Annotated in this window: 62 protein-coding genes, 1 tRNA gene and 1 pseudogene (1 of these 64 cut by a window edge); 42 read left to right on the forward strand and 22 right to left on the reverse strand. The window is 50.2% G+C overall.

Annotated features, from left to right (window positions below; genetic code table 11):
• The 35 genes and pseudogenes from ACRPFF_RS00280 to ACRPFF_RS00450 form a co-directional block, all read left to right on the forward strand.
• Window positions 1-481, forward strand: a pseudogene (locus ACRPFF_RS00280) (GTPase family protein); it begins 559 nt to the left of the window's first position.
• A gap of 20 nt (window positions 482-501) precedes the next feature.
• Window positions 502-1188, forward strand: coding sequence for a GTPase family protein (locus ACRPFF_RS00285; protein ID WP_411712804.1), 687 nt, complete (start codon window positions 502-504; stop codon window positions 1186-1188).
• A gap of 214 nt (window positions 1189-1402) precedes the next feature.
• The gene (rplC, locus tag ACRPFF_RS00290; protein ID WP_002215400.1) at window positions 1403-2047 is read left to right on the forward strand and encodes a 50S ribosomal protein L3; all 645 of its coding nucleotides are present in this window, start codon (window positions 1403-1405) and stop codon (window positions 2045-2047) included.
• Window positions 2047-2667, forward strand: coding sequence for a 50S ribosomal protein L4 (rplD, locus tag ACRPFF_RS00295; protein ID WP_432673487.1), 621 nt, complete (start codon window positions 2047-2049; stop codon window positions 2665-2667). Before rplC ends, rplD begins: the two co-directional genes overlap by 1 nt.
• Entirely contained in the window at window positions 2664-2978 is a 315-nt protein-coding gene (rplW, locus tag ACRPFF_RS00300; protein WP_002231529.1) for a 50S ribosomal protein L23, read from the forward strand. The genes rplD and rplW overlap by 4 nt, the downstream gene beginning before the upstream one ends.
• A 5-nt stretch (window positions 2979-2983) precedes the next feature.
• Window positions 2984-3817: a 50S ribosomal protein L2 gene (gene rplB, locus ACRPFF_RS00305; protein WP_003707139.1), complete on the forward strand. Its 834-nt coding sequence runs from the start codon at window positions 2984-2986 to the stop codon at window positions 3815-3817.
• A gap of 5 nt (window positions 3818-3822) precedes the next feature.
• The gene (gene rpsS / locus ACRPFF_RS00310) at window positions 3823-4101 is read left to right on the forward strand and encodes a 30S ribosomal protein S19 (RefSeq protein ID WP_002215422.1); all 279 of its coding nucleotides are present in this window, start codon (window positions 3823-3825) and stop codon (window positions 4099-4101) included.
• 8 nt (window positions 4102-4109) lie between these two features.
• A complete protein-coding gene (rplV, locus tag ACRPFF_RS00315; protein ID WP_003675877.1) occupies window positions 4110-4439 on the forward strand; it encodes a 50S ribosomal protein L22 in 330 nt (109 codons plus the stop codon).
• Between the two features lie 9 nt (window positions 4440-4448).
• Entirely contained in the window at window positions 4449-5144 is a 696-nt protein-coding gene (gene rpsC / locus ACRPFF_RS00320) for a 30S ribosomal protein S3 (protein ID WP_003675878.1), read from the forward strand.
• Complete coding sequence (gene rplP / locus ACRPFF_RS00325) at window positions 5128-5544, forward strand: 50S ribosomal protein L16 (RefSeq protein ID WP_003675880.1); 417 nt, start codon at window positions 5128-5130, stop codon at window positions 5542-5544. Before rpsC ends, rplP begins: the two co-directional genes overlap by 17 nt.
• Window positions 5544-5735: a 50S ribosomal protein L29 gene (rpmC, locus tag ACRPFF_RS00330; RefSeq protein WP_003675882.1), complete on the forward strand. Its 192-nt coding sequence runs from the start codon at window positions 5544-5546 to the stop codon at window positions 5733-5735. The genes rplP and rpmC overlap by 1 nt, the downstream gene beginning before the upstream one ends.
• Complete coding sequence (rpsQ, locus tag ACRPFF_RS00335; RefSeq protein WP_003707145.1) at window positions 5735-5998, forward strand: 30S ribosomal protein S17; 264 nt, start codon at window positions 5735-5737, stop codon at window positions 5996-5998. Before rpmC ends, rpsQ begins: the two co-directional genes overlap by 1 nt.
• 221 nt (window positions 5999-6219) lie before the next feature.
• On the forward strand, window positions 6220-6588 hold the full coding sequence (rplN, locus tag ACRPFF_RS00340) for a 50S ribosomal protein L14 (protein WP_002215434.1): 369 nt from the start codon (window positions 6220-6222) through the stop codon (window positions 6586-6588).
• Between the two features lie 11 nt (window positions 6589-6599).
• Window positions 6600-6923, forward strand: coding sequence for a 50S ribosomal protein L24 (gene rplX, locus ACRPFF_RS00345; protein ID WP_432673488.1), 324 nt, complete (start codon window positions 6600-6602; stop codon window positions 6921-6923).
• 9 nt (window positions 6924-6932) lie between these two features.
• Window positions 6933-7472, forward strand: a complete 540-nt coding sequence (gene rplE / locus ACRPFF_RS00350; protein WP_002215436.1) for a 50S ribosomal protein L5 — start codon at window positions 6933-6935, stop codon at window positions 7470-7472.
• 2 nt (window positions 7473-7474) lie between these two features.
• Window positions 7475-7780: a 30S ribosomal protein S14 gene (rpsN, locus tag ACRPFF_RS00355; RefSeq protein WP_003675888.1), complete on the forward strand. Its 306-nt coding sequence runs from the start codon at window positions 7475-7477 to the stop codon at window positions 7778-7780.
• 14 nt (window positions 7781-7794) lie between these two features.
• The gene (gene rpsH, locus ACRPFF_RS00360) at window positions 7795-8187 is read left to right on the forward strand and encodes a 30S ribosomal protein S8 (protein ID WP_003675890.1); all 393 of its coding nucleotides are present in this window, start codon (window positions 7795-7797) and stop codon (window positions 8185-8187) included.
• A gap of 13 nt (window positions 8188-8200) precedes the next feature.
• Window positions 8201-8734 carry a 50S ribosomal protein L6 gene (gene rplF, locus ACRPFF_RS00365; protein WP_411712807.1) on the forward strand — a complete coding sequence of 178 codons (534 nt, stop codon included), beginning with the start codon at window positions 8201-8203 and terminating at the stop codon, window positions 8732-8734.
• A 13-nt stretch (window positions 8735-8747) separates the two neighbouring features.
• The gene (gene rplR / locus ACRPFF_RS00370) at window positions 8748-9101 is read left to right on the forward strand and encodes a 50S ribosomal protein L18 (protein ID WP_204787824.1); all 354 of its coding nucleotides are present in this window, start codon (window positions 8748-8750) and stop codon (window positions 9099-9101) included.
• Window positions 9102-9118: 17 nt separating this feature from the next.
• Window positions 9119-9637: a 30S ribosomal protein S5 gene (gene rpsE, locus ACRPFF_RS00375; RefSeq protein ID WP_003684704.1), complete on the forward strand. Its 519-nt coding sequence runs from the start codon at window positions 9119-9121 to the stop codon at window positions 9635-9637.
• The gene (gene rpmD, locus ACRPFF_RS00380; RefSeq protein WP_003684808.1) at window positions 9630-9815 is read left to right on the forward strand and encodes a 50S ribosomal protein L30; all 186 of its coding nucleotides are present in this window, start codon (window positions 9630-9632) and stop codon (window positions 9813-9815) included. Before rpsE ends, rpmD begins: the two co-directional genes overlap by 8 nt.
• A 1-nt stretch (window position 9816) precedes the next feature.
• The gene (rplO, locus tag ACRPFF_RS00385) at window positions 9817-10251 is read left to right on the forward strand and encodes a 50S ribosomal protein L15 (protein WP_308031722.1); all 435 of its coding nucleotides are present in this window, start codon (window positions 9817-9819) and stop codon (window positions 10249-10251) included.
• 12 nt (window positions 10252-10263) lie between these two features.
• Window positions 10264-11574, forward strand: a complete 1311-nt coding sequence (secY, locus tag ACRPFF_RS00390) for a preprotein translocase subunit SecY (RefSeq protein WP_432673489.1) — start codon at window positions 10264-10266, stop codon at window positions 11572-11574.
• Between the two features lie 4 nt (window positions 11575-11578).
• The gene (gene infA, locus ACRPFF_RS00395; RefSeq protein ID WP_002215452.1) at window positions 11579-11797 is read left to right on the forward strand and encodes a translation initiation factor IF-1; all 219 of its coding nucleotides are present in this window, start codon (window positions 11579-11581) and stop codon (window positions 11795-11797) included.
• Between the two features lie 18 nt (window positions 11798-11815).
• Entirely contained in the window at window positions 11816-11929 is a 114-nt protein-coding gene (rpmJ, locus tag ACRPFF_RS00400) for a 50S ribosomal protein L36 (protein ID WP_003697674.1), read from the forward strand.
• 65 nt (window positions 11930-11994) lie between these two features.
• A complete protein-coding gene (rpsM, locus tag ACRPFF_RS00405) occupies window positions 11995-12357 on the forward strand; it encodes a 30S ribosomal protein S13 (RefSeq protein WP_411712808.1) in 363 nt (120 codons plus the stop codon).
• 19 nt (window positions 12358-12376) lie between these two features.
• Window positions 12377-12772, forward strand: coding sequence for a 30S ribosomal protein S11 (gene rpsK / locus ACRPFF_RS00410; RefSeq protein WP_002216249.1), 396 nt, complete (start codon window positions 12377-12379; stop codon window positions 12770-12772).
• A 19-nt stretch (window positions 12773-12791) separates the two neighbouring features.
• Window positions 12792-13412, forward strand: a complete 621-nt coding sequence (gene rpsD / locus ACRPFF_RS00415; RefSeq protein ID WP_107859597.1) for a 30S ribosomal protein S4 — start codon at window positions 12792-12794, stop codon at window positions 13410-13412.
• A 25-nt stretch (window positions 13413-13437) separates the two neighbouring features.
• Window positions 13438-14424 carry a DNA-directed RNA polymerase subunit alpha gene (locus tag ACRPFF_RS00420; protein ID WP_432673490.1) on the forward strand — a complete coding sequence of 329 codons (987 nt, stop codon included), beginning with the start codon at window positions 13438-13440 and terminating at the stop codon, window positions 14422-14424.
• Between the two features lie 23 nt (window positions 14425-14447).
• On the forward strand, window positions 14448-14816 hold the full coding sequence (gene rplQ / locus ACRPFF_RS00425) for a 50S ribosomal protein L17 (protein WP_107819961.1): 369 nt from the start codon (window positions 14448-14450) through the stop codon (window positions 14814-14816).
• A 160-nt stretch (window positions 14817-14976) separates the two neighbouring features.
• Entirely contained in the window at window positions 14977-15678 is a 702-nt protein-coding gene (gene minC, locus ACRPFF_RS00430) for a septum site-determining protein MinC (RefSeq protein ID WP_374116692.1), read from the forward strand.
• A gap of 28 nt (window positions 15679-15706) precedes the next feature.
• Window positions 15707-16522, forward strand: a complete 816-nt coding sequence (minD, locus tag ACRPFF_RS00435) for a septum site-determining protein MinD (protein ID WP_039854081.1) — start codon at window positions 15707-15709, stop codon at window positions 16520-16522.
• Window positions 16523-16525: 3 nt separating this feature from the next.
• Window positions 16526-16789 carry a cell division topological specificity factor MinE gene (minE, locus tag ACRPFF_RS00440; RefSeq protein ID WP_003675921.1) on the forward strand — a complete coding sequence of 88 codons (264 nt, stop codon included), beginning with the start codon at window positions 16526-16528 and terminating at the stop codon, window positions 16787-16789.
• Between the two features lie 3 nt (window positions 16790-16792).
• Window positions 16793-17713 (forward strand): LysR family transcriptional regulator OxyR, encoded by a 921-nt coding sequence (gene oxyR / locus ACRPFF_RS00445; RefSeq protein WP_003675922.1) that lies wholly within the window; start codon window positions 16793-16795, stop codon window positions 17711-17713.
• 221 nt (window positions 17714-17934) lie between these two features.
• On the forward strand, window positions 17935-18090 hold the full coding sequence (locus tag ACRPFF_RS00450) for a hypothetical protein (protein WP_432673491.1): 156 nt from the start codon (window positions 17935-17937) through the stop codon (window positions 18088-18090).
• A 40-nt stretch (window positions 18091-18130) separates the two neighbouring features.
• On the opposite strand, the gene ACRPFF_RS00455 is transcribed toward ACRPFF_RS00450, so the two are convergent.
• The 17 genes from ACRPFF_RS00455 to ACRPFF_RS00535 all read right to left on the reverse strand — a co-directional run bounded on the left by ACRPFF_RS00455 (window position 18131) and on the right by ACRPFF_RS00535 (window position 34909).
• Window positions 18131-18265: an ESPR domain-containing protein gene (locus tag ACRPFF_RS00455; protein WP_411712809.1), complete on the reverse strand. Its 135-nt coding sequence runs from the start codon at window positions 18263-18265 to the stop codon at window positions 18131-18133.
• Window positions 18247-18711 carry a hypothetical protein gene (locus tag ACRPFF_RS00460; protein ID WP_411712810.1) on the reverse strand — a complete coding sequence of 155 codons (465 nt, stop codon included), beginning with the start codon at window positions 18709-18711 and terminating at the stop codon, window positions 18247-18249. Before ACRPFF_RS00460 ends, ACRPFF_RS00455 begins: the two co-directional genes overlap by 19 nt.
• 98 nt (window positions 18712-18809) lie before the next feature.
• The gene (locus ACRPFF_RS00465) at window positions 18810-19037 is read right to left on the reverse strand and encodes an enterochelin ABC transporter (RefSeq protein ID WP_096108450.1); all 228 of its coding nucleotides are present in this window, start codon (window positions 19035-19037) and stop codon (window positions 18810-18812) included.
• 74 nt (window positions 19038-19111) lie between these two features.
• The gene (locus tag ACRPFF_RS00470; RefSeq protein ID WP_432673510.1) at window positions 19112-21949 is read right to left on the reverse strand and encodes a valine--tRNA ligase; all 2838 of its coding nucleotides are present in this window, start codon (window positions 21947-21949) and stop codon (window positions 19112-19114) included.
• Window positions 21950-22049: 100 nt separating this feature from the next.
• Window positions 22050-22826, reverse strand: coding sequence for an acyl-ACP--UDP-N-acetylglucosamine O-acyltransferase (lpxA, locus tag ACRPFF_RS00475; protein WP_118792943.1), 777 nt, complete (start codon window positions 22824-22826; stop codon window positions 22050-22052).
• 42 nt (window positions 22827-22868) lie between these two features.
• Window positions 22869-23549, reverse strand: coding sequence for an Abi family protein (locus ACRPFF_RS00480; RefSeq protein ID WP_104916094.1), 681 nt, complete (start codon window positions 23547-23549; stop codon window positions 22869-22871).
• Between the two features lie 360 nt (window positions 23550-23909).
• Window positions 23910-24359, reverse strand: a complete 450-nt coding sequence (fabZ, locus tag ACRPFF_RS00485; RefSeq protein ID WP_003675936.1) for a 3-hydroxyacyl-ACP dehydratase FabZ — start codon at window positions 24357-24359, stop codon at window positions 23910-23912.
• Between the two features lie 33 nt (window positions 24360-24392).
• Window positions 24393-25436, reverse strand: a complete 1044-nt coding sequence (lpxD, locus tag ACRPFF_RS00490; RefSeq protein ID WP_432673492.1) for a UDP-3-O-(3-hydroxymyristoyl)glucosamine N-acyltransferase — start codon at window positions 25434-25436, stop codon at window positions 24393-24395.
• A gap of 32 nt (window positions 25437-25468) precedes the next feature.
• Window positions 25469-25969 (reverse strand): OmpH family outer membrane protein, encoded by a 501-nt coding sequence (locus ACRPFF_RS00495; protein WP_107863408.1) that lies wholly within the window; start codon window positions 25967-25969, stop codon window positions 25469-25471.
• A gap of 65 nt (window positions 25970-26034) precedes the next feature.
• A complete protein-coding gene (gene bamA / locus ACRPFF_RS00500) occupies window positions 26035-28413 on the reverse strand; it encodes an outer membrane protein assembly factor BamA (protein ID WP_432673511.1) in 2379 nt (792 codons plus the stop codon).
• 54 nt (window positions 28414-28467) lie between these two features.
• Window positions 28468-29808: an RIP metalloprotease RseP gene (gene rseP, locus ACRPFF_RS00505; RefSeq protein WP_432673493.1), complete on the reverse strand. Its 1341-nt coding sequence runs from the start codon at window positions 29806-29808 to the stop codon at window positions 28468-28470.
• Window positions 29809-30057: 249 nt separating this feature from the next.
• Window positions 30058-31290, reverse strand: a complete 1233-nt coding sequence (ispC, locus tag ACRPFF_RS00510) for a 1-deoxy-D-xylulose-5-phosphate reductoisomerase (RefSeq protein ID WP_432673494.1) — start codon at window positions 31288-31290, stop codon at window positions 30058-30060.
• Between the two features lie 4 nt (window positions 31291-31294).
• The gene (locus ACRPFF_RS00515) at window positions 31295-32092 is read right to left on the reverse strand and encodes a phosphatidate cytidylyltransferase (RefSeq protein ID WP_432673495.1); all 798 of its coding nucleotides are present in this window, start codon (window positions 32090-32092) and stop codon (window positions 31295-31297) included.
• 2 nt (window positions 32093-32094) lie between these two features.
• On the reverse strand, window positions 32095-32841 hold the full coding sequence (locus tag ACRPFF_RS00520) for an isoprenyl transferase (protein ID WP_002218592.1): 747 nt from the start codon (window positions 32839-32841) through the stop codon (window positions 32095-32097).
• A 55-nt stretch (window positions 32842-32896) separates the two neighbouring features.
• A complete protein-coding gene (gene frr / locus ACRPFF_RS00525; RefSeq protein WP_002244379.1) occupies window positions 32897-33454 on the reverse strand; it encodes a ribosome recycling factor in 558 nt (185 codons plus the stop codon).
• Window positions 33455-33634: 180 nt separating this feature from the next.
• Window positions 33635-34801 (reverse strand): FUSC family protein, encoded by a 1167-nt coding sequence (locus ACRPFF_RS00530; RefSeq protein WP_432673496.1) that lies wholly within the window; start codon window positions 34799-34801, stop codon window positions 33635-33637.
• Window positions 34802-34833: 32 nt separating this feature from the next.
• Window positions 34834-34909, reverse strand: a tRNA-Thr gene (locus ACRPFF_RS00535).
• Window positions 34910-35167: 258 nt separating this feature from the next.
• On the opposite strand from ACRPFF_RS00535, the gene ACRPFF_RS00540 reads away from it, so the two are divergent.
• The 3 genes from ACRPFF_RS00540 to ACRPFF_RS00550 all read left to right on the forward strand — a co-directional run bounded on the left by ACRPFF_RS00540 (window position 35168) and on the right by ACRPFF_RS00550 (window position 37244).
• Window positions 35168-35653 (forward strand): hypothetical protein, encoded by a 486-nt coding sequence (locus tag ACRPFF_RS00540; RefSeq protein ID WP_432673497.1) that lies wholly within the window; start codon window positions 35168-35170, stop codon window positions 35651-35653.
• 95 nt (window positions 35654-35748) lie between these two features.
• The gene (gene rsmG / locus ACRPFF_RS00545) at window positions 35749-36372 is read left to right on the forward strand and encodes a 16S rRNA (guanine(527)-N(7))-methyltransferase RsmG (RefSeq protein WP_432673498.1); all 624 of its coding nucleotides are present in this window, start codon (window positions 35749-35751) and stop codon (window positions 36370-36372) included.
• A gap of 98 nt (window positions 36373-36470) precedes the next feature.
• The gene (locus ACRPFF_RS00550) at window positions 36471-37244 is read left to right on the forward strand and encodes a ParA family protein (RefSeq protein WP_432673499.1); all 774 of its coding nucleotides are present in this window, start codon (window positions 36471-36473) and stop codon (window positions 37242-37244) included.
• Window positions 37245-37956: 712 nt separating this feature from the next.
• On the opposite strand, the gene rnhB is transcribed toward ACRPFF_RS00550, so the two are convergent.
• The 3 genes from rnhB to ACRPFF_RS00565 all read right to left on the reverse strand — a co-directional run bounded on the left by rnhB (window position 37957) and on the right by ACRPFF_RS00565 (window position 42107).
• Window positions 37957-38541: a ribonuclease HII gene (gene rnhB / locus ACRPFF_RS00555; protein WP_432673500.1), complete on the reverse strand. Its 585-nt coding sequence runs from the start codon at window positions 38539-38541 to the stop codon at window positions 37957-37959.
• A 68-nt stretch (window positions 38542-38609) separates the two neighbouring features.
• Window positions 38610-40505, reverse strand: a complete 1896-nt coding sequence (mnmG, locus tag ACRPFF_RS00560) for a tRNA uridine-5-carboxymethylaminomethyl(34) synthesis enzyme MnmG (protein WP_432673512.1) — start codon at window positions 40503-40505, stop codon at window positions 38610-38612.
• 174 nt (window positions 40506-40679) lie between these two features.
• Window positions 40680-42107, reverse strand: coding sequence for an alanine/glycine:cation symporter family protein (locus ACRPFF_RS00565; protein WP_432673501.1), 1428 nt, complete (start codon window positions 42105-42107; stop codon window positions 40680-40682).
• 158 nt (window positions 42108-42265) lie between these two features.
• On the opposite strand from ACRPFF_RS00565, the gene pdxA reads away from it, so the two are divergent.
• Window positions 42266-43258: a 4-hydroxythreonine-4-phosphate dehydrogenase PdxA gene (gene pdxA / locus ACRPFF_RS00570; protein ID WP_432673502.1), complete on the forward strand. Its 993-nt coding sequence runs from the start codon at window positions 42266-42268 to the stop codon at window positions 43256-43258.
• 1312 nt (window positions 43259-44570) lie between these two features.
• Here the strand turns inward: pdxA and ACRPFF_RS00575 are convergent.
• Window positions 44571-47330 (reverse strand): Rne/Rng family ribonuclease, encoded by a 2760-nt coding sequence (locus tag ACRPFF_RS00575; protein ID WP_432673503.1) that lies wholly within the window; start codon window positions 47328-47330, stop codon window positions 44571-44573.
• 496 nt (window positions 47331-47826) lie between these two features.
• Between ACRPFF_RS00575 and ACRPFF_RS00580 the strand changes: the two genes are divergently transcribed.
• Genes ACRPFF_RS00580 through ACRPFF_RS00590 form a run of 3 tightly spaced genes read left to right on the forward strand, consistent with a single transcriptional unit; the run spans window position 47827 to window position 50205 of the window.
• A complete protein-coding gene (locus ACRPFF_RS00580; RefSeq protein WP_432673504.1) occupies window positions 47827-48819 on the forward strand; it encodes an RluA family pseudouridine synthase in 993 nt (330 codons plus the stop codon).
• A gap of 47 nt (window positions 48820-48866) precedes the next feature.
• Window positions 48867-50039, forward strand: coding sequence for a lipid-A-disaccharide synthase (gene lpxB, locus ACRPFF_RS00585; protein WP_432673505.1), 1173 nt, complete (start codon window positions 48867-48869; stop codon window positions 50037-50039).
• Window positions 50040-50046: 7 nt separating this feature from the next.
• Complete coding sequence (locus ACRPFF_RS00590; RefSeq protein WP_432673506.1) at window positions 50047-50205, forward strand: hypothetical protein; 159 nt, start codon at window positions 50047-50049, stop codon at window positions 50203-50205.
• Between the two features lie 50 nt (window positions 50206-50255).
• Here ACRPFF_RS00590 and ACRPFF_RS00595 read toward each other — a convergent pair whose 3' ends face one another.
• The gene (locus ACRPFF_RS00595) at window positions 50256-50645 is read right to left on the reverse strand and encodes a DUF596 domain-containing protein (RefSeq protein WP_432673507.1); all 390 of its coding nucleotides are present in this window, start codon (window positions 50643-50645) and stop codon (window positions 50256-50258) included.
• Window positions 50646-51135 lie beyond the last annotated feature (490 nt).

Below are 51135 nucleotides of genomic sequence, written 5' to 3' on the forward strand. Positions count from 1 at the left end.
TCAGTGCGATATGGCGATGAAAGGGCGGAATTGGGATGCGGAAGCCGGCCGTCCGAACGCCGCCTTGGAAAACTTTTTGGAGGAGAAAGTGTGTTCGACACGCAAGCGCATTCAGGAAGCTACCGGCGTTACGGTCAATCCGATTTATTTTTCAGCAGGCTTTAAGAGTGAGGATGAGGAGCAGCGTCCCTATAACATAACCCGCCTGTTGCGTTACATCATTACGGCTATGCCGTCTGAAAAACGGGTGATTGTGGCAGAGAAGATTAATGTGGAAGAAATCGAACGAGATACCAGCCGCCGCAAACAGGAGGAGCGGCAAGAAATCGACAGCAGTATCGGCAGTGCGCTGGAGAAAATATTGGGGGCTGCGGGAGGCGCGGTTAAAGAAGTTGTTTCAACGATAGCGAGCGACGTCGGGACGCTGATCGGTGGTGCTGCAAAAGCGATTGGAGGGATGATTAGCACATTTGCCTCTTAGTTTGGCTGGTAGGAGCACATATGCATCGTTACCGTATTTCCGAAATCGGGCAAAAGGTCACAGCAGCCGATTTCCGTCCTTTGGATGTCTTGCTTGTCGGTGCGACAGGTGTCGGCAAGTCCCCAACCTTAAATGCCTTGTTTGGCGAACAAAAAGCCAGGGTAGGTACAGGCGTGGATCCCGAAACGCAATTGGTCGAAAGCTATATGCTGAACGATGTGTTGCGGTTTTGGGACAGCGCAGGTTTGGGCGACGGGAAAGAAGCCGACCGCGCCCATCGGCAAAAACTGATTGATGTCCTGTCCAAAACCTATACTCATTCGGATGGGCAGTGGGGCTGGATAGATTTGGTGTTTGTTATCCTTGACGGCAGCTCCCGCGATTTGGGTACGGCCTATGATTTATTGAGGGACGTTATCCTTAAAATGATTGATCCGGATAGGGTTGTTGTTGCAATCAATCAGGCGGATATGGCGATGAAAGGACGTTATTGGGATAAGGTGCTGCATCAGCCGCAGCCGAATTTGCAACAGTTTCTAGACGAGAAGGCTGAATCGGTACAAAAAAGGATTCTGGAAGCGACAGGTTTGCAGATTTCTAGACCTGTTTACTATTCGGCATACGAAAACTACCATCTCGAAGAAATAATGGATGCAGTCATCAACCATATTCCGGTTTGTCGGAGAAAGATGCATACGCCGCGATAATCGGATACCAATCCTTTAAAATAGCCCGACCTTATGCCGTCTGAAGATTCAAAACGCTTCAGACGGCATATTGAAGATATTTCTGATATTTCTATTGATATTTCTTTAACTTGTCGGATATAATGCCGAGCTTGGTACATTCGTGCCAAGTTTAACTTTGTCTGAAAGACAGGCCAATCGTAGCCTGTCCCTTTACTTTAAAAGGAAAATAATCATGACTTTAGGTCTGGTTGGACGCAAAGTTGGTATGACCCGCGTGTTCGACGAACAGGGTGTTTCTGTTCCGGTAACCGTTTTGGATATGTCTGCCAACCGCGTTACACAAGTAAAATCCAAAGATACTGACGGTTATACTGCCGTTCAAGTTACCTTTGGTCAGAAAAAAGCTAACCGTGTCAACAAAGCCGAAGCTGGACACTTTGCAAAAGCAGGTGTTGAAGCCGGTCGCGGTTTGATCGAGTTTGCTTTGACTGAAGAAAAACTGGCTGAATTGAAAGCCGGTGACGAAATCACCGTTTCTATGTTTGAAGTTGGTCAACTGGTCGATGTAACCGGTACCTCTAAAGGTAAAGGTTTCTCCGGCACGATCAAACGTCATAACTTCGGTGCCCAACGTACTTCCCACGGTAACTCCCGCTCTCACCGCGTTCCAGGTTCTATCGGTATGGCGCAAGACCCGGGTCGCGTGTTCCCTGGTAAGCGCATGGCCGGCCAATACGGCAACACCAAAGCAACTGTTCAAAAATTGGAAGTTGTCCGTGTTGATGCAGAACGCCAACTGCTGTTGGTTAAGGGTGCTGTTCCGGGTGCGGTCAACAGCGATGTTGTAGTTCGTCCTAGCGTGAAAGTAGGTGCGTAATGGAATTGAAAGTAATTGACGCTAAAGGACAAGTTTCAGGCAGCCTGTCTGTTTCTGATGCTTTGTTCGCCCGCGAATACAATGAAGCGTTGGTTCATCAGCTGGTAAATGCCTACTTGGCAAACGCCCGCTCTGGTAACCGTGCTCAAAAAACCCGTGCCGAAGTAAAACACTCAACCAAANAACCATGGCGTCAAAAAGGTACCGGCCGTGCCCGTTCCGGTATGACTTCTTCTCCGCTGTGGCGTAAAGGTGGTCGCGCGTTCCCGAACAAACCTGACGAAAACTTCACTCAAAAAGTAAACCGTAAAATGTACCGTGCCGGTATGGCGACTATTCTGTCCCAATTGGCTCGTGACGAGCGTTTGTTTGCTATCGAAGCGTTGACTGCTGAAACTCCTAAAACCAAAGTTTTTGCTGAACAAGTGAAAAATCTTGGTCTGGAGCAAGTGTTGTTTGTAACCAAACAGCTCGACGAGAATGTTTACTTGGCTTCACGCAACTTGCCAAACGTGTTGGTTTTGGAAGCTCAACAAGTTGATCCTTACAGCTTGCTGCGTTACAAAAAAGTAATCATCACTAAAGATGCAGTTGCACAATTAGAGGAGCAATGGGTATGAATCAACAACGTTTGACTCAAGTGATTTTGGCACCTATCGTTTCTGAAAAAAGCAACGTATTGGCTGAAAAACGCAACCAAATGACGTTTAAAGTCTTGGCAAATGCAACTAAACCTGAAATCAAAGCTGCTGTTGAGCTGCTGTTTGGTGTTCAAGTTGCTTCTGTAACTACCGTTACAACTAAAGGCAAAACTAAGCGTTTTGGTCGTACTTTGGGCCGCCGCAGCGATGTTAAAAAAGCTTATGTAAGCTTGGCTGCCGGTCAAGAGTTGGATTTGGAAGCCGCTGCTGCAGCTGCAGATAAGGAATAAACAAAATGGCAATCGTTAAAATGAAGCCAACTTCTGCAGGCCGTCGCGGCATGGTTCGCGTGGTAACAGAAGGTTTGCACAAAGGTGCGCCTTATGCACCTTTGCTCGAAAAGAAAAATTCTACTGCTGGTCGTAACCATAATGGTCATATCACCACTCGTCATAAAGGCGGCGGTCATAAACACCATTACCGTGTTGTAGACTTTAAACGTAACAAAGACGGTATCCCTGCCAAAGTAGAGCGTATCGAATACGATCCTAACCGTACTGCCTTTATTGCACTGTTGTGCTATGCAGACGGCGAACGTCGCTACATCATCGCTCCTCGCGGTATTCAAGCCGGTGCTGTATTGGTTTCCGGTGCTGAAGCTGCCATCAAAGTAGGTAACACCCTGCCGATCCGCAACATTCCGGTTGGTACGACTATCCACTGTATCGAAATGAAGCCTGGTAAAGGTGCACAAATTGCACGTTCTGCCGGTGCTTCTGCGGTATTGCTGGCTAAAGAAGGCGCATACGCTCAAGTCCGTCTGCGTTCTGGCGAAGTTCGTAAAATCAACGTAGATTGCCGTGCAACCATCGGTGAAGTCGGTAACGAAGAGCAAAGCCTGAAGAAAATCGGTAAAGCCGGTGCCAATCGTTGGCGTGGTATTCGTCCGACCGTTCGTGGTGTTGTCATGAACCCTGTCGATCACCCGCATGGTGGTGGTGAAGGTCGTACCGGTGAAGCTCGCGAACCGGTTAGCCCATGGGGTACTCCTGCTAAAGGCTACCGCACTCGTAATAACAAACGCACGGATAACATGATTGTTCGTCGTCGTTACTCAAATAAAGGTTAATTAGTATGGCTCGTTCATTGAAAAAAGGCCCATATGTAGACCTGCATTTGCTGAAAAAAGTAGATGCTGCTCGTGCAAGCAACGACAAGCGCCCGATTAAAACTTGGTCTCGTCGTTCTACCATTCTGCCTGATTTTATCGGTCTGACCATTGCTGTTCACAACGGCCGCACTCATGTGCCCGTGTTTATCAGTGATAACATGGTTGGTCATAAATTAGGTGAATTCTCATTGACCCGTACCTTTAAAGGCCACTTGGCTGATAAAAAGGCTAAAAAGAAATAAGGTGAATCATGAGAGTAAATGCACAACATAAAAATGCCCGTATCTCTGCTCAAAAGGCTCGTTTAGTAGCTGATTTGATTCGTGGTAAAGACGTTGCCCAAGCTTTGAATATTTTGACTTTCAGTCCTAAAAAAGGTGCTGAATTGATTAAAAAAGTATTGGAATCAGCTATTGCTAATGCCGAGCACAATAACGGTGCCGACATTGATGAGTTGAAAGTGGTAACTATCTTTGTTGACAAAGGTCCAAGCTTGAAACGTTTCCAAGCTCGTGCCAAAGGTCGCGGTAACCGCATTGAAAAACAAACTTGTCATATCAATGTGACAGTGGGCAACTAAGGAAAAGCTATGGGACAAAAGATTAACCCTACAGGCTTTCGCCTGGCGGTAACTAAAGACTGGGCTTCAAAATGGTTTGCTAAAAGCACCGACTTTTCTGCTGTTTTGAAACAAGATATTGATGTTCGTAACTACCTGCGTAAAAAATTGGCGAATGCTTCTGTTGGTCGCGTAGTTATTGAACGTCCTGCAAAATCTGCACGTATTACCATTCACTCTGCCCGTCCAGGCGTAGTAATTGGTAAAAAAGGTGAGGATATCGAAGTTCTGAAACGTGATTTGCAAGCCTTGATGGGTGTGCCTGTTCATGTGAATATTGAAGAAATCCGTAAACCTGAATTGGATGCACAAATTATTGCTGATGGTATTGCTCAGCAATTGGAAAAACGCGTTCAATTCCGCCGTGCTATGAAACGTGCTATGCAAAATGCTATGCGTTCAGGAGCAAAAGGTATCAAGATTATGACCTCGGGTCGTCTGAATGGTGCGGATATTGCTCGTAGCGAATGGTATCGTGAAGGTCGTGTACCTCTGCATACTTTGCGTGCAAATGTAGATTATGCAACTAGCGAAGCCCATACCACTTATGGTGTGCTAGGTTTGAAAGTTTGGGTCTATACTGAAGGTAATGTAAAGACTTCAGCTAAACCTGAGCATGAGAAGAAACAAAGAAAGGCAGGTGGACGTAATGCTGCAGCCAACTAGACTGAAATACCGCAAGCAACAAAAGGGTCGCAATACTGGTATTGCTACTCGCGGTAATAAAGTAAGTTTCGGTGAGTTCGGTTTGAAAGCCGTTGGTCGTGGTCGTTTGACTGCCCGTCAAATCGAAGCTGCTCGTCGTACAATGACTCGTCACATTAAACGTGGTGGTCGTATTTGGATTCGTGTATTCCCTGACAAACCAATTACTGAAAAACCTATTCAAGTTCGTATGGGTGGCGGTAAAGGTAACGTGGAATATTACATTGCCGAAATCAAACCAGGCAAAGTGTTGTATGAAATGGACGGTGTTCCAGAGGCTTTGGCTCGTGAAGCATTTGAATTAGCTGCTGCCAAATTGCCTATTCCTACGACCTTTGTAGTAAGACAGGTAGGTCAATAATGAAAGCAAATGAATTGAAAGACAAATCTATTGAGCAATTAAATGCAGATTTGTTGGACTTGTTGAAGGCTCAATTTGGCTTACGTATGCAAAATGCAACTGGTCAGTTGGGTAAACCAAGTGAATTAAAACGTGTACGTCGCGATATTGCTCGTATTAAAACCATTTTAACTGAAAAAGGTGCTAAGTAATGAGCGAAAATAAAAATGTTCGTACTTTGCAAGGCAAAGTGGTAAGCGACAAGATGGACAAAACCGTTACGGTATTGGTTGAACGTAAAGTAAAACATCCCCTGTACGGTAAAATTATCCGTTTATCAACTAAAATCCATGCCCATGATGAAAATAATCAATATGGAATTGGTGATGTAGTAGTAATTGCGGAATCTCGTCCACTGTCGAAAACCAAATCTTGGGTTGTTAAAGAACTGGTTGAGAAAGCGCGTACTGTTTAAAAATTAAGACAGTTAGCTTTAATAGGAAACGAAGTATTGCGCCAAAGTGAATTTGAGTGTAAACTTCGTTTCTTATCTTTCAGTTTCTTCTGGAAGTTCTCCCCTTCGGGATCCAAGACTGGTTTACTAGAACCTTGATGGTTTCATTTAATGAGCATCTGTAATTGGGTGTAAGTTATATGAAAGTGGTAAATTAAGTTGGTTAATTTAAAGGTACTAATATGATTCAAATGCAGACCATCTTAGATGTGGCTGATAACTCTGGTGCGCGTCGCGTAATGTGTATCAAAGTATTAGGCGGATCTAAGCGTCGCTACGCTTCTGTTGGCGATATTATTAAAGTTGCAGTTAAAGATGCAGCCCCGCGTGGCCGCGTCAAAAAAGGTGATGTATACAATGCAGTAGTTGTTCGTACTGCTAAGGGTGTACGTCGTCCAGATGGCGCGTTAATTAAATTTGATAATAATGCTGCTGTATTATTGAATAATAAACTTGAACCCTTGGGTACTCGTATTTTTGGTCCGGTAACCCGTGAATTGCGTACTGAGCGATTTATGAAAATCGTTTCATTGGCGCCTGAAGTATTATAAGGAATAGCGCGATGAATAAAATCATTAAAGGCGATCAGGTTGTAGTAATTACCGGTAAAGATAAAGGTAAGCAAGGTCAGGTAGTTCGAGTATTGGGTAATAAAGTTGTTGTTGAAGGTGTGAATGTTGTGAAGCGCCATCAAAAACCTAATCCAATGCGTGGTATTGAGGGTGGCATTATTACTAAAGAAATGCCTTTGGATATTTCTAATGTTGCAATCCTGAATCCAGAAACTAATAAAGCAGACCGTGTTGGTATTAAGCTGATTGAAAATGAAGGCAAAGTTAAACGCGTTCGTTTCTTCAAATCAAATGGCTCTATCATTGGAGCATAAGGAGATAACATGGCTCGTTTGAGAGAGTTTTATAAAGAGACAGTTGTTCCTGAATTGGTTAAACAATTTGGTTACAAATCAGTAATGGAAGTTCCGCGTATTGAGAAAATCACCTTAAATATGGGTGTAGGTGAGGCCGTTGCTGATAAAAAAGTCATGGAGCATGCTGTTTCAGATTTAGAGAAAATTGCTGGCCAAAAACCGGTTGTTACGGTTGCTCGTAAATCTATCGCAGGTTTTAAAATCCGTGATAACTATCCGGTTGGTTGCAAAGTAACATTGCGTCGTGATCAAATGTTTGAATTCTTAGATCGTTTGATCACTATTGCATTGCCTCGTGTACGTGACTTCCGTGGTGTAAGCGGTAAATCATTTGATGGTCGTGGCAATTACAATATGGGCGTTCGTGAGCAAATTATTTTCCCGGAAATTGAATACGATAAAATTGATGCTTTGCGTGGTTTGAATATTACAATTACAACTACCGCAAAAACTGATGAAGAAGCGAAAGCTTTGTTGTCACTGTTCAAGTTTCCGTTTAAAGGATAATCATGGCTAAGAAAGCACTTATTAATCGTGAGCTGAAACGTCAGGCATTGGCAAAAAAATTTGCAGCTAAACGTGAGGCAATTTTTGCTGTTATTAATGATGCAGATGCGACTGAAGAAGAGCGTTTTGAGGCACGTTTGAAATTTCAATCCATTCCTCGTAATGCAGCACCTGTGCGTCAACGTCGTCGTTGTGCTTTAACAGGTCGTCCTCGTGGCACTTTCCGTAAATTTGGTTTGGGCCGTATTAAAATCCGTGAAATCGCTATGCGTGGCGAGATTCCTGGTGTTGTTAAAGCTAGCTGGTAATAGGAGTATAAATAATGAGTATGCATGATCCTATTTCCGATATGTTGACTCGTGTTCGCAATGCGCAACGTGCTAATAAAGCAACAGTTGCCATGCCTTCCTCAAAATTGAAATGCGCAATTGCAAAAGTTTTGAAAGATGAAGGTTATATCGAGGATTTTACGGTTTCTGCTGATGCAAAACCGGTATTGGAAATTCAATTGAAATACTATGCAGGTCGTCCTGTGATTGAGCAAATCAAACGTGTTTCACGTCCAGGTTTGCGTATTTACAAAGCATCAAGTGAGATCCCTAGTGTAATGAATGGGTTGGGTGTCGCTATTGTTAGTACTTCTAAAGGTGTAATGACTGATCGCAAAGCCCGTTCTGAGGGTGTGGGTGGTGAGTTGTTGTGCATCGTAGCCTAGTGGAGAAAAGTAAATGTCACGCGTCGCAAAAAACCCAGTGACTGTTCCTGCTGGTGTAGAAGTAAAATTCGGAACAGATGCATTGGTAATCAAAGGTAAAAATGGCGAATTGTCTTTTCCTTTGTATTCCGATGTTGCTATTGAATTGAACGATGGTAAATTGACTTTTGCTGCAAAAAATAACAGTAAACAGGCTAATGCTATGTCTGGTACTGCTCGTGCATTGGTTAATAACATGGTTAAGGGTGTTTCTGAAGGTTTTGAGAAGAAACTTCAATTGATTGGTGTGGGTTATCGTGCCCAAGCTCAAGGCAAAGTTTTGAACTTGTCTTTGGGCTTCTCTCATCCAATCGTATACGAAATGCCTGAAGGTGTTTCTGTTCAAACTCCTAGCCAAACAGAAATCGTTTTGACTGGTGCAGATAAACAAGTGGTTGGCCAAGTCGCTGCTGAAATCCGTGCATTCCGTTCTCCTGAGCCTTATAAAGGTAAAGGTGTTCGTTATGTGGGTGAAGTAGTAGTGATGAAAGAAGCCAAGAAAAAATAATTGAGGTTCACTAATGGATAAACATACAACCCGACTCCGTCGTGCACGCAAAACCCGTGCGCGTATTGCGGACTTGAAAATGGTAAGATTATGTGTGTTCCGAAGCAATAATCATATTTATGCTCAAGTAATTAGTGCTGAAGGTGATAAAGTATTGGCTCAAGCCTCTACATTGGAAGCTGAAGTACGTAGTAGCCTGAAATCAGGTAGCAACGTTGAAGCGGCAGCTGTAGTTGGTAAGCGTATTGCTGAAAAAGCTAAAGCAGTAGGTATTGAAAAAGTTGCTTTTGACCGTTCAGGTTTCCAATATCACGGTCGTGTGAAAGCTTTGGCTGAAGCTGCACGTGAAAATGGTTTAAGCTTCTAATATTTGGAGACTTTCAGATGGCAAAACATGAAATTGAAGAACGCGGTGACGGCCTGATTGAAAAGATGGTCGCAGTTAATCGTGTGACTAAAGTAGTTAAAGGTGGCCGTATCATGGCTTTCTCTGCACTGACTGTTGTTGGTGATGGTGATGGTCGCATCGGTATGGGCAAAGGTAAATCAAAAGAAGTACCAGTTGCTGTTCAAAAAGCAATGGACCAAGCTCGACGTTCTATGATTAAAGTACCTTTGAAAAACGGTACTATTCATCATGAGGTTATTGGTCGTCATGGTGCTACTAAGGTATTTATGCAACCTGCTAAAGAAGGTAGCGGTGTAAAAGCTGGTGGTCCAATGCGTTTAGTATTTGATGCTATGGGTATCCATAACATTTCAGCTAAAGTACATGGTTCTACTAATCCGTACAATATTGTACGCGCTACATTAGACGGTTTGTCTAAACTATATACCCCTGCTGATATTGCTGCTAAACGTGGCTTGACAGTAGAAGATATTTTGGGAGCTAACCATGACTGAGCAAAAAAAGATTAAAGTTACATTGGTTAAGAGCCTGATCGGTACAATTGAATCTCATCGTGCATGTGCTCGCGGTTTAGGTTTGCGCCGTCGTGAACATACTGTAGAGGTTTTGGATACCCCTGAAAACCGTGGTATGATTAATAAAATCAGCTACTTGTTGAAAGTGGAGTCTTAATATGTTTTTGAATACTATTCAACCTGCTGAGGGTGCTACTCACGCTAGTCGTCGTGTAGGCCGTGGTATTGGTAGCGGCTTGGGTAAGACAGGTGGTCGTGGTCATAAAGGTCAAAAAAGCCGTGCTGGTGGTTTCCACAAGGTAGGTTTTGAAGGCGGTCAAATGCCTTTGCAACGTCGTCTGCCGAAACGTGGTTTCAAATCTTTGACTGCTGCCGCTAATGCTGAAGTTCGTTTGAGTGAATTAAATCTGATTGCTGTGAACGAGATTGATGTCTTGGTTCTTAAACAAGCTGGTCTGATTCCTGCAACTGCTTCTAATGTAAAAGTTATTGCTTCTGGCGAAATTTCAAAAGCGGTTACCTTGAAAGGTGTAAAAGCTACCAAAGGTGCTAAGGCTGCAATTGAAGCTATTGGCGGCAAGATTGAGATATAAGGTTTAATTATTGTGGCTAAACAGCAATTGTCATCAGCTTTGTCCAATTTTGGAGATCTTAAGAAACGTCTTTTATTTCTATTTGGGGCGTTAATTGTTTTTCGAATTGGTGCTCATATACCCGTTCCTGGAGTTGATGCTGTTGCTTTAGCCAAGTTATACGAAAGCGCTGGGAACGGTATCCTAGGAATGTTAAATATGTTTTCCGGTGGATCGTTAGAGCGCTTTAGTATATTTGCAATAGGCATTATGCCGTATATTTCTGCATCCATTATTGTTCAGCTGGCTTCAGAAATTTTACCCTCATTAAAGGCACTAAAAAAAGAAGGTGAAGCTGGTAGAAAGTTAATTACGAAATATACTAGATATGGCACTGTATTATTAGCAATACTACAGAGTCTAGGTGTTGCGTCCTTTGTATTTCAGCAGGGAGTTGTTGTAACAAGCTCATTTGAGTTTCATGTTTCCACCGTAGTTTCTTTGGTAACAGGAACTATGTTCCTTATGTGGCTTGGCGAGCAGATTACTGAAAGGGGTATTGGGAACGGAATTTCTCTGATTATTACGGCTGGCATAGCTTCAGGCATTCCATCGGGTATTACGAGAATCATTACCTTGACAAATCAAGGTGCTATGAGTATGTTGATGGCATTATTTATTGTTTTTGGTGCCTTGTTATTAATTTATTTGGTTGTATATTTTGAAAGTTCACAGCGTAAGATTCCTATTCATTATGCGAAACGCCAGTTTAATAGCGGGTTGGGTGGTCAGAATACGCACATGCCTTTTAAGTTAAATATGGCTGGTGTTATTCCTCCTATTTTTGCTTCTAGTATTATTCTGTTTCCATCTACTCTTTTGGGTTGGCTTGGTTCAGCTGATCCAAATAATATTTTGCATACAATAGCAGGATTATTGCAGCACGGTCAAATTCTGTACATTGTTTTATTTGCGGTGACAGTAATTTTCTTCTGCTATTTTTATACGGCTTTGGTCTTCAGCCCTAAGGAGATGGCGGAGAATTTGAAGAAGAGTGGTGCTTTTGTTCCTGGGATTAGGCCTGGTGAACAAACTTCTAGATATTTAGAAAAAGTTGTATTGCGTTTAACATTGTTTGGGGCACTCTATATTACGATTATTTGTTTAATTCCGGAGCTCTTAACTACGTTTCTAAATGTGCCTTTTTATTTGGGAGGTACTTCTTTGCTGATTCTAGTTGTTGTGACGATGGATTTTAGTACGCAGATAAATTCATACAGGCTTACTCAGCAGTATGATAAGTTAATGACTCGTTCAGAAATGAAATCATTTTCTCGGAAATAGAATTATGGCGAAAGAAGATACTATTCAAATGCAGGGTGAAATCCTTGAAACTTTACCTAATGCTACTTTTAAAGTAAAACTAGAGAATGACCATATAGTATTAGGTCATATTTCCGGAAAGATGCGGATGCATTACATCCGTATTTCTCCGGGAGATAAGGTTACAGTGGAACTGACGCCTTACGATTTAACTAGAGCTCGAATTGTTTTTAGAGCAAGATAAACCAAAAAGGAAAATATGATGCGTGTACAACCATCCGTTAAGAAAATTTGTCGCAATTGTAAGATTATTCGCCGAAATCGTGTAGTTCGTGTAATTTGCACTGATCCCCGTCATAAACAGCGTCAAGGTTAATAGAATATTTCTTTTAATGTGATTCTGTGATATAGTGACACACTTTACCCTAAAAAGGAAAAAATATGGCTCGTATTGCAGGGGTAAATATCCCTAATAACGCTCATATCGTGATTGGTCTTCAGGCTATTTACGGTATTGGTGCGACTCGTGCTAAATTGATTTGTGAGGCAGCAAATATTGCTCCTATTACTAAAGCAAAAGATTTGGACGAGGCTCAACTAGACGCTTTGCGTGAACAAGTTGCTAAATATGAAGTTGAAGGTGATTTGCGTCGTGAAGTAACAATGAGCATCAAGCGACTGATTGATATGGGTTGCTATCGTGGCTTCCGTCATCGTCGTGGCTTGCCTTGTCGTGGTCAACGCACTCGCACAAATGCTCGTACCCGTAAAGGTCCGCGCAAAGCGATTGCCGGTAAGAAATAAATTTTAAGGAATTTGATTAATGGCTAAAGCAAACACAGCTTCGCGTGTGCGTAAAAAAGTACGTAAAACCGTAAGCGAAGGTATTGTTCACGTTCATGCATCTTTCAACAATACCATCATTACAATCACTGACCGTCAAGGCAATGCATTGTCTTGGGCTACCTCTGGCGGCGCTGGTTTTAAAGGTTCTCGTAAAAGTACACCATTTGCAGCGCAAGTTGCAGCAGAAGCAGCTGGTAAAGTTGCCCAAGAGTATGGCGTTAAAAATTTAGAGGTTCGCATTAAAGGCCCTGGTCCTGGTCGCGAATCGTCTGTACGTGCTTTAAACGCTCTTGGTTTCAAGATTACCAGCATTACTGACGTTACCCCGTTGCCTCATAACGGTTGCCGTCCGCCTAAAAAACGTCGTATTTAATATTGGAGTGATTTAAAACATGGCACGTTATATTGGCCCTAAATGTAAATTAGCACGTCGTGAAGGTACAGATTTGTTTTTGAAGAGTGCGCGTCGCTCTTTGGATTCCAAATGTAAAATTGATTCTGCTCCTGGTCAGCATGGTGGAAAAAAACCACGTTTGTCAGACTATGGTTTGCAGTTGCGTGAAAAGCAAAAAATTCGTCGCATTTATGGTGTATTAGAGCGTCAGTTCCGCCGTTATTTCGCGGAAGCAGAGCGTCGTAAAGGATCTACCGGCGAGTTGCTATTGCAGTTGTTAGAGTCTCGTTTGGATAATGTTGTTTATCGTATGGGTTTTGGCTCTACTCGTGCAGAAGCAAGACAACTTGTCTCCCACAAGGCTATAGCTGTTAATGGGCAAGTTGTAAATATTCCCTCTTTCCAAGTGAAGGCTGGTGATGTTGTCTCTATTCGCGAAAAAGCTAAAAAGCAAGTACGTATTCAAGAGGCATTAAGTCTGGCTACTCAAGTTGGTTTACCTGGCTGGGTTGCTGTGGATGCTAATAAACTTGAGGGTGTATTCAAGAATATGCCAGATCGCGCGGAATTGACCGGTGATATTAATGAACAGCTGGTGGTAGAGTTCTACTCTAAATAATGCTAGCTCAGTGAGGGACAGTTAAATGCAGAATAGCACAACCGAATTTTTGAAACCTCGTCAAATTGATGTAAATACTTTTTCTGCAACTCATGCAAGAGTATCTATGCAACCATTTGAGCGTGGTTTCGGTCATACCTTAGGTAATGCTTTGCGTCGTATCTTACTGTCATCCATGAATGGTTTTGCTCCTACAGAGGTGGCTATTACCGGTGTTTTGCATGAATATTCTACCCTTGACGGGGTTCAAGAAGATGTTGTTGATATCTTGTTGAATGTTAAGGGTATCGTATTTAAACTCCACGGGCGTAGCCAAGTTCAACTTACGTTGAAGAAGTCAGGTTCTGGTGTGGTATCTGCAGGTGATATTGAATTGCCGCATGATGTAGAAATCCTGAATCCTGACCATATCATTTGTCATTTGGCTGATAATGGTCAAATTGAAATGGTGATTAAAGTAGAGCAAGGTCGTGGTTATCAATCTGTTTCGGGTCGTCAGGTTGTTCGTGATGAGAATCGTCAGATTGGTTCAATCCAGTTGGATGCGAGCTTTTCGCCCATCAGCCGTGTTAGCTTTGAAGTTGAACCTGCACGTGTAGAGCAACGGACAGATCTTGATAAATTGGTTTTAGATATTGAGACTGATGGTTCAATTGATCCTGAGGAAGCTGTGCGCAGTGCGGCACGTATTTTAATTGACCAGATGTCTATTTTTGCTGATTTACAGGGTACACCTGTAGAGGAAGTTGAAGAAAAAGCTCCCCCTATTGACCCTGTTCTCTTGCGTCCTGTAGACGATTTGGAATTGACAGTACGTTCAGCTAATTGTCTGAAAGCTGAAGATATTTATTATATTGGCGATTTGATTCAACGCACTGAAACTGAGCTTCTTAAAACTCCGAATTTAGGGCGAAAATCTTTAAATGAAATTAANGAAGTATTGGCATCTAAAGGTTTGACACTGGGTTCTAAGTTGGAAGCTTGGCCACCCGTAGGCTTAGAAAAGCCTTAATGAAGAATTAAAGGATAATTGATATGCGTCATCGTAATGGCAATCGCAAATTAAACCGTACCAGCAGTCATCGTGCTGCAATGTTGCGTAATATGGCGAATTCATTGTTGACTCACGAGACTATTGTAACAACTTTGCCTAAAGCAAAGGAATTACGCCGTGTGGTTGAACCATTGATTACATTGGGTAAGAAACCATCTTTGGCTAATCATCGTTTGGCATTTGACCGAACTCGTGATCGTGATGTTGTAGTAAAATTGTTTGGTGATTTGGGTCCTCGTTTCTCTGCTCGTAATGGTGGTTATGTTCGAGTATTGAAATATGGGTTCCGTAAGGGCGATAATGCCCCCTTGGCTTTGGTTGAATTAGTTGATAAACCAGTGGCTGAGTAATTTTGAGCATATAACGCCATCTATTAGAAATAGATGGCGTTATTTTTACATAATATTTGAAGGTTAATGATTTATTGAGTATTGTGTTTTCAAATATTAATTGAATAGCTAAGGTTTGCGCGGTAAACTTACATCATTAAAAAATTCTATAGTTTTATCTATGATTAATGCCTTCGATATAAAATCGACAAAGATAGATGTATTATCTATTTGTTTACATACATCAGATTTGCTTGATTTGGAAAATGTTTTAGTCAAATTAGGGAAGAAATTCCAGGAATCTGGTGTCGTTCCTTTTGTGTTGGATCTTCAGGAGTTTGATTATCCTGAGTCTTTAGATCTTGCTGCATTGGTTTCGCTTTTTTCGAGACATGGTATGCAGATTTTAGGTCTTAAACATCCTGATGAGCGATGGGCTGCCGTGGCAGCGAAGTGTCATTTGCTTTTCTGTTCATCTCATCTAGAAAATATTAGAGAACAGGATCAGATTGAGATGCAAGAAACTGCCGATGAGCTGAAAACGAGGAAAACGGTATTGGTTACAACCTCTGTCCGTACTGGCCAACAGGTTTATGCTGAAGACGGAGATTTAATTGTAACCGGTACTGTCAGTCAAGGTGCAGAGTTGATTGCAGACGGTAATATACATATTTATGCCCCAATGAGGGGTCGGGCCTTAGCTGGTGCAAAAGGTGATACTTCCGCCCGTATATTTATTCATTCTATGCAGGCAGAATTAGTTTCTATAGCTGGTATTTACCGCAATTTTGAACAAGATTTGCCGGATTATTTGCATAAACAGCCGGTACAGATATTGTTGCAGGATAATCGTTTGGTTATCAGTGCAATTGATTCAGAGTAATTGTTTGATATTTAAAAAAGGAAATATTGTGGCAAAAATTATTGTAGTAACTTCTGGTAAGGGTGGTGTTGGTAAAACGACTACCAGTGCCAGTATTGCAACAGGTTTGGCATTGCGCGGATACAAAACTGCGGTGATTGATTTTGATGTTGGCTTACGTAATCTTGATTTAATTATGGGCTGTGAGCGGCGTGTCGTTTATGACCTCATTAATGTTATTCAAGGTGAGGCGACACTTAATCAGGCATTGATTAAAGATAAAAACTGTGAAAATTTGTTTATTCTGCCTGCTTCCCAAACTCGGGATAAAGATGCTTTGACACGTGAGGGTGTAGAGAAGGTCATGAAAGAGTTGGGTAGTAAGAAAATGGGTTTCGAATATATTATTTGTGATTCTCCTGCCGGTATTGAGCAAGGTGCATTGATGGCATTGTATTTTGCCGATGAAGCCATCGTAACGACCAATCCGGAGGTTTCCAGTGTTCGAGACTCTGACAGGATTTTAGGTATTCTACAAAGTAAATCACGTAAGGCAGAGCAAGGTGGTTCGGTTAAGGAGCATTTGTTGATTACTCGTTACTCTCCTGAACGTGTAGCTAAAGGTGAAATGCTTTCAGTACAGGATATTTGTGACATTTTGCGTATTCCCTTGATTGGTGTGATTCCGGAATCGCAAAACGTTTTGCAGGCCTCTAACTCAGGTGAGCCTGTTATTCATCAAGACAGCGTGGTTGCTTCTGAAGCTTATAAGGACGTAATTGCCCGTCTATTGGGTGAAAATCGTGAAATGCGTTTCTTAGAAGTTGAGAAAAAAGGCTTCTTCAAACGTCTGTTTGGAGGTTAACGTATGTCATTAATTGATCTTTTATTTGGTAGAAAGCAGAAAACGGCAACTGTCGCACGAGATCGTCTTCAAATTATCATTGCCCAAGAGCGTGCTCAAGAAGGTCAGGCTCCCGATTATTTGCCGACTTTGCGTAAAGAATTGATGGAAGTTTTGTCTAAGTATGTGAATGTTTCCTTGGATAATATCCGTATTTCTCAAGAGAAGCAGGATGGTGTGGATGTTCTGGAATTGAACATTACATTACCTGAACAGAAAAAGGTATAGTTCATGACCTTGACCGAATTACGGTACATCGTTGCAGTTGCTCAGGAACGTCATTTCGGTCGCGCTGCACGGCGTTGTTTTGTCAGCCAGCCCACTTTATCCATTGCTATTAAGAAGCTGGAAGAGGAGCTTGCTGTTTCCCTGTTTGACCGGAGTAGTAATGATATTATTACGACTGAGGCAGGGGAACGCATCGTTGCTCAGGCACGCAAAGTGCTTGAGGAGGCAGAGCTTATAAGGCATTTGGCAAATGAAGAGCAGAATGAGCTGGAGGGGGCATTCAAACTTGGATTAATTTTCACAGTTGCTCCTTACTTGTTACCAAAGTTGATTGTTTCTCTGCGTCGTACTGCACCTAAGATGCCTCTGATGTTGGAGGAGAACTATACGCATACGTTGACTGAATCCCTTAAGCGTGGGGACGTTGACGCAATTATCGTGGCAGAGCCGTTTCAGGAACCGGGTATCGTTACCGAACCGTTGTACGATGAACCGTTCTTCGTCATTGTCCCCAAGGGGCATCCGTTTGAAGAGCTTGATGCTGTGTCGTCTAAAATGTTGGGCGAAGAACAGGTATTGTTGCTTACGGAAGGGAATTGTATGCGGGATCAAGTGTTGTCAAGTTGCTCCGAGTTGGCTGCCAAACAACGCATACAGGGTTTGACCAATACATTACAGGGCAGTTCGATTAATACGATTCGCCATATGGTTGCAAGCGGTCTGGCAATCAGTGTATTGCCGGCAACTGCACTGACTGAAAACGACCATATGCTTTTCAGTATTATTCCTTTTGAGGGTACTGCACCGAGCCGTCGGGTCGTGTTGGCATACCGTCGTAACTTTGTTCGTCCGAAAGCATTGTCTGCAATGAAAACGGCGATTATGCAATCGAGGTTGAGCGGTGTAACGTTCCTTAGAGGGTAATTCAAAAACAATGCCGTCTGAAGATTTCAGACGGCATTGTTTTATTCTTTTAGACTGAGACCTTTGCAAAACTTCCCAAAATCCCCTAAATTCCCACCAAGACATTTAGGGGATTTTGGGAAGTTTTGCAAAGGTCTCGGGCTGTATATTGTAAGGTTTCTTGATGTTGCAATTGTGCAAATGTTTTATCTGAAAAAAGCCCTTCGGAAATCCGAAGGGCTTTGTGTAAGGCTAAACAGGTAGCCTATACCTACGCCTACATCTGCACGGCTGTTGAGGTTGGCTTGCGCTTTCCAAATCAGTTTGCCGTTATACCTGCCGCCAAATTATCCGATATGGCAATCAGGCTGTCCGCAGCCGTATGTGTGGCGGCTTGAGCCGTACCTCATGCCATGAGCAGGGCGGCAGAGATGGCCGTCAATTTGATAGATTTGCTTTTTTCCTTGTACCGGCAAGCTCGCTGACCGCCGTCCATGTCTGGGTCGAATGATTCCAGATGACTTTGAATGTCTTATCTGATCTACAAGTGTTTTTCACTTCACTTTCGTACATACCTCACGGGAAGTTCCGTCTTCGGACACTAATTTGCCTGTTTTATCCAGTTGATACACTTCATCTTTTCCGGGTTTGTCCATCTGTGCGACCAATCCGGTGTACATCATGCTTTCCAAGAGTCGTCCATTCTCCGACTTTTCCAACCACGCCAGCGTTGCAGGGCTGTGCTGTCGTGAAACTTCGCTATATTTGATTTGGCTTTCCGTCAAGGCATTGTTTTCAAAACGCCATTTACCTGTTCCGACAATACGGTATGCCAAGATATTGCCGTCATCGTCCACTTTGAGCTTAGCATCGCCACGGAAACTGCCGTCCTGAAGATATTTGACTTTTGCATCACTGTGAATGTTTTCATCAGAACCAACGCAATGCCATGTACCGACAATCGGAGAAGCCAGAGCAGTTGTTGCGGATAAAAGCACCGGCAGAATAAAGAGTTTCATCTATTTCCTTTCTTAAAAGAGGCCGTCTGAAAAGTTGTAACGGCATTGAAGCTGCATTTCCAGACGGCCTTTGCGGGTATTTTACTGCAGGCGGACGTTCAAGAAATATAAATCACGAGGCCGGCAATCAGCACCAGTTGGACACCCAGCTTCATCAGTGCGGTACGGCTGACGAAGTAGATAAACCAAGTGCCGGTCAGAATCAACAATAGAATAATCAGCCACGGTCGCCATTTGTTGAGGTGGACGGCTTCGGTAAAGCAGGTATGAATATGAAGTACGACGATGGCGACGACGAGCAATATAGGCACGATGAAGTCCATCATTTGATTTCCTTTTGATGAGGCCGTCTGAAAACTCTGGTTTCAGGTTTTCAGACGGCCTTGTCTATTCAATCAAATCAGTCTTTCAACTTCGCCAACTGAGTTTGCACTTTTGCCATTTTGTCTTCCAATTCCACCAAATCGGCTTTGTCTTTTTCCACCAGATGCGCCGGGGCTTTTTCGGTGTAGCCGGGTTTGGAGAGTTTGGTGTTGAGTTTGTCCAAGGCTTTTTGCAGCTTCTCGGCTTCTTTGCTCAAGCGGGCGGTTTCGGCGGCTTTGTCGATTTCGACTTTCAGCATCAGGCGCGCGCCGTTGCAGACGGCGACGGGCGCGTCTTCGCTTTCGGGCAGGGCGGCGACTTGCCGTGCTTCGGTCAGGCGGGTCATCATCGGCAGGTATTTGAGGTAGTCCGCCAAGTCGTCCGCGCTTTCGACAAACAGCGGGGCTTTTACGTTGGGCTGGATNCCCGTTTCGCCGCGCAGGTTGCGGACGGTGCCGATCAAATCCTGCAACACGGTCATTTGCTCGAATGCCGTCTGAACAATATCGCCGCCGTCGGCTTCGGGGAAGCGGGCGAGCATGATGCTGTCGGCGGTTTTCGCGTCGCACATAGGAGCGACGGTTTGCCACAGTTCTTCGGTGATGAAGGGGATAATCGGATGCAGCAGGCGCAGGGCGGCTTCGAGTACGCGCAANAAGGTATGGCGTGTGGCGCGTTGGCGGCTGGCGCAGCCGGTTTGAAGCTGCACTTTGGCAAGTTCCAGATACCAGTCGCAATAGTCGTTCCACACGAAGNTGTACAGGGTTTCCGCCGCCAAATCAAAGCGGTAGGTTTCGTAGGCTTGCGTAACCTGCTCGATGGTCTGATTCAGACGGCCTACAATCCACATATCGGGGAAGGAATAGCCGCGTGGTTCGGTGGCGGTTGCGCCGTAGCCGCAGTCTTGGTTTTCGGTGTTCATCAGCACAAAATTGGTGGCGTTCCAGATTTTGTTGCAGAAGTTGCGGTAGCCTTCGGCGCGTTTGAAGTCGAAGTTGACGCTGCGGCCGAGGCTGGCGTAGCTCGCCATAGTGAAGCGCAATGCGTCCGCGCCCATACCGGGGATGCCTTCGGGAAAGAGTTTTTTGGTGGCTTCTTCCACTTTCGGCGCAGTTTCGGGTTTGCGCAGACCGGTTGTGCGTTTTACCAGCAGTTTTTCCAAGTCGATACCGTCGATCAAATCCACAGGGTCGATGACGTTGCCTTCGGATTTGGACATTTTTTTGCCTTCGTGGTCGCGCACGATGCCGTGGATGTACACGTCTTTAAATGGTACTTTGCCGGTGAAGTGGGTGGTCATCATAATCATGCGCGCCACCCAGAAGAAGATGATTTCGTAGCCGGTGACCAAGACATTGGACGGTAGGAAGGCTTTGAGTTCGTCGGTTTCAGACGGCCAGCCGAGCGTGGAGAACGGCACGAGCGCGGAGGAGAACCATGTGTCCAATACGTCTTCTTCGCGGGTCAAACCTGTTTTGCCGGCTTGTTTTTCGGCTTCTTCCTGATTGCGGGCAACGTACACATTGCCTGCTTCGTCGTACCACGCGGGGATTTGATGGCCCCACCACAGTTGGCGTGAGATACACCAGTCTTGGATATTGTTCATCCATTGGTTGTAAGTATTGACCCAGTTTTCAGGGATAAAACGTACCGCGCCGCTGTCGACGGCTTTTTTGGCTTTATCGGCAAGACTTAAGCCTTTGAATTCGCTGTCAGGCTCGCCGCCGTTTGGCGTAGCGGACATGGCGACAAACCATTGGCTGGTCAGCATCGGCTCAATCACCGAACCGGTACGGTCGCCTTTCGGCGTCATCAGTGTGTGCGGTTTGATTTCGACCAAGAAACCTTGTTCCTGCAAATCGGCAACCATTTGTTTGCGCGCGGCAAAGCGATCCAAGCCAGCGTATTTTTCAGGCAGGGCAAAGCCTGGTTGCGCTTCGCCTTTGAAGTTGAACACTTCGGCGTTAGCCAGCACTTTGGCTTCCAAATCGAACACATTAATCAGGCGCGTGTCGTGGCGTTTGCCGACTTCGTAGTCGTTAAAGTCGTGCGCAGGCGTGATTTTCACGCAGCCGGTACCAAAGTCTTTTTCAACGTATTCGTCGGCAATCACGGGGATGGTACGGCCGGTCAGCGGCAGGATTAATTCTTTGCCGATTAAGTGGGTGTAACGTTCGTCTTCGGGATTGACGGCAACGGCCACGTCGCCCAGCAACGTTTCGGGACGGGTGGTCGCCACGATAACGGCTTCGGCAGGATTGTTGGCCAGCGGATAGCGGATGTACCACATAGAGCCTTGTTCTTCCACGCTTTCCACTTCCAAATCAGACACTGCCGTGCCAAGCACGGGATCCCAGTTCACCAAGCGTTTGCCGCGGTAAATCAAGCCCTGCTCATACAGGCGCACGAACACTTCGGTCACGGTTTCGGCGCGCACGTCGTCCATCGTGAAATACTCGCGCGTCCAGTCGGCAGAGCAGCCCACACGGCGCATTTGTTGGGTAATCGTACCGCCGGAAACTTCTTTCCACTCCCACACTTTCTCCAAAAATTTTTCGCGCCCCAAGTCATGACGGGACACGTTTTGCGCGGCAAGCTGACGCTCGACCACGATTTGCGTGGCGATGCCCGCGTGGTCTGTGCCGGGAATCCAGGCGGTGTTGCAGCCTTTCATGCGGTAGTAGCGGGTCAGGCCGTCCATAATGGTTTGGTTGAAGGCATGACCCATGTGCAGCGTGCCGGTTACGTTGGGCGGCGGCAGTTGGATGGAAAAAGACGGTTTGGTCAAATCCATATCGGGCCGGAAATAGCCTTGGCTTTCCCAGTTTTGATAGTGTTTGGATTCGATTTCGGCGGGGGAGTATTTGTCTAACATATGAAGCCCTGAGAAATAAGATGATTTGATGGTTTGAATTATAGCGCAAATGCCGTCTGAAACGCTTTNGGAGGTTTCAGACGGCATCAAAAGGGTATGGTCAGCGGATGATGCCGCGCGTCGATTGTGCGAAAAAGTCTCGGAATACGGCAAGCTCGGCTTGGGTTTCGGCGCGGCGGAGAATGTCTGCCTTGGCTTCTTCAAACGGAATGCCGCGATGATAGAGGGTTTTGTACACGTCTTTGACGGCGGAAATCTGCTCTGCGGTAAAACCGTTGCGGCGCATACCTTCGCTGTTGAGGCCGGCCGGTTCGGCGCGGTAGCCCGATGCCATAAAATAGGGCGGCACGTCTTTGTGTACGCCTGCGGCGAAGGCGGTCATAGCGTAGTCGCCGATGCGGCAGAATTGGAAAACCAGCGTGTAGCCGCCCAAAACGACGTAGTCGCCGATGGTAACGTGTCCGGCAAGCGAGGCGTTGTTGGCGAAAATGGTGTGGTTGCCGACCACGCAGTCGTGCGCGAGGTGGCAGTACGCCATAATCCAGTTGTCGTCGCCGATACGGGTTTCGCCGATGCCGGTTACCGTGCCTAAATTAAAGGTGGTGAATTCGCGGATGGTGTTGCCGTTGCCGATAATCAGCTTGGTCGGCTCGTCGCGGTATTTTTTGTCCTGCGGAATTTCGCCGAGGCTGGCAAATTGGAAAATGCGGTTGTTTTCGCCGATGCTGGTGTGGCCGTTGATGACGGCGTGCGGGCCGATTTCGGTATTCGCACCGATTTGGACGTTGGGGCCGATAACGGTGTACGCGCCGACTTTGACGCTGGAGTCGAGTTCGGCTTTGGGGTCGATGACGGCGGTCGGGTGGATAAGGGTCATGTTTTTAATACTCCGCTGCTTGTTAAGACAAATAATAGAAAATTACAGTTTGTCGATTTCATCGCAGACCGCAATCACTTGATCGCTAAAATGGCTAAATACTGAAGTAGTATCTACATCCATGTAATTAAGCAGTTCAAAAATAGATTGGTGAATATTTCTAGCGTAGTTGGTATCTTTTATTGCACCTTTAAAACAAATCGGTTCGTGATGTGCCAAACGATTACGGAAATTGTTAATATTGGAAAGTTCTCGAAAAATCCATTTTTGGTTATATTGCACACTTGGTGTAGATTTGGGCTTTTTTGGAAAAACTTTCATCAATACTTTCCCTGTAGCATCAAATTGAGCATCTTTCCCTCCCGCAAACAGATACCGCCAAAAACCGAATCCTAGTCCTGCAACCAATTGGTTGTGGTCAAACTTTCCTCCGCTATTATTTTGTATTTTAGATAATGCAACCTTGATTAATTCAGCAGATTCTTTCGTACCATTTCTTAAAAAGCAACCTTGATATTTCAATGCAGGATTCGTTTGTGGCTGTATGCTATCATATAACCAGTTTCTGTCTTTAAACTCCTGTTGAAGGCAAATGTCAATTTTGTTTCTTAAAACAATCTCAAATATTGAAACAACATGAAAAAGTTCTCTTGATAAAGATAGATTCAATAAATACAATTCAGCCGCTTTGTCTTCCCCAACGGCATTTTTATATCGTTCCATTCTGAAATCAGAAAAAATACTACAGCATTCCTTATAATTCACGCTAATACCTGATTCCTTATTGTATAGTGGATTAACAAAAATCAGGACAAGGCGACGAAGCCGCAGACAGTACAAATAGTACGGAACCGATTCACTTGGTGCTTCAGCACCTTAGAGAATCGTTCTCTTTGAGCTAAGGCGAGGCAACGCCGTACTGGTTTAAATTTAATCCACTATAAAATTGACGTTTCAAACTATATTTGATACAGTTAGATAAAACTAATCCCCACCGTGTCCCTGGGTTTGAATAAACCTAAACCGGTGGGTTTTCTTTTTATTAGGTCGTCTGAAACTTTCAGACGACCTTTTTCCGAACGCTCAAACCACGCGTTTGGCGCACATAATCACGGCTTCGACGGCAACTTGCCCGTCCACTTTGGCAACGGCGTTGAATTTGCCGATGCCGCGTCGGCTGGTCAGCAGCTCGACTTCAAAGACGAGTTGGTCGCCGGGGATGACTTGGCGTTTGAAACGGGCTTCGTCTATGCCGGCGAAGAAGAAGAATTCGTTTTCTTTGCGCCCGCCTTCGCTCAAAATCGCCAACGTGCCGCACGCTTGCGCCATGGCTTCGATAATCAGCACGCCGGGCATCACGGGCAGGTCGGGGAAGTGGCCTTGGAACTGCGGTTCGTTCATGGTGACGTTTTTAATCGCGGTCAGGGTTTTCATCGGCTCGAAGGCGGTAATGCGGTCGAGTTGGAGAAACGGGTAGCGGTGGGGGATGAGTTTTTGGATGTCTTTGGCTTCGATGGGGAGTTGAACGTCCATGTTTTTGTGTTCCTTGGAAAAATCGGTTTGGATTTATTGCGTGTCTTTGCCGTCTGAAAGCTGCTGTTCCAGCGTTTTGAGACGTTTGTTCATTTCGCTTAAGCGGTGGATGTAAACGGCGTTGCGCGCCCATTCTTTATGCTCGGACATCGGGAAGATGCCGGCAAGGTGTTTGCCGCTTTCGGTAATGCTGTGGGTGACGGACGTGCCGCCGCCGATGGTGGTTTTGTCGGCGATTTCGATGTGTCCGACCGTGCCAACGCCGCCGCCGATGATGCAGTAGCTGCCTATGGTTACGCTGCCTGAGATGCCGGTTTTGGCGGCGATGACGGTGTGCGAACCGATTTTGCAGTTGTGTCCGATTTGGACTTGGTTGTCGATTTTGGTGCCGTTGCCGACGGTGGTGTCGCTCATCGCACCGCGGTCGATGTTGGTGTTCGAGCCGATTTCTACGTCGTCGCCCAGCGTTACCGCGCCGGTTTGCGGGATTTTGAACCACGAATCGCCGGCGAAGGCGAGTCCGAAACCGTCCGCGCCGATGACCGCGCCGCTGTGGATCTCGACGCGATTGCCGAGTGTGCAGCCGTAATAAACGACGGCGTTGGGATGTAAAACAACTTCATCACCTAAACGGCAATCGTGTTGGACGACGGCGTTTGCCAAGATGCGGCAGCCTTCGCCGAGCACGGTGTTTGCGCCGATGTAGGCGTTCGCGCCGATTTCGCAGCTTGCGGGAACGGTGGCACTCGGTTTGACGACGGCGGTCGGATGGATGCCGCCGCGCGCTTTGACGACGGGTGAAAACAGGCGCGCGACTTTGGCGAAATAGAGATAGGGGTCGTCGGCGACAATCAGGTTGCGCCCTTCAAATCCGTCTGCCGCTTTGGCGGAAACGATGAACGCGCCCGCGCTGCTGTCGTGGACTTCGGCTTTGTATTTCGGATTGGCGAGGAAGCTGATGTGTTCCGCCTGCGCGTCTGCGAGCGGGCGCACGGCGGTAACGGAAATGTCCTCGCCGCGCCATTCGCCGCCGAGCTGCGCGGTGATTTGGGACAGGGTGTAGGTGGCCGGAATCATGGTTTTCCTGTTCGGTATGCCGTCTGAAAGGGTCAGCGGGCGTTCATTTCTTTAATGACGCTGTCGGTAACGTCGTATTGGGTGTTGACGTAAATCACGTCCTGCAAAATGACATCGTAACCTTCCTGTTTGGCGATTTTGACGATAACGCGGTTGGCGTTTTGCTGGAGGGAGGCAAACTCTTCGTTGCGGCGGAGGTTGTAGTCTTCTTCAAACTGCGCCTGTTTTTTGCGGAACGCTGCGACCAGCCCGCGCCATTTTTCTTCGGCTTGCGCCTTTTTTGCGTCTTTGAGTTTGCCTTCGGCAAGCTGCCTTTCCAAATCCAAACCTTCGCGTTGCAGTTTTTGCAATTCGTCCTGACGGGCGGAAAATTCGCCGTCCAGCGTTTTTTGAATCTCGCGCGCCTGCTTGGATTCGAGGTAGATGCGTTCGGTGTTGATAAAGCCGATTTTTTGGAAGGTGTCGGCGTGCGCGCCTGCGGTGCAGCACAAACCGATCAGGGTGGCGGCAAACGCGCGGGTCAAACGGGTCATGGTAAAACTCCTTCGGATGTTGCCGCGAAATGCCGTCTGAAGGGCTTCAGACGGCATGTGCGGGATTAGAACGTCGTACCGAGTTGGAATTGGAAGCGTTGGATTTCGTCTTCCGGTTTTTTCTTCAGCGGGTAGGCGTAGCTGAATTTCATCGGGCCTAAAGGCGAGAGCCAAGTAACCGCGCCGCCGGCGGAATAGCGCAGTTCGTTGGTAAAGGTGGATTTATGCGCGTTTTCCGGGTAAACCGATTTGTTGTTGCCGCTTTCGGCGGCGGTATAGGTTTTGCCGTCCCATACGCTGCCTGCATCGGCAAACAGGCTCAGGCGGACGGTGCGTGCGTCTTTCGCACCGGGCATCGGGAAGAGCAGCTCGGCGGAAACGTTGGCTTTTTTGTTGCCGCCGTAGCTGATTTTGTCGCCGTATTCGTCATACACTTTCGGACCGAGCGTGCCGCTTTCGTAGCCGCGCACCGAACCCAGGCCGCCGCCGTAGAAGTTTTCAAAGAAGGGGATTTCTTTGGTTTTGCCGTAGCCGTTGGCATAGCCGGCTTCGCCGCCGAGCATCAGCGTGAAGGTTTTGCTCAGGGGGAAGAACCAGGTTTGGTTGTGGGTGGCGGAGTAGTATTGCAGTTTGCTGCCGGGCAGGGCGATTTCGGCATTGACGCCTGCCAGGTAGCCGCGTGTCGGCCACAGGGCATTGTCGGTTTTGTTGCGTCCCCAGCCAACGGTACCTTTGTACAGCCAGCCTTTGAAGCTGCCGTCTGCGCCGTTGGTTTTGCCGTATTTCTTGATAAAGTCGGCATAGCGTTTGGGTGCTTTGTTGTAGGTGTTGACGGTCAGGTGTTCTGCCGCCAAACCGAAATTCACGCGGTCGTATTCGGTAACGGGGATACCCATCCTTACGCCGCCGCCGGCGGTGGTGGTTTTATATTGTTTCACGCCGGAGGACGATTTGCGTGGGTCGAAGGCTTTTCCGTAAATATCGTAGCCCAGGCTGACCCCGTCTGCCGTGAAGTACGGGTCAGTAAACGACAGCGAGCCGTTAAGCGTGGTTTTGCTCCTGGAGGCGCGCAGGGCGGCCGACTTGCCCGTACCGAACAGGTTGTCTTGGGAAATGCCTGCGGACATGACCAAGCCGGTATCTTGAACCCAGCCCGCGCTCAAATCCAGGGAACCGGTGGAACGTTCGGTCAGGCTCATGTTCAAATCGACTTTGTCGGGCGTGTTGGCAAGCGGGACGGCATCAAACTGGACATTGTCGAAGTAGCCTAAAAGCTCGACGCGCTCTTTGGAGCGTTGCAGCTTGGAAGTGTCGTAAGGCGCGGATTCCATTTGGCGCAATTCGCGGCGCACAACTTCGTCGCGGGTTTTGTTGTTGCCTGTGATATGGATTTCGTTGACGTAGATTTTCCGGCCCGGTTCGATGTGCAGTATGAAGTCGACGGTTTTTGTTTCCGCATTGGGCAGCGGTTGGACGCTGATTTCGCTGTATGCGTAGCCTGCCGAGCCCATGCGGTTCTGAATCTCACCCAAAACGGCGGTCATCTGCTGGCGTTCGTACCATTTGCCGGGCTTCATGGTCAGCAGTTTTTCCAGTTCGGCTTTGGGGACTTCTTTGGTGTCGCCTTCGATGGAGACTTTGCCCCAGCGGAAACGTTCGCCTTCGTGGACGGTGATTTTGATGGTCTGCTTGGTTTTGTCTTCGTTGGTTTGGATGTCGGTATCGAGGATACGGAAGTCGAAATAGCCGTTGTTTTGGTAGAAATCGGTTATTTTCTCCATATCTTGGGTGAATTTCTGACTGTTGAACTGGTTGCTTCTGGTCAGCCACGTCCAAATGCCGGCTTCGGTCAGGGACATTTGCCGCATCAGTTTGCGGTCGGAATAGACTTGGTTGCCTTCAAATTCGATGTCGGTGATTTTGGCGGATTGTCCCTCGTCAATCGTGATGTCTATGGAGACACGGTTGCGGGAGAGTTTGGTAACTTTGGGGGTAATTTGAATGTTGAGTTTGCCGCGTCCGAGATATTCTTCTTTTAGTCCGGCGACTGCCTGGTTGAGTGTTGCCTGATTAAAGTATTGCGACTGTGCCAGCCCGAACGATTCGAGGTTTTTCTTAATGGCGTCGTTTTGCAGCATTTTTGCGCCGGTGATGTTGAGCGAGCCGATGGTGGGACGTTCGATGACGGTCAGCAGGAGCTGTCCGTCCGCGGATTCAACGCGTACGTCGTCGAAGAATCCGGTCGCGTACAGGCTTTTGATGATTTCCCCGCCGCGGCCGTCGTTGTAGGCATCGCCGATTTTTACGGGCAGGTAGTTGAATACGGTACTCGGTTCGGTACGCTGCAAGCCTTCGATACGGATGTCTTGGATGGTAAAGTCGGCAAATGCCAAAGGCGATATGCCCAAGACCATCAGTGCGGAAGCAATCTGTTTCAGTTTCATCATAAGTTCCTTGTGGTGCGTTATGCTTTCAGACGGCATAACGAAACGTGAAATTCAGCCAAGCAGGCGGGTAATGTCGTTGAAAAAAGCGATTGCCATCATCAGCATCATGAGGGCAAGCCCGAAGCGCAAACCGATGTTTTGGATGCGTTCGCCCAAAGGTTTGCCGCGTATCCATTCGGCAGTATAAAACACGAGATGGCCGCCGTCCAAAACGGGGACGGGCAGCAGGTTCAGCACGCCGAGGCTGATGCTGACCAGTGCCAAAAATTCCAAATAACTTTGCAAGCCGAGTTCGGCGGACTGTCCGGCAATATCGGCAATGGTCAGCGGACCGGAAATATGGCTGACGGAGGCGTTGCCGCTGATTAGTTTGCCGAAAAATTTGAGGGTTGTCCACGAGTGGGAAACGGTTTTTTCCCAGCCCATGCCGAATGCGCGGACAACAGACGGACGGTAGCTGCGGCGGATTTGCGCGTCCCACGCCTTGTCCGGCTGCGGACGGAGGCCGACGCGCCCGATCAGGGTGTGGTCGGGCTGTTCGACAGTATCGGGGCGGATGTCGGCAGTACGCGCCTGCCCGTCGCGTTCGTAGGTTAAGGCAATTTTCCTGCCCGGGCTTTGGCGGGTAAGGTTTGCCCATTCTTGCCATGAGGGAATGGGTTTGCCGTCGGCGGCAGTCAGCTTGTCGCCTGTTTTCAAGCCTGCTTTGTCGGCGGGGCTGCCTTTTTCTACTCCGCCGATAACGGTACTGATTTTAAATGGCATCAGGCCGATGTAGCCTTGGTTTTTCGCAATTTTACCTGCTTCTTCCGTGCCTGCGGCGTCGATGGTGCGGACGGCTGGCGCACCTGATGCCGTCTGAACGGCGACGGCGACTTTGCCTGCCTCAAGGTTGAGGGCGATTTCGGTTTGCGCACTGCCCCAGTCTTGGACGGAAACGCCGTTGACGGATTGTATTTTGTCGCCGCTTTGGAAGCCGGCACGGGCGGCAATGGTGTCGGGTTCGACTGTGCCGACGTAGGGGCGCAGTTCGGTAACGCCGAAGGAAAAGCTCAGTCCGTACAGCAAAACCGCCAGTGCGAGGTTGGTCAGCGGGCCGGCGGCGACGATGGCGATGCGCTTGGCGGGGTGTTGTTTGTCAAAAGCGTAGGGTAAATCGGCTTCTGATACTTCGCCTTCGCGCGTGTCGACCATTTTGACGTAACCGCCCAACGGAATCGGGGCGAGACACCATTCGGTGTCGCCGCGCTTTCGGGTGAAAAACGGTTTGCCGAAGCCGACGGAAAAACGCACAACCTTGACGCCGCACAATCTGGCGACGATGTAGTGTCCGAATTCGTGCAGGCTGACCAAAATCAGGATGGCGAAGATAAAAGCTAGAAGGGTGTGCAAAAGAATCTCTCTGGTTGGGTATGGGTTGACGTTGCCGATGTTTCAGACGGCATATGAGAGCAGGGGTTGTCTGAAAAGCATTCGCAATGTATGGAAAATATTATTGGCGTTATTTTGCCGATTATAAAGCCAGTCTGCCGTTTTGTCCGCCACACATGACGGATAGGCGGGTTTTCAGATGACCTGTCATTTTTTATAGTGGATTAACTTTATTTTTGTTAATCCACTATATCGTTGCGGCACGGTTTATCACAATACGGCGATAAATTCCTGCGCCTGCCTGCGGGTAACGGCGTCTTGCGCCAGCAGGTTTTCGATGTTGCCGAGGTCGTCTGAAAAGTCTTGTGAAAGACAATGGGCGACGGTTTTGGCAATGTCGGTAAACTTAATCTGTCCGTCCAAAAAGGCGGCGACGGCGGCTTCGTTGGCGGCGTTCAATACGCAGGGCGCGGCTCCGCCTGCGTTCATGGCTTCATAGGCGAGCTTTAGGCAGGGGAAGCGGTCAAAGTCGGGCTTTTGGAAGGTCAGCGCGGACAATGCGTCGAAATCAAGGTCGCCGACACCCGAATCGATGCGCTCGGGCAGGCCCAAACAATAGGCGATGGGCGTACGCATATCGGGATTGCCCAGTTGCGCCAACACGGAGCCGTCGCGGTAGCGCACCATGCTGTGTATCACGGATTGCGGATGGATGACGACTTCGAGCTTGTCAGGCGGGCAGTTGAACAGCCAATGCGCTTCAATCAGCTCCAAACCTTTGTTCATCATGGTGGCGGAATCAACGGAGATTTTGCGCCCCATGTTCCAATTGGGGTGTTTGACCGCTTGGGCGGGCGTAATGCTGTCGAACGTGCCTAAATCGGTCGTTAAAAACGGGCCGCCGGAAGCGGTCAGGATAATCGAACGGATGCCGTGTTCGTTCAGACGACCTGTGTAATCGCGCGGCAAAACTTGGAAAATGGCGTTGTGTTCGCTGTCGACGGGCAACACTGCCGCGCCGTTTGCACGGGCGGTTTCCATAAACAACGCGCCGGAAACCACCAACGTCTCTTTGTTCGCCAGATAAATGGTTTTGCCTTTTTGCGCCGCTGCGAGCGCGGAAGGCAGCCCCGCCGCCCCGACGATGGCGCACATGACACCGCTGACTTCGTCAGCAGACGCAACGTCAACCAATGCCTGCGCGCCGTGTAAAACCTGAGTCGCCGTGCCGTTGCGTTTCAACAGGACTTCAAGCCGGGCGGCGTGTTCGGCATCGGCAACGACGGCATATTCGGGGCGGAACGTTTGACATTGAGCCGCCAGTTTCCCGACTTGCTTATGCCCTGCCAGCGCGAATACGCGGAATTTTTCGGGGTGGCGGGAGACAACGTCCAGCGTGCTTTCGCCTATGCTGCCGGTACTGCCTAATATGGTCAGGACTTGTGGTGTCATAATGAGGATAACTTTATACCGGATGCCGTCTGAAGCGTTTTCAGACGGCATAGAATCAATTTAAAACCGACATCATCGCCGCATAGACGCTGATAACGGCAATCAGGCTGTCGGTGCGGTCGAACACGCCGCCGTGTCCGGGCAGCAGGTTGCTGCTGTCTTTGATGCCTGCCGCGCGCTTGAGCCAGCTTTCCAACAGGTCGCCGCATATGCTGACGACGGTCAGCACCAAACCGATTAACACGGTATCGAACCAGCCTGTATCGAATGCCAGCCAGCCGGCACTTCGTACGGCAGTCATGTACACGGCCACGCAAACCGCGCCGCCGATTGCGCCTTCCCAGCTTTTGCCGGGGCTGATTGCCGGTGCGATTTTGTGTTTACCGAACGCCTTGCCGCTGAAATACGCGCAAACGTCGGCAACCCAGACCAAACCCATGACGGCGAGCAGCGGCAGGGCATCATCGGGATTCGGGCGCAGGGATACGAGCGCGAACCAAAACGGCATGACCAGAAGCCAGCCGACGGCATAAACCTGCCAACCGCCGTTGAGCCTCCATTTGAATCTCAACCATAAAGGCATGATGGCGAGCCAAAATGCCAAAACAACATACCAAACCAAATTAGGCAGCATCCAGCCGCCCGCATAGGCAACCACGCCGAAAACCAAGGTTGCGGCGAGGTAATGGTTGGTTTTGATTTTGCACAAACCGCCCATACGGGCATATTCCCACAAGGCAATCAGGGCAATCAGTCCGCAAAATGCAGCCCACAACCATTGCGGCGCGTAAAACAGCATGCCCAGCATCAGCGGCAGCAGCCACATAGCAGTTATCACCCGTTGTTTCAGCATATTCAGTTCCTTTGCTGTTCGATAGGCAGTTGCTCGGAGGTGCGTCCGAACCGCCGTTCGCGTTTTTGGAACGAAGCGACGGCATCGTCCAAAGCCTTGCCGTCAAAATCGGGCCACAAAATATCGGTGAAATACAGTTCGGCATAAGCCATCTGCCAGAGCAGGAAATTGCTGATGCGCGTTTCGCCGCCGGTGCGGATGAACAAATCCGGTTCCGGTGCATCGCCCAGCATCAAGTGTTTGGCCAGCGTGTCTTCCGTAATCTCGGATACGCCTTCGGCAATCAGTTTGTTTGCCGCCTGCAAAATATCCCAACGTCCGCCGTAATCGGCGGCAATGCTCAGGGTCAGACCGGTATTGTTTGCCGTCAAGGCTTCCGCCTCTTCGATGCCTTGCAGAATCTGCCGATTAAAGCGTTCGCGGCTGCCCAGTATTTTCAGGCGCATATTGTTTTCGTGCAGGCGGCGTACCTGTTTTTGCAAAGCCTGTAAAAACAGCCCCATCAGGAACGAAACTTCGTCTTCGGGGCGGCGCCAGTTTTCGGTTGAAAAGGCAAACACGGTCAGATATTGCACACCCAGTTTGGCGCAATGCTTCACCATATTTTCCAATGCGTCCAAGCCGCGTTTGTGTCCCATTATGCGCGGGAGGAAACGTTTTTTCGCCCAACGGCCGTTGCCGTCCATAATTACGGCGATATGCTTGGGGATGGCGGTGTGTTCTAAAACGGCCTGCGTGCTGCTTTTCATGTCTGCCTTTCGCGGTTCGGCGTTCAAATGCCGTCTGAACGCCGAACCGTGCAGGTTAAATTGCCATCAAATCTTCTTCTTTGGCAGTCAGGAGTTTGTCGGCTTCGGTAATGTATTTGTCGGTCAGTTTTTGAACCGCTTCTTCGCCGCGACGTGCCTCGTCTTCGGAAATTTCTTTGTCTTTGAGGAGTTTTTTGATGTGGTCGTTGGCATCGCGGCGCACGTTGCGGATAGAGACGCGTCCTTCTTCCGCCTCGCCGCGCACGACTTTAATCAGGTCTTTGCGGCGTTCCTCGGTCAGCATGGGCATCGGCACGCGGATCAAATCGCCGACGGCTGCCGGGTTCAGACCCAAGTTTGAATCGCGGATGGCTTTCTCGACTTTGGCCGCCATATTGCTTTCAAACGGTTTCACGCCGATGGTGCGCGCGTCTAGAAGCGTTACGTTGGCAACTTGGCTGACGGGGACCATACTGCCCCAGTATTCGACTTCCACTTGGTCGAGCAGGCCGGTATGCGCGCGACCGGTACGCACTTTCGCCAGATTTTCTTTCAGTACTTCGACCGAACGCTGCATCTTGCCTTCGGCTGTTTTTTGAATATCGTTGATCATATTGTTCTTTCGGTAAGATAAGGTAGGCGGGCAGCCGTCTGAAACGCGCTTCAAACTTTTCAGACGGCATGAAAACTGTTAACTGCGAATAGTACCGTTATTCGGGCATAACGACAAGGTAGGTGGATTGGGGGTGCCGTCTGAAGCGGCAGGCGTTTCAGACGGCATCGTGTCCGGCCCTCAACCGTGTTCCCGCGTTTCAAGCAGGCTTTGGCGCAGGTGTTGGCGTTCGTGGGCATCCAGCCATTTGCGGCGGGTGCGTTGCAGCAGGATGACGAGGGCGGAAATTTCCTGACGCATATTGGTGCTGAGCCAGAGGAAGCCCTGCCATTGGTAGTGGAGGTGTTCGGCGAGGGCTTCCAGTTCGGGGTTGATGGCGGTGTCGATGCGGATGCGGCGGGCGTGTCTGCCGTTGATAAGGGCGACGGTTTGTTGCAGGTCGGTTTGGAGCAGTGTGAAGTGGCGGTCGAGCAGCCGGATTTCGCTGCCGTTGAGTTTGGGAGATTGCAGCTTGGCGGCGGTGGTCAGGAGCAGTTCGGTGGTGTTGACGATTTTACGGTGGGCGTGCTGCATGGCTTCCATCATGGCGGGGCTGATGCGGCTTTCGCCCGATGTGGCGGCGAGGTGGCTGCGGCTTTTGACCATGCGTGCGTTGATTTGGCGCATTTTCGCCATGTTCTCCTCGAGGCGTTCGCGGGTCATGCGTCTGCCGTTGCTGATTTCGGCAATCATTTTGCTGCAGTCGGTCAGGTTGTCGGCAAGCATGAAACGCCACATCAGTGTGGATTTCAGCGGCAGCAGTTTGGCGGCGGCAATGGCGATGGCCGCGCCGATGAGGACGTTCATCGCGCGCATCAGGCCGCTGTCGAGCCATTCGCTGCCGTTGTCGCCGATGAGCATGCACATCGTCAGCCCCGCCAGCATAGGGACGTAGCCGTTTTTGCCGACCGCCGCCCAGCCGGCCAGTGCGCTTGCCGTGCCGATGGTCAGGTAGAAGAGGAGGTTGCCGTGGAAATAATGCTGGTTCAGCCATAAGACGCCCAAACCCGCACCCAGCCCGATAACTGTCCCGAGCATACGTTCCACCGCCTTGGAGTAAATCGCCCCTTGAAACTGGAGCATACCGAGGACGACGAAGACGGTCATGCCTATCCATTCGCCGTGTTGGAGGTGGAGCAGCCGGGCGAGTGCGGTGGCGAACAGGACGGCCCCGCCGAGCCGCACGGCGTGTATGAGGCGGCGGTGGCGGTAGCGTTCGTAGGAGTTGAGCCAGCGGCTGACGAGGCGGTTGCGTTGCGAGGTGTTCATATCGGTTGTGCCGTCTGAAGCGGAAATGTGAAAAAGCACAGGCTTCCCGAGGGAGGGTCTGTGCTTGGTATTGGTGCCGGAGAAGGGAATCGAACCCCCGACCTTCGCGTTACGAATGCGCTGCTCTACCGACTGAGCTACACCGGCTTTTTTCGTTATGATATATATGAACGGTTGTTTGTGCAACTTTTCTGGCGGGCGGCAAGGCAGTGCGCGGTATAGTGGATTAACAAAAACCAGTACAGTGTTGCCTCGTCTTAGCTCAAAGAGAACGATTCTCTAAGGTGCTGAAGCACCAAGTGAATCGGTTCCGTACTATCTGTACTGTCTGCGGCTTCGTCGCCTTATCCTGATTTTTGTTAATCCACTATATAATTCGGTCTGTTTCGGAAGAGGGGGACGGCGATGTTTGTGAACGAGAAATATCCTTATGCGGCTCTGTTTGCGGGGCTGGTGTTTTTGACGCTGCCGTTCGCACTGTCGGTGCATGATGCCTTGGCATGTGTGTTCGGACGGGCGGGGCTGCTGGTGTCGGTGTCGGACGGCGGATTCGGCCGGCGTGGCGGTTGGGACGGCACTGTTTGGTTTGTGTTCGGTGTGTTTGCGTTTTTGAATGTGGTTGTATCGGCGGGTCTGACGAAACTGGCGTACAAAAAGATGATGCGGCGGCATTCGCGTTACGCGCTGTTTCTGTCGGGTGTGGCGGCTTGTGCGGCGGCGGCGGTGGCTTGGATTTTTGAACTGTTGTTGGGTAGTGCCGCCTTGGGCGGGCTGCGCGGGGAGGCGGTGTCGGAATATGCGTTTGCCGTGTGGCTGGTGGCGATGCTGACGCTGCCCAAACGCCTGACGCGCGCGCCGGTGCAGCCGGTGGTGTTTCACAGGAAAAAATAGGGTGGAACGGGAATGCCGTCTGAAACGCCGATACGCGGTTTCAGACGGCATGTTTTTCCGTTAACATTACGCCTGAATATGGACAGGAAGCAGATATGGAACGTAAAGAACGCCTGCGTGCAGGCATTGCCGCGATGGGGCCGGATATTTCGGAAACGGCGCAGGACAGGCTTTTGGCCTATGTGGATTTGTTGAAAAAGTGGAACAAAACCTACAATCTGACCGCCCTGCGCGACGAGGAAAAAATGATTGTCCATCATCTTTTGGACAGTCTGACGCTGCTGCCCTATATCGAAGGCGCACAGACGATGCTGGATGTCGGTTCGGGCGGCGGACAGCCCGGCATTCCGGCGGCGGTGTGCCGTCCGGATGTGCAGATAACCCTTTTGGATGCGAATACGAAGAAAACGGCTTTTTTACAGCAGGCGGTTATCGAGTTGGGATTGGACAATGTGCGCGTGGTATCCGGACGCGTGGAGGCGGTTTCGGACGTGCGTGCCGACGTGATTACCAGCCGTGCGTTTGCAGAACTGGCGGATTTTGTGTCGTGGACGGCGCATCTGTTGAAAGACGGCGGCTACTGGGCGGCGATGAAGGGCGTGTATCCGCAGGGGGAAATCGACCGCCTGCCGCAGGATGTGTGCGTCGAAAAAGTCCAAAGGCTTGACGTGCCGGGCTTGGATGCGGAACGCCATATCGCCATACTCCGCAAGCGTTGAGCGCGCTTCAGACGGCATGAATACCTTTTTTGTGCGGATAAAGGTAAAATTCCGTACTGTTTTTCTTTTTTCAACATCAGACGGGACACGGGCGGGACATGAGTGCGAACATCCTTGCCATCGCCAATCAGAAGGGCGGTGTGGGCAAAACGACGACGACGGTAAATTTGGCGGCTTCGCTGGCATCGCGCGGCAAACGCGTGCTGGTGGTCGATTTGGATCCGCAGGGCAATGCGACAACGGGCAGCGGCATCGACAAGGCAAGTTTGCAGTCCGGCGTTTATCAGGTCGTACTGGGCGATGCGGACGTGAAATCGGCGACGGTACGCAGCAAAGAGGGCGGATACGCTGTGTTGGGCGCGAACCGCGCGCTGGCCGGTGCGGAAATCGAGCTGGTGCAGGAAATCGCCCGGGAAGTGCGTTTGAAAAACGCGCTCAAGGCGGTGGCGGAAGATTACGACTTTATCCTGATCGACTGTCCGCCTTCGCTGACGCTGTTGACGCTTAACGGGCTGGTGGCGGCGGGCGGCGTGATTGTGCCGATGTTGTGCGAATATTACGCGCTTGAGGGGATTTCCGATTTGATTGCGACTGTGCGCAAAATCCGTCAGGCGGTCAATCCTGATTTGGACATCACGGGCATCGTGCGTACGATGTACGACAGCCGCAGCAGGCTGGTTGCCGAAGTCAGCGAACAGTTGCGCAGCCATTTCGGGGATTTGCTGTTTGAAACCGTCATCCCGCGCAATATCCGCCTTGCGGAAGCGCCGAGCCACGGTATGCCGGTTATGGCTTATGATGCGCAGGCAAAGGGTGCCAAGGCGTATCTTGCCTTGGCGGACGAGCTGGCGGCGAGGGTGTCGGGGAAATAGGTCAATCCAAATCGGGCTGCCCGTGCCTTTATGCTGTTTGGCCGGGTGCGTTAATATGGCGGATTAAAATAAAAATACTTATATCGTCATTTATAGTGGATTAACAAAAACCAGTACGGCGTTGCCTCGCCTTAGCTCAAAGAGAACGATTCTCTAAGGTGCTCAAGCACCAAGTGAATCGGTTCCGTACTATTTGTACTGTCTGCGGCTTCGTCGCCTTGTCCTGATTTTTGTTAATCCACTATATCGTCATTCCCGCAAAAACAAAAAATCAAAAACAGAAAACTGAAATATCGTCATTCCCGCGCAGGCGGGAATCTAGGTCTGTCGGTACGGAAACTTATCGGGAAAAACGGTTTTTCCAACCCTGAGACTCCGGATTCCTGTTTTCGCGGGAATCCAGTTTTTTGAGTTTCAGCCATTTCCGATGAATTCTTGCAGCTTTGGGTTTCTGGATTCCCGCTTTTGCGGGAATGACGAAATTTCAGTTTTTGATTTTTTGTTTTCGCGGGAATGACGGTTGGGAAGTTACCTGAAATTCAAAAAAAACGGAAACCGGACGGATTGGATTCCCGCCTGCGCGGGAATGACGGATTTTAGGTTTTTTTTGATTTTCTATTTTTCGCGGGAATGAAGGTTTGAGTTCTTTCTCTTTGAAGTTGCGATGCTGGAAATGCCGTCTGAAGGCTTCAGACGGCATTTTTGTGCCGGTTTAAAACAGTGTCTGCTGCGCGAGCAGGTTTCTGACAGGGGCGAAGTCTCGGCGGTGTTCGGGCAGCACGCCGTATTGTTTGAGGGCTTCCAGATGCTGCTTCGTGCCGTAACCTTTGTGTTTGTCAAAACCGTATTGGGGATGGCGTTGCGCCAGTGCGTACATTTCCGCATCGCGTGCGGTCTTTGCCAAAACGGATGCGGCGGAGATTTCGATGATTTTGCTGTCGCCTTTGACAACGGCTTCGGCAGGGATATTCAAATGTTCGGGAATGCGGTTGCCGTCGATGAATATTTTTTCGGGGCGCACAGCCAAACCGTCAATGGCGCGTTTCATGGCGAGCATGGTGGCGTGCAGGATGTTTAGGCTGGCGATTTCTTCGGGCCCGGCGGCGGCGACGTGCCACCCAACCGCCTGATTTTTTATCATTTCGGCAAGCGCGTCGCGTTTTTTCTCGCTGAGTTTTTTGGAGTCGGTCAGTCCGGGCAGGTCGAATGTTTCCGGAAGGATGACGGCGGCGGCAAACACGCTGCCGACTAAAGGCCCGCGTCCTGCCTCGTCCACGCCGGCGGTCAGTATGTGCATGATGTTTCCTGTTGGGATAGTAGGAATGCCGTCTGAACGGTGTTTCAGACGGCATCGTACCGATGTGTTTATTTCGCGTCTTTAAACCCGCGCTTCAAATGCACCATCAGCAATGCCACTGCCGCAGGGGTTACGCCGGAAATGCGGCTTGCCTGCCCGACGGTTTCGGGTTTGTGTTGGTTGAGCTTTTGCTGCACTTCTGCCGACAAACCTTTTACTTTGCTGTAATCAATATCCTTGGGCAGTTTTAAGGTTTCGATGTCGCGGCGGCTGTCGATTTCTTCGTTTTGGCGGTCGATATAGCCTTGGTATTTGACTTGGATTTCGACTTGTTCGATGACTTCGGCGGAGAGATGTTCAGACGGCATCGCGCCTTCGAGCGTCATCAGTGCGGCGTAGTCGAGGTTCGGGCGGCGCAGGAGGTCGTGCAGGTTGGCTTCGCGGCTGAGCTTTTGTCCGAATACGCGGATTTGTTCGCTTTCGGCGAGTTTCTGTGGTGTGTACCACGTTGTTTTCAAACGTTGGATTTCGCGTTCGACGGCTTCGCGTTTTTCGTTGAACATACGCCATTGCGCTTCGCACACCAAGCCGATTTTGTAGCCGTCTTCGGTCAGGCGCATGTCGGCGTTGTCTTCCCTGAGTTGCAGGCGGTATTCGGCGCGGCTGGTGAACATTCGGTAAGGTTCGTTCACGCCTTTGGTGATAAGGTCGTCCACCAATACGCCGAGATAGGCTTGTTCGCGGCGCAGCAGGAGCGGGTCTTGTCCGCGCACATATTGCACGGCGTTCGCGCCTGCCAATAAACCTTGCGCGGCGGCTTCTTCGTAGCCTGTCGTGCCGTTGATTTGTCCGGCGAAAAACAGTCCCTCAATGGTTTTGGTTTCGAGGCTGGCTTTGAGGTTGCGCGGATCGAAGTAGTCGTATTCGATGGCGTAACCGGGGCGCAGGATATGGGCGTTTTCCAAACCTTTCATACTGCGGACGAGCGCGATTTGGATGTCGAACGGCAGGCTGGTGGAGATACCGTTAGGATAGTATTCGTGCGTGGTCAGACCTTCGGGTTCGAGGAAAATCTGGTGGCTGTCTTTGTCGGCGAAGCGGTTGATTTTGTCTTCGATAGACGGACAATAACGCGGACCTACGCCTTCGATTTTGCCGGTAAACATCGGGCTGCGGTCGAAGCCTGAGCGGATGATGTCGTGGGTTTGCGTGTTGGTATGCGTAATCCAGCAGGACACTTGGCGCGGGTGCATTTCGGCGTTGCCGCGCACGGACATGACGGGTACGGGCGTGTCGCCGGGCTGTTCGGTCAGTTGGGAAAAGTCAATCGTGCGCCCGTCGATGCGCGGCGGCGTGCCGGTTTTCAGACGGCCTTGCGGCAGCTTCAATTCGCGCAAACGGCCGCCCAAGGATTTGGCGGCGGGGTCGCCGGCGCGGCCGCCTTCGTAGTTTTCCAAACCGATGTGGATTTTGCCGGACAAAAACGTGCCGGCGGTCAACACCACGGCACGTGCTTTAAACTCCACGCCCATCGCGGTAATTACGCCGCTGATGCGTTCGCCCTCGAGCGTTACGTCTTCGACGGCTTGTTGGAAAAGGTCGAGGTTTTCTTGGTTTTCCAGCATTTCGCGGATGGCGGCTTTATACAGGATACGGTCTGCCTGCGCGCGCGTGGCACGCACTGCCGCGCCTTTGCTGGCATTCAGGCGGCGGAACTGGATGCCGGACTTGTCTGTGGCCAACGCCATCGCGCCGCCGAGCGCGTCGAGTTCGCGTACCAAATGCCCTTTGCCGATGCCGCCGATGGAGGGGTTGCACGACATTTGTCCGAGCGTTTCGATATTGTGTGTGAGCAAAAGCGTCTGCGCGCCCATGCGGGCGGCGGCGAGCGCGGCTTCGGTACCGGCATGGCCGCCACCGACGACAATCACGTCGTAGGTTTTGGGGTAAATCATGTGGGTCATGTGTGTATTGCCTGACGGTGTTTCAGACGGCATTCCAAGCAGGATGCCGTCTGAAAAACGAAATGGATTCAAAAGTAAAGGTTTGGGATTGTACGCTTGTTCGCCCTGTTTTTACAGTGCGCGCAGGAAGAGAAAAGCCGCTTCGTGAAGAAGCGGCCCGTGTATGTTCAGGATTTACCAGATGTCGGATTTGATGCGGCGTTTCAGGCCCGGATGTTCGGAAAGTTTGAACTCGGGGTCTTTGCCCATTTTCAGCTTGGCGGTGTAATCGCGCAGCAGCATAAACGCCAGTGGCGAGAGCAGCAGGATGGCGACGAGGTTGATCCACGCCATGATGCCCATTGCCATGTCTGCCATATCCCATACCAAGGGTACGTTGGCAACCGCGCCGAAGTAGACCCATGCCAAAACCAGCATACGGAAAACGGCGGTAACCAGCCAATGGCTCTTGATGAATTGGACGTTGGACTCGGCATAGGCATAGTTGCCGATAACGGTTGAAAAGGCAAACATAAACAGGATGACGGCAAGGAAGCCCGCGCCCCATTGCCCCACTTGGCTGACAATCGCCGCCTGCGTCAGTGCCGCACCGCTCAAATCGCCATAAGGCTGTTGGTAAATCAAGATGATGAAGGCGGTGCAAGAACAAACGATGATGGTATCGACAAACACGCCCAACATTTGAATCATACCTTGCGAAACAGGGTGTTTCACTTCGGCGGCGGCGGCGGCGTTCGGCGCGGAACCCATACCCGCCTCGTTGGAATACAGGCCGCGTTTGATGCCCATCATCATCGTTTGCGAAATCAGACCGCCGAGGAAGCCGCCTGCTGCCGCGTCGAATTTGAACGCGCCCGAAAAAATCTGACCGAACACGTCCGGAATCATCGGAATATTGGTCAAAATGATGAAAAGCGCGATAAAGAGGTACAAAACCGCCATCAGGGGCACGACGATTTCCGCCGCTTTAGATACGCGCCTGATGCCGCCGAAGATAATTGGCGCGGTTAAAATCACCAGGGCAACGCCGACATAATGAGGCTCCCAGCCCCACGCCGATTTGACGGTATCGGCGATGGTATTGGTCTGAACCGCTTCAAACACAAAGCCGAAACAGAAAATCAGGCTCAGGGCGAACAACACGCCCAGCCATTTCTGCCCCAGCCCTTGAGTGATGTAGTAGGCGGGGCCGCCTCGGAAATGGTGGTTGTCGTAGTCGCGGACTTTAAAGAGCTGCGCCAGCGAAGATTCGACAAACGCCGAACTCATACCGATTAAGGCGGTTACCCACATCCAAAACACCGCGCCCGGCCCGCCGACTTTGATGGCGATGGCCACGCCCGCGATATTGCCCACGCCCACGCGGCTGGCAAGGCCGGTTACAAATGCCTGAAACGGCGTGATGCCGTGAGGGTCGTCCCCCTGTTTGCGGCCGCCGAGCATTTCTTTGATGCTGCGTCCGAACAGGCGGAATTGGACAAAGCCCGTGGTTACGGTGAAGAAAAGCCCCGTACCCAAAAGCATATAAACCAAGTATGACCACATCGGATCGTTGATGGCGCCGACCCAGCCGTGCAGCCATTCGGTAAAGTTCTCGTTCATATCGCTTCCTTAAAGTTGAAACCCGCACATATGGCAGTATGTAAGCAGGGTTTAAATTTTGTAAACGCCCATTCTAGCAGATTGTCAACAAAATCAGAAAAATTTACATCGCCGCGCGCCTGCGGCGTTAGAATCGCATTTTGTTTGGAGCAAACACGATGAAACAGCCTGTTTTTGCCGTTACTTCCGGCGAGCCTGCCGGCATCGGTCCCGATATTTGTTTGGACTTGGCATTTGCCCGCCTGCCCTGCCGCTGCGCGGTATTGGGCGACAAACACCTGTTGCGCGCGCGTGCCGAAGCCTTGGGCAAAAGCGTCGTCTTGCGCGACTTCGATCCGGAATCAGGCGGCGCGCCCGAAGAAGGCGTGCTGGAAGTGCTGCACATCCCTGCCGCCGAAGCGGTTGAGGCGGGCAAACTCAATCCTGCCAACGCCGCCTATGTGCTGCAACTTCTAGACACCGCGCTCACAGGCATTTCAGACGGCATTTTCGACGGCATCGTTACCGCGCCGCTGCACAAAGGCATCATCAACGACGCGCGCGCAAGCACAGGTTTTTTCAGTGGACACACCGAATATCTGGCGGAAAAAAGCGGCACGGGACAGGTCGTGATGATGCTTGCCGGCAAAGGCCTGCGCGTCGCCCTCGTAACGACCCACCTGCCGCTGAAAGACGTTGCCGCCGCCATCACGCAACCGCTGATTGAAAGCGTCGCACGCATTTTGCATCACGACTTAAAACACAAATTCTGCATCAAAAATCCCAAAATCCTAGTCGCCGGACTCAACCCCCACGCCGGTGAGGGCGGACACCTCGGACACGAAGAAACCGACACCATTATCCCCGCGCTCGAAAACCTGCGCCGCGAAGGGATAAACCTCGCCGGCCCGTATCCGGCGGACACATTGTTCCAACCGTTTATGCTCGAAGGTGCGGATGCCGTATTGGCGATGTACCACGACCAAGGGCTGCCCGTGTTGAAATACCACAGCTTCGGACAGGGCGTGAACATCACGCTGGGTCTGCCCTTTATCCGCACCTCCGTCGATCACGGCACCGCGCTCGATTTGGCGGCAACCGGCAGGGCGGACTCCGGTAGCCTGACTGCCGCCGTCCGAACTGCCGTCGAGATGGCGCGCGGCAGCCTTTAAAGATGATAAAAGACCCGTCATTCCCGCGCAGGCGGCATCATCCACCCTTCGCCGTCATTCCCGCGCAGGCGGGAATCCAGACCTTTGGGCGACGGCAATATTCAAAGATTATCTGAAAGTTTAGAGGTTCTAGATTCCCGTTTTCACGGGAATGACGGAATGTTGCGGTAATCTGGCTTGTTCGGTTTCGGTTTTTTTTTGAGATTTCGGGCAACTTCTAAACCGTCATTCCCGCGCAGGCGGGAAACCAGACCTTTGGGCGACAGCAATATTCAAAGGTTATCCGAAAGTTTGAGGTTCTAGATTCCCGTTTTCACGGGAATGACGGAATGTTGCGGGAATGACGGGAATGGCGAAGTTTCAGACGGCATCGTCCACTCTCCGCCGTCATTCCCGCGCAGGCGGGAATCTAGACCTTTGGGCAGCGGTAATATTCAAAGGTTAGCTGAAGCTTTAGAGATTCTAGATTCCCGTTTTCACGGGAATGACGAAAAGTTGCGGGAATGGCGAAAGGTTGCGGGAATCCGGTTTGTTCGGTTTCGGTTTTTTTGAGATTTCGGGCAACTTCTAAACCGTCATTCCCGCGCAGGCGGGAATCTAGACCTTGGGATAGTGGCAATATTCAAAGGTTAGCTGAAGCTTTAGAGATTCTAGATTCCCGTTTTCACGGGAATGACGAAGTTTCAGACGGCATCGTACACCCTCCGCACCGTCATTCCCGCGCAGGCGGGAAACCAGACCTTTGGGCGACGGCAATATTTAAAATTATCTGAAAGTTTAGAGGTTCTAGATTCCCGTTTTCACGGGAATGACGGAATGTTGCGGGAATCCGGCTTGTTCGGTTTCGGTTTTTTTGAGGTTTCGGGCAACTTCTAAACCGTCATTCCCGCACAGGCGGGAATCCAGCCTCGTCGGTACGGAAACTTATCGGAAAAAACAGTTTCTCCAACCCTGCGTTCTAGATTCCCGCCTGTGCGGGAATGACGAATTTAGGTTTCTATTTTTGGTTTTCTGTCCTTGTGGGAATGATGAAATTTTAAGTTTTAGGAATTTATCGGAAAAACAGAAACCGCTCCGCCGTCATTCCCGCGCAGGCGGGAATCCAGACCTTCGGGCAGCGGCAATATTTAAAGATTATCTGAAAGTTTGAGGTTCTAGATTCCCGTTTTCACGGGAATGACGAAAGGTTGCGGGAATGGCGGAATGTTTCGGTAATCACGGGAATGGCGAAGTTTCAGACGGCATTGCAGGTATCCGAATCTATGTAAAAAAGAGGTTCTGCGGAACAGAACCTCTTTTTGCCGCCGTCGGTTCAGCCTTGCCGGGTTTCGACTTGGATCATTTCTTCGGCAGGGACGGTTGCGGCTTCAGACGGCTTGGGCTGTTCGGAACGGCGCAAACCGCGTCCGGCTTGGACTTCGGGTTGTGCCGCCCATGCCTTCAATGCGGCAGGGTCGGTTTCAATCAGGCCGAGTCCGCCGGTTTGTGCGGTTTCCTGTGCCTGTTCCGCCGCAGCCGTAAAGGTTGAGGTTTCAGACGGCATTTCCTGTGCTTCGGCTTTCGGTGTCGCTCCTTCGGGAAGGATGGCGGCAACGGCACGGCGGATTTTTTCCGCCGCATCATAAACCAGTGCGTCGTTGTTTGAAACGGCGGGAGATGCTGTCGGAACGTCCCTTTTTGCAACCGGTTCGGCAATGCTGACGGTAATCGGCGCGTTTACGTCGGTTTCGCCGAAAACGTGCGCGGCGGCAGAACGGACTTTGTCGGCGGTGTCGTGAATATTCAGGTACTGCTCGATTTTGGCGGCAGACGGGATATTGCGTTTTTTGCCGTTTTGACGGCGGTCGCGCTGATTGTTGCGCTCGCGGCGTTCTTTGGCATCTCGGCTGTCGCGTTCGCGGCGGTTGCGTTCGGATTTGGGCTTGCTGCCTTTGTCTTCTGCGGTATGCGGTTCGGACGGCGTGTTTTCCGCTGTCTGAACGGCTGTTTCGGCAACGGCGGCGGTTTCCAGCGCGGTTTGGCCGCGTTCGTTGCGGCTGCCGTTGCGGCGGCGTTTGCCGGTTTGCACTTCGGTTTCGGACGGTGCGGCATCTGCAACGGTTGCGGTAGGCTGTACGTTGCGGCTTTGGATTTCCTCTTCGTTGGCGCGTTCGGCGGCACGGTCGCCGCGTTCATTGCGGCGGCGGTTGCCGTTGTTGCGCGTTTCGGCTTTGTCGGCGCGCGCTTCCTGTCCGGCAGTTTTGCCTGCCACTTCGCGGACTTCTACTTTGCTGCCTTCGCGTTTGCTGCGGCGCGGGTTTTGGCGGCGGTTGTTGGCGCGGCTGCCGCTGCGGTTTGCCGTGCTGCGTTTTTCGGAGGTTTCGGCAGCGGGCGCGGCTTGGGTTTCGCTGCCGCCGAAAATGCGTTTGAGCCATGCTTTGAAGCTGTCCCACCAGGAGGTTTTTTTCTCGGGGGCGGCAGTCGGGGCGGGGCTGGTGTGGCGCACGCCTTTGACGGCGGGTTCGGGACGGGCGGCTTTGGCCCTTTCGCTGCCGAACGGTTTGGCGGATTCGTCTTCTTCCGGCTCGGCAACGCGCTTGTAGCTCGGTTCGCCGTCTTCTTCTACGTCGTCGGTGCGGATGCGGTTGATTTCGTAGTGCGGATTTTCGAGGTGGATGTTCGGAATCAGGACGACGTTCACATCCAAACGCTCTTCCATTGCAAACAGCTCGGCGCGTTTTTCGTTCAGCAGGAAGGTGGCAACATCGACAGGCACTTGTGCGCGCACTTCGCCGGTGTTGTCCTTCATCGCTTCTTCTTGAATGATGCGCAAAACGTGCAAGGCGGTGGATTCGATGCCGCGGATGACGCCGGTACCGGCACAGCGCGGACACGCAACATGGCTGCTTTCGCCCAGAGCCGGTTTCAAACGTTGGCGGCTCAATTCCAAAAGGCCGAAACGGGAGAGTTTGCCCATCTGCACGCGGGCGCGGTCTTTTTTGAGCGCGTCGCGCAGGACGTTTTCCACATCGCGCTGGTGTTTGGGGTTTTCCATATCGATGAAGTCGATGACGACCAAACCGCCCAAGTCGCGCAGGCGCATTTGGCGGGCGACTTCTTCGGCGGCTTCCATATTGGTTTTGAACGCGGTGTCTTCAATGTCCGAGCCGCGTGTGGCGCGGGCGGAGTTGACATCGATAGAAACCAGGGCTTCGGTATGGTCGATGACGATCGCGCCGCCGGAAGGCAGGCTGACGCTGCGCGAAAACGCGCTTTCGATTTGGTGTTCGATTTGGAAGCGGGAGAACAGCGGCGTGTGGTCTTCGTAGAGTTTCAGACGGCCTATATTGCCCGGCATGACGTAGCTCATAAACTCGGAAACTTGGTCGTAAACTTCTTGATTGTCCACCAAAATCTCGCCGATGTCGGGGCGGAAATAGTCGCGGATGGCGCGGATGAGCAGCGAGCTTTCCATAAAGAGCAGGTAGGGGTCGTGATGCGCCTTTCCTGCTTCTTCAATCGCCTGCCAGAGTTGTTTGAGGTAGTTCAAGTCCCATTCCAACTCTTCCGTGCTGCGGCCGATGCCTGCGGTGCGGGCGATGATGCTCATGCCGTTTGGAATGTCGAGTTCCGCCATGGCGGCTTTCAACTCTTGACGCTCTTCGCCTTCGATACGGCGGGATACGCCGCCGCCGCGCGGGTTGTTCGGCATCAATACCAGATAGCGTCCGGCGAGGCTGATGAAGGTGGTCAGCGCCGCGCCTTTGTTGCCGCGCTCGTCTTTTTCGACTTGGACGATGACTTCCATGCCTTCTTTGAGCACGTCTTGGATGCGCGCGCGTCCGCCTTCGTAGTCTTGGAAGTATGAGCGGGAGACTTCTTTAAACGGCAAAAAGCCGTGGCGGTCGGTTCCGTAATCGACGAAACACGCTTCCAGCGACGGCTCGATGCGGGTAATGATGCCTTTGTAGATATTGCCTTTGCGCTGTTCTTTGCCCAGCGTTTCGATGTCTAAGTCCAAAAGGTTTTGGCCATCGACGATGGCAACGCGCAGCTCTTCGGCCTGCGTTGCGTTGAATAACATTCTTTTCATGATCACCTCGTGGGCAGGCGGCGTTCAGACGGCACATGCCCGGTTCGGCACTCCGGAATGCTGGGTTTTCCGATGTTCTCGGATGGAACCGGTAATCAGTTTTTGAGTTGAAAATCCGCAGGGATGCACGTTCCGAGGAACCGTGTGCGGAAGGGTCGGATAAAGAAGGCAATAAAGATCGATGCGGCGGTCTGTCTGCCGCGTTCCGAGCAGTATGGTCGGAAAAATGGGAGGCCGGCTTCTTCTTGTTATCGTTATGCCTGTGTTTTCGGGCGGTTTGCGTTTGGGGCTTGGGCCCGGCTGCCGTCTTACTTCCGCGCCGAAACGGCAAAATCAATTCAAACTTGACTACGTTCTGCGCCTGCCGGCTTGGAACAGGCGCAGGGAAAATGCTTTGCGGAGTGCTTTTTTAATATAAAATTCCGTTTTAAAGAGTAAACCGTTTCAGGGGGCGCGTCGGGCGCGCTTTTTGCTGAAACGGACGTTCGGATTATAGATGAAAACGCACGAAATAAGCAAAGATTCGGTCAGCTTGATAGGGGTTGCCGAACATGAGGCGGGTCAACGCCTTGATAACTATCTGATAAAAATCCTCAAGGGCGTGCCCAAGGGCTATATCCACCGCATTATCCGCGCCGGCGAGGTGCGGTTGAACAAGAAACGCTGCAAACCCGACAGCCGTATTGCGGAGGGAGATACGGTGCGGATTCCGCCTGTGCGCGTGGCGGAGAAGGAAATGCCGTCTGAAAGGCGTGCCGCCGTACCGGCGCGTGCGTTTGAGGTGGTTTACGAAGACGACGCGCTTTTGGTCATCGACAAACCGTCCGGCGTGGCGGTACACGGCGGCAGCGGCGTGAGTTTCGGAGTTATCGAACAGTTGCGCCGCGCCCGTCCGGAGGCGAAGTATTTGGAGTTGGTTCACCGTTTGGACAAGGATACGAGCGGCTTGTTGATGGTGGCGAAGAAACGCAGCGCGCTCGTCAAACTTCATGAATCCATCCGCAACGACCACCCCAAAAAAATCTACCTTGCGCTGGGGGTGGGCAAACTGCCGGACGACAATTTCCATGTCAAACTGCCCCTGTTCAAATATACCGGCGCACAAGGCGAAAAGATGGTACGCGTCAGTGAGGACGGGCAGTCGGCGCATACGGTGTTCCGTGTGTTAAGCCGTTTTTCAGACGGCATTTTGCACGGTGTCGGGCTGTCGCACCTGACTTTGGTGCGGGCAACGCTGAAAACGGGTCGCACGCACCAAATCCGCGTGCATCTGCAATCTCAAGGCTGTCCGATTGCGGGCGACGAACGCTACGGCGATTATCAGGCGAACCGTCGTTTGCAGAAGTTGGGTTTGAAGCGGATGTTTTTGCACGCGTCCGAGCTGCACTTGAACCATCCGCTCACGGGTGAGCCGCTGGTGTTGAAGGCGGAGCTGCCGCCGGACTTGGCGCAATTTGCAGTGATGTTGGAAAACGGGACGAAAATGTGAACCCCGATGCCGTCTGAAGCCTTCAGACGGCATCGGGACGTGAAAGTATGTGGGGACAGACGAATATGGTTGATAAAAAAAGCCCTTTGATTGCCGTCAGTGTCGGCGAAGCGTCGGGCGACCTGTTGGGGGCGCACCTGATACGCGCCATCCGAAAGCGTTGCCCGCAGGCGCGGTTTACCGGCATCGGCGGCGAACTGATGAAGGCGGAAGGTTTCGAGAGCCTTTATGATCAGGAGCGGCTGGCGGTACGCGGCTTTGTCGAGGTGGTCAGGCGGCTGCCGGAAATTTTACGGATACGCAGGGGGCTGGTACGGGATTTGCTGTCGTTGAAACCTGATGTCTTTGTCGGTATCGATGCGCCCGATTTTAATTTGGGTGTGGCGGAGCGGCTCAAACGGTCGGGGATTCCGACCGTGCATTATGTCAGCCCGTCGGTGTGGGCGTGGCGGCGGGAACGTGTGGGCAAAATCGTGCATCAGGTTAACCGCGTGCTGTGCCTGTTTCCAATGGAGCCGCAGCTTTATCTCGATGCGGGCGGACGTGCGGAGTTTGTCGGTCATCCGATGGCGCAGCTTATGCCCTTGGAAGACGACCGTGAAACGGCGCGGAAAACTTTGGGCGTGGATGCCGGCATCCCCGTATTCGCCCTGCTGCCCGGCAGCCGCGTCAGCGAAATCGACTATATGGCGCCGGTGTTTTTTCAGACGGCATTATTGTTGTTGAAACGCTATCCCGCCGCACGCTTCCTGCTGCCTGCCGCAACTGAGGCGACGAAGCGGCGTTTGGCGGAAGTTTTGCAGCGGCCGGAGTTTGCCGGCCTACCGCTGACGGTAACCGACAGACAGTCTGAAACGGTGTGCAGGGCGGCGGATGTGGTGCTGGTAACGAGCGGTACGGCGACTTTGGAGGTGGCGTTGTGCAAGCGTCCGATGGTCATCAGCTACAAGATTTCGCCGCTGACCTATGCTTATGTGAAACGCAAAATCAAAGTGCCGCATGTCGGCCTGCCGAATATCCTGTTGGGTAAGGAGGCTGTGCCGGAGCTGCTTCAACATGATGCCGTACCGGAAAAACTGGCGGCGGCGTTGGCGGACTGGTACGAACACCCCGATAAGGTTGCCGCGCTGCAACAGGATTTCAGGGTGTTGCACCTGCTGTTGAAAAAAGATACGGCGGATTTGGCCGCGCGCGCGGTTTTGGAAGAGGCGGGATGTTGAGCGGTTAATGGATTATTTTCCCGAAGCAGCACGTATTACAAAAAAAGGGGGAGAAATTGTGATTAATGGCACATCAAACAATAAGTATCTAAGAGGAATTCGAAATGAAACAGAACTGGCCCGAATGGGATTAAGGTTAAAATATAATGGTTTGTTAACTGATTAATTTTTGTTATATATGATTTATGATTATAGCTTATACTAATACTAATACGCTTACTTACCTTGTTTCATTTGTTCTTCGTAAATTTCTAATTTAGGCAATTGTGTCAGTTCAATAGGGCAAGTTGCGCCCCACCAAAAATGTTCTACATAAAACCAAGGATTATCTGGAAAATATAGCAACATCTCTTCCATATCCGGCCAAATTCTTCTTAATTCATCTACTTGTGTTTTTGGCGAACCGGTTAATATTTTTGGAGGATTTTCACGATAATCACATAATTCAATAACACCATCTGATAAAAGTTCGTCCAAAAAATCAAAAAATCTAATTTTTAAATTTGGATCTTTGATATCCATATTTAAATAATTTTTATAAACACCAAAAATACCACCTAAATATTCACAATATTCTAAAAGATTATATTTTATCTTCACATTCATAACGTAACCTGAGACCTTTGCAAAATTCCCTAAAATCCCCTAAATGTCTTGGTGGGAATTTAGGGGATTTTAGGGAATTTTGCAAAGGTCTCAGGCTAAGTGTGCCTGTTGCTGCCTAAAAGGCGGTTGGATGCCTGATTATCAGGTATCTGGGGAGGATTAAGGGGGTATTTGGGTAGAGTTAGGGAGTGATTGGTGGCGAAAACAGCCGAAAAACTGTGTTGGGGTTTCGACTGTTGGGGGAAAAGGAATTTTGCAAAGGTCTCGGGACAGATAAGGAGGAATGGAAAGCGTTTAAAAAAAAGCGGTGAATTTCACCGCTTAGATTACAATATTGTGACGATTTACTCAGATTTTCAGCTCGAATGATTAAAACTCAAATTTCAAGCCCATTTGACCTTGTTTATTTTTGTCACGATGTTTGCCTGATTGCGTAGCGAATGAAGCCCAAAGTTTAACCTTATCTTCCAGTTTAACATCGGCACCCATT

It is taken from the genome of Neisseria sp. SLRRB23 (assembly GCF_050896295.1).
GTDB lineage: Bacteria > Pseudomonadota > Gammaproteobacteria > Burkholderiales > Neisseriaceae > Neisseria.

Bases quoted from the DNA above. Each gene is read 5' to 3' on its own strand.
- ACRPFF_RS00540 (WP_432673497.1), top strand. From the start codon at position 35,168: ATGTTTGTGAACGAGAAATATCCTTATGCGGCTCTGTTTGCGGGGCTG.
- rplN (WP_002215434.1), top strand. From the start codon at position 6,220: ATGATTCAAATGCAGACCATCTTAGATGTGGCTGATAACTCTGGTGCG.
- rplV (WP_003675877.1), top strand. From the start codon at position 4,110: ATGAGAGTAAATGCACAACATAAAAATGCCCGTATCTCTGCTCAAAAG.
- ACRPFF_RS00590 (WP_432673506.1), top strand. From the start codon at position 50,047: ATGGATTATTTTCCCGAAGCAGCACGTATTACAAAAAAAGGGGGAGAA.
- ACRPFF_RS00460 (WP_411712810.1), bottom strand. From the start codon at position 18,711: ATGAAACTCTTTATTCTGCCGGTGCTTTTATCCGCAACAACTGCTCTG.
- rpsC (WP_003675878.1), top strand. From the start codon at position 4,449: ATGGGACAAAAGATTAACCCTACAGGCTTTCGCCTGGCGGTAACTAAA.
- rpmJ (WP_003697674.1), top strand. From the start codon at position 11,816: ATGCGTGTACAACCATCCGTTAAGAAAATTTGTCGCAATTGTAAGATT.
- rpsS (WP_002215422.1), top strand. From the start codon at position 3,823: ATGGCTCGTTCATTGAAAAAAGGCCCATATGTAGACCTGCATTTGCTG.
- ACRPFF_RS00550 (WP_432673499.1), top strand. From the start codon at position 36,471: ATGAGTGCGAACATCCTTGCCATCGCCAATCAGAAGGGCGGTGTGGGC.
- rplB (WP_003707139.1), top strand. From the start codon at position 2,984: ATGGCAATCGTTAAAATGAAGCCAACTTCTGCAGGCCGTCGCGGCATG.
- oxyR (WP_003675922.1), top strand. From the start codon at position 16,793: ATGACCTTGACCGAATTACGGTACATCGTTGCAGTTGCTCAGGAACGT.
- rplO (WP_308031722.1), top strand. From the start codon at position 9,817: ATGTTTTTGAATACTATTCAACCTGCTGAGGGTGCTACTCACGCTAGT.
- rplF (WP_411712807.1), top strand. From the start codon at position 8,201: ATGTCACGCGTCGCAAAAAACCCAGTGACTGTTCCTGCTGGTGTAGAA.
- rplE (WP_002215436.1), top strand. From the start codon at position 6,933: ATGGCTCGTTTGAGAGAGTTTTATAAAGAGACAGTTGTTCCTGAATTG.
- mnmG (WP_432673512.1), bottom strand. From the start codon at position 40,505: ATGACCCACATGATTTACCCCAAAACCTACGACGTGATTGTCGTCGGT.
- minC (WP_374116692.1), top strand. From the start codon at position 14,977: ATGATTAATGCCTTCGATATAAAATCGACAAAGATAGATGTATTATCT.
- rpmD (WP_003684808.1), top strand. From the start codon at position 9,630: ATGACTGAGCAAAAAAAGATTAAAGTTACATTGGTTAAGAGCCTGATC.
- ACRPFF_RS00595 (WP_432673507.1), bottom strand. From the start codon at position 50,645: ATGAATGTGAAGATAAAATATAATCTTTTAGAATATTGTGAATATTTA.
- rpmC (WP_003675882.1), top strand. From the start codon at position 5,544: ATGAAAGCAAATGAATTGAAAGACAAATCTATTGAGCAATTAAATGCA.
- ACRPFF_RS00455 (WP_411712809.1), bottom strand. From the start codon at position 18,265: ATGTACGAAAGTGAAGTGAAAAACACTTGTAGATCAGATAAGACATTC.
- infA (WP_002215452.1), top strand. From the start codon at position 11,579: ATGGCGAAAGAAGATACTATTCAAATGCAGGGTGAAATCCTTGAAACT.
- fabZ (WP_003675936.1), bottom strand. From the start codon at position 24,359: ATGGACGTTCAACTCCCCATCGAAGCCAAAGACATCCAAAAACTCATC.
- ACRPFF_RS00565 (WP_432673501.1), bottom strand. From the start codon at position 42,107: ATGAACGAGAACTTTACCGAATGGCTGCACGGCTGGGTCGGCGCCATC.
- ACRPFF_RS00515 (WP_432673495.1), bottom strand. From the start codon at position 32,092: ATGCTGAAACAACGGGTGATAACTGCTATGTGGCTGCTGCCGCTGATG.
- rpsH (WP_003675890.1), top strand. From the start codon at position 7,795: ATGAGTATGCATGATCCTATTTCCGATATGTTGACTCGTGTTCGCAAT.
- bamA (WP_432673511.1), bottom strand. From the start codon at position 28,413: ATGAAACTGAAACAGATTGCTTCCGCACTGATGGTCTTGGGCATATCG.
- rplP (WP_003675880.1), top strand. From the start codon at position 5,128: ATGCTGCAGCCAACTAGACTGAAATACCGCAAGCAACAAAAGGGTCGC.
- ACRPFF_RS00575 (WP_432673503.1), bottom strand. From the start codon at position 47,330: ATGAAAAGAATGTTATTCAACGCAACGCAGGCCGAAGAGCTGCGCGTT.
- rplW (WP_002231529.1), top strand. From the start codon at position 2,664: ATGAATCAACAACGTTTGACTCAAGTGATTTTGGCACCTATCGTTTCT.
- ACRPFF_RS00465 (WP_096108450.1), bottom strand. From the start codon at position 19,037: ATGATGGACTTCATCGTGCCTATATTGCTCGTCGTCGCCATCGTCGTA.
- lpxB (WP_432673505.1), top strand. From the start codon at position 48,867: ATGTGGGGACAGACGAATATGGTTGATAAAAAAAGCCCTTTGATTGCC.
- ACRPFF_RS00495 (WP_107863408.1), bottom strand. From the start codon at position 25,969: ATGACCCGTTTGACCCGCGCGTTTGCCGCCACCCTGATCGGTTTGTGC.
- rplX (WP_432673488.1), top strand. From the start codon at position 6,600: ATGAATAAAATCATTAAAGGCGATCAGGTTGTAGTAATTACCGGTAAA.
- minE (WP_003675921.1), top strand. From the start codon at position 16,526: ATGTCATTAATTGATCTTTTATTTGGTAGAAAGCAGAAAACGGCAACT.
- rpsE (WP_003684704.1), top strand. From the start codon at position 9,119: ATGGCAAAACATGAAATTGAAGAACGCGGTGACGGCCTGATTGAAAAG.
- ACRPFF_RS00480 (WP_104916094.1), bottom strand. From the start codon at position 23,549: ATGGAACGATATAAAAATGCCGTTGGGGAAGACAAAGCGGCTGAATTG.
- rpsQ (WP_003707145.1), top strand. From the start codon at position 5,735: ATGAGCGAAAATAAAAATGTTCGTACTTTGCAAGGCAAAGTGGTAAGC.
- rsmG (WP_432673498.1), top strand. From the start codon at position 35,749: ATGGAACGTAAAGAACGCCTGCGTGCAGGCATTGCCGCGATGGGGCCG.
- rplC (WP_002215400.1), top strand. From the start codon at position 1,403: ATGACTTTAGGTCTGGTTGGACGCAAAGTTGGTATGACCCGCGTGTTC.
- ACRPFF_RS00520 (WP_002218592.1), bottom strand. From the start codon at position 32,841: ATGAAAAGCAGCACGCAGGCCGTTTTAGAACACACCGCCATCCCCAAG.
- ispC (WP_432673494.1), bottom strand. From the start codon at position 31,290: ATGCCGTCTGAAAACGCTTCAGACGGCATCCGGTATAAAGTTATCCTC.
- rpsD (WP_107859597.1), top strand. From the start codon at position 12,792: ATGGCACGTTATATTGGCCCTAAATGTAAATTAGCACGTCGTGAAGGT.
- rpsK (WP_002216249.1), top strand. From the start codon at position 12,377: ATGGCTAAAGCAAACACAGCTTCGCGTGTGCGTAAAAAAGTACGTAAA.
- rnhB (WP_432673500.1), bottom strand. From the start codon at position 38,541: ATGCACATACTGACCGCCGGCGTGGACGAGGCAGGACGCGGGCCTTTA.
- rplR (WP_204787824.1), top strand. From the start codon at position 8,748: ATGGATAAACATACAACCCGACTCCGTCGTGCACGCAAAACCCGTGCG.
- rpsN (WP_003675888.1), top strand. From the start codon at position 7,475: ATGGCTAAGAAAGCACTTATTAATCGTGAGCTGAAACGTCAGGCATTG.
- ACRPFF_RS00580 (WP_432673504.1), top strand. From the start codon at position 47,827: ATGAAAACGCACGAAATAAGCAAAGATTCGGTCAGCTTGATAGGGGTT.
- rplQ (WP_107819961.1), top strand. From the start codon at position 14,448: ATGCGTCATCGTAATGGCAATCGCAAATTAAACCGTACCAGCAGTCAT.
- pdxA (WP_432673502.1), top strand. From the start codon at position 42,266: ATGAAACAGCCTGTTTTTGCCGTTACTTCCGGCGAGCCTGCCGGCATC.
- rpsM (WP_411712808.1), top strand. From the start codon at position 11,995: ATGGCTCGTATTGCAGGGGTAAATATCCCTAATAACGCTCATATCGTG.
- ACRPFF_RS00285 (WP_411712804.1), top strand. From the start codon at position 502: ATGCATCGTTACCGTATTTCCGAAATCGGGCAAAAGGTCACAGCAGCC.
- frr (WP_002244379.1), bottom strand. From the start codon at position 33,454: ATGATCAACGATATTCAAAAAACAGCCGAAGGCAAGATGCAGCGTTCG.
- lpxD (WP_432673492.1), bottom strand. From the start codon at position 25,436: ATGATTCCGGCCACCTACACCCTGTCCCAAATCACCGCGCAGCTCGGC.
- lpxA (WP_118792943.1), bottom strand. From the start codon at position 22,826: ATGACCCTTATCCACCCGACCGCCGTCATCGACCCCAAAGCCGAACTC.